The sequence below is a fragment of the Enterobacter cloacae complex sp. SHL001 genome, assembly GCF_049236825.1.
In the GTDB taxonomy this organism is placed as follows: Bacteria; Pseudomonadota; Gammaproteobacteria; order Enterobacterales; family Enterobacteriaceae; genus Enterobacter; species Enterobacter hormaechei_C.
On the sequence record NZ_JBMKIP010000006.1, the window covers coordinates 1 to 56812 of the forward strand.

General features: G+C 55.5%; 53 protein-coding genes and 4 tRNA genes (1 of these 57 cut by a window edge). 21 read left to right on the forward strand and 36 right to left on the reverse strand.

Annotation, left to right across the window (positions count from 1 at the left end; translation table 11 throughout):
• Nucleotides 1-108: 108 nt before the first annotated feature.
• From corA to lptM, 8 genes are all read right to left on the reverse strand, one after another.
• Complete coding sequence (corA, locus tag ACOTYH_RS16430; RefSeq protein ID WP_003860807.1) at nucleotides 109-1059, reverse strand: magnesium/cobalt transporter CorA; 951 nt, start codon at nucleotides 1057-1059, stop codon at nucleotides 109-111.
• 150 nt (nucleotides 1060-1209) lie between these two features.
• Complete coding sequence (gene ysgD, locus ACOTYH_RS16435; protein WP_212743980.1) at nucleotides 1210-1266, reverse strand: YsgD/CorL family protein; 57 nt, start codon at nucleotides 1264-1266, stop codon at nucleotides 1210-1212.
• Nucleotides 1267-1415: 149 nt separating this feature from the next.
• Complete coding sequence (gene uvrD, locus ACOTYH_RS16440) at nucleotides 1416-3578, reverse strand: DNA helicase II (RefSeq protein ID WP_017383586.1); 2163 nt, start codon at nucleotides 3576-3578, stop codon at nucleotides 1416-1418.
• A 79-nt stretch (nucleotides 3579-3657) separates the two neighbouring features.
• Entirely contained in the window at nucleotides 3658-4374 is a 717-nt protein-coding gene (gene yigB / locus ACOTYH_RS16445; RefSeq protein WP_015570005.1) for a 5-amino-6-(5-phospho-D-ribitylamino)uracil phosphatase YigB, read from the reverse strand.
• Nucleotides 4374-5276 carry a tyrosine recombinase XerC gene (xerC, locus tag ACOTYH_RS16450; RefSeq protein WP_017383588.1) on the reverse strand — a complete coding sequence of 301 codons (903 nt, stop codon included), beginning with the start codon at nucleotides 5274-5276 and terminating at the stop codon, nucleotides 4374-4376. The genes yigB and xerC overlap by 1 nt, the downstream gene beginning before the upstream one ends.
• Nucleotides 5273-5980 (reverse strand): DUF484 domain-containing protein, encoded by a 708-nt coding sequence (locus ACOTYH_RS16455; RefSeq protein WP_023295731.1) that lies wholly within the window; start codon nucleotides 5978-5980, stop codon nucleotides 5273-5275. Before ACOTYH_RS16455 ends, xerC begins: the two co-directional genes overlap by 4 nt.
• Entirely contained in the window at nucleotides 5977-6801 is an 825-nt protein-coding gene (gene dapF, locus ACOTYH_RS16460; protein ID WP_022646661.1) for a diaminopimelate epimerase, read from the reverse strand. The genes ACOTYH_RS16455 and dapF overlap by 4 nt, the downstream gene beginning before the upstream one ends.
• A gap of 35 nt (nucleotides 6802-6836) precedes the next feature.
• Nucleotides 6837-7040, reverse strand: a complete 204-nt coding sequence (gene lptM / locus ACOTYH_RS16465) for an LPS translocon maturation chaperone LptM (protein ID WP_003860815.1) — start codon at nucleotides 7038-7040, stop codon at nucleotides 6837-6839.
• 135 nt (nucleotides 7041-7175) lie between these two features.
• Between lptM and cyaY the strand changes: the two genes are divergently transcribed.
• Nucleotides 7176-7496 carry an iron donor protein CyaY gene (gene cyaY / locus ACOTYH_RS16470; RefSeq protein ID WP_003860816.1) on the forward strand — a complete coding sequence of 107 codons (321 nt, stop codon included), beginning with the start codon at nucleotides 7176-7178 and terminating at the stop codon, nucleotides 7494-7496.
• Between the two features lie 91 nt (nucleotides 7497-7587).
• Here the strand turns inward: cyaY and cyaA are convergent, their stop codons facing one another.
• Complete coding sequence (gene cyaA, locus ACOTYH_RS16475) at nucleotides 7588-10131, reverse strand: class I adenylate cyclase (protein ID WP_017383591.1); 2544 nt, start codon at nucleotides 10129-10131, stop codon at nucleotides 7588-7590.
• Nucleotides 10132-10481: 350 nt separating this feature from the next.
• Here cyaA and hemC point away from each other — a divergent pair, with 350 nt between their 5' ends.
• Genes hemC through hemY form a run of 4 tightly spaced genes read left to right on the forward strand, consistent with a single transcriptional unit; the run spans nucleotide 10482 to nucleotide 14576 of the window.
• Nucleotides 10482-11423 (forward strand): hydroxymethylbilane synthase, encoded by a 942-nt coding sequence (hemC, locus tag ACOTYH_RS16480; RefSeq protein WP_017383592.1) that lies wholly within the window; start codon nucleotides 10482-10484, stop codon nucleotides 11421-11423.
• Nucleotides 11420-12160, forward strand: a complete 741-nt coding sequence (gene hemD, locus ACOTYH_RS16485; RefSeq protein ID WP_033486955.1) for a uroporphyrinogen-III synthase — start codon at nucleotides 11420-11422, stop codon at nucleotides 12158-12160. The genes hemC and hemD overlap by 4 nt, the downstream gene beginning before the upstream one ends.
• Nucleotides 12161-12180: 20 nt before the next feature.
• A complete protein-coding gene (hemX, locus tag ACOTYH_RS16490) occupies nucleotides 12181-13374 on the forward strand; it encodes a uroporphyrinogen-III C-methyltransferase (RefSeq protein ID WP_045341200.1) in 1194 nt (397 codons plus the stop codon).
• A 2-nt stretch (nucleotides 13375-13376) separates the two neighbouring features.
• Nucleotides 13377-14576, forward strand: a complete 1200-nt coding sequence (gene hemY / locus ACOTYH_RS16495; RefSeq protein ID WP_026080629.1) for a protoheme IX biogenesis protein HemY — start codon at nucleotides 13377-13379, stop codon at nucleotides 14574-14576.
• Between the two features lie 537 nt (nucleotides 14577-15113).
• On the opposite strand, the gene ACOTYH_RS16500 is transcribed toward hemY, so the two are convergent.
• The 17 genes from ACOTYH_RS16500 to trxA all read right to left on the reverse strand — a co-directional run bounded on the left by ACOTYH_RS16500 (nucleotide 15114) and on the right by trxA (nucleotide 30269).
• Nucleotides 15114-15190: transfer RNA gene (locus ACOTYH_RS16500), tRNA-Pro, on the reverse strand.
• A 44-nt stretch (nucleotides 15191-15234) separates the two neighbouring features.
• A tRNA-Leu gene (locus ACOTYH_RS16505) sits at nucleotides 15235-15321 on the reverse strand.
• Between the two features lie 21 nt (nucleotides 15322-15342).
• Nucleotides 15343-15418, reverse strand: a tRNA-His gene (locus ACOTYH_RS16510).
• Nucleotides 15419-15485: 67 nt separating this feature from the next.
• Nucleotides 15486-15562, reverse strand: a tRNA-Arg gene (locus tag ACOTYH_RS16515).
• Nucleotides 15563-15664: 102 nt separating this feature from the next.
• Nucleotides 15665-17050 carry a bifunctional threonine/serine APC transporter ThrP gene (thrP, locus tag ACOTYH_RS16520; RefSeq protein WP_017693946.1) on the reverse strand — a complete coding sequence of 462 codons (1386 nt, stop codon included), beginning with the start codon at nucleotides 17048-17050 and terminating at the stop codon, nucleotides 15665-15667.
• 197 nt (nucleotides 17051-17247) lie between these two features.
• Nucleotides 17248-17988, reverse strand: coding sequence for a lipopolysaccharide N-acetylmannosaminouronosyltransferase (wecG, locus tag ACOTYH_RS16525; protein WP_015570015.1), 741 nt, complete (start codon nucleotides 17986-17988; stop codon nucleotides 17248-17250).
• A 12-nt stretch (nucleotides 17989-18000) separates the two neighbouring features.
• Entirely contained in the window at nucleotides 18001-19353 is a 1353-nt protein-coding gene (gene wzyE, locus ACOTYH_RS16530) for an ECA oligosaccharide polymerase (protein ID WP_017693948.1), read from the reverse strand.
• Complete coding sequence (locus tag ACOTYH_RS16535) at nucleotides 19350-20429, reverse strand: TDP-N-acetylfucosamine:lipid II N-acetylfucosaminyltransferase (RefSeq protein ID WP_017383596.1); 1080 nt, start codon at nucleotides 20427-20429, stop codon at nucleotides 19350-19352. Before ACOTYH_RS16535 ends, wzyE begins: the two co-directional genes overlap by 4 nt.
• Nucleotides 20426-21676, reverse strand: a complete 1251-nt coding sequence (gene wzxE, locus ACOTYH_RS16540; RefSeq protein ID WP_017383597.1) for a lipid III flippase WzxE — start codon at nucleotides 21674-21676, stop codon at nucleotides 20426-20428. Before wzxE ends, ACOTYH_RS16535 begins: the two co-directional genes overlap by 4 nt.
• Before the next feature lies 1 nt (nucleotide 21677).
• Entirely contained in the window at nucleotides 21678-22808 is a 1131-nt protein-coding gene (gene rffA, locus ACOTYH_RS16545) for a dTDP-4-amino-4,6-dideoxygalactose transaminase (protein ID WP_015570019.1), read from the reverse strand.
• Between the two features lie 4 nt (nucleotides 22809-22812).
• The gene (rffC, locus tag ACOTYH_RS16550; protein WP_032620667.1) at nucleotides 22813-23490 is read right to left on the reverse strand and encodes a dTDP-4-amino-4,6-dideoxy-D-galactose acyltransferase; all 678 of its coding nucleotides are present in this window, start codon (nucleotides 23488-23490) and stop codon (nucleotides 22813-22815) included.
• On the reverse strand, nucleotides 23487-24749 hold the full coding sequence (gene wecC / locus ACOTYH_RS16555; RefSeq protein WP_015570020.1) for a UDP-N-acetyl-D-mannosamine dehydrogenase: 1263 nt from the start codon (nucleotides 24747-24749) through the stop codon (nucleotides 23487-23489). Before wecC ends, rffC begins: the two co-directional genes overlap by 4 nt.
• Nucleotides 24746-25876, reverse strand: coding sequence for a non-hydrolyzing UDP-N-acetylglucosamine 2-epimerase (wecB, locus tag ACOTYH_RS16560; protein ID WP_006812390.1), 1131 nt, complete (start codon nucleotides 25874-25876; stop codon nucleotides 24746-24748). Before wecB ends, wecC begins: the two co-directional genes overlap by 4 nt.
• A 56-nt stretch (nucleotides 25877-25932) precedes the next feature.
• On the reverse strand, nucleotides 25933-26979 hold the full coding sequence (gene wzzE / locus ACOTYH_RS16565; RefSeq protein WP_017693953.1) for an ECA polysaccharide chain length modulation protein: 1047 nt from the start codon (nucleotides 26977-26979) through the stop codon (nucleotides 25933-25935).
• Between the two features lie 13 nt (nucleotides 26980-26992).
• A complete protein-coding gene (wecA, locus tag ACOTYH_RS16570) occupies nucleotides 26993-28096 on the reverse strand; it encodes a UDP-N-acetylglucosamine--undecaprenyl-phosphate N-acetylglucosaminephosphotransferase (protein ID WP_001050933.1) in 1104 nt (367 codons plus the stop codon).
• 242 nt (nucleotides 28097-28338) lie between these two features.
• A complete protein-coding gene (rho, locus tag ACOTYH_RS16575; RefSeq protein WP_001054528.1) occupies nucleotides 28339-29598 on the reverse strand; it encodes a transcription termination factor Rho in 1260 nt (419 codons plus the stop codon).
• A 341-nt stretch (nucleotides 29599-29939) separates the two neighbouring features.
• Nucleotides 29940-30269: a thioredoxin TrxA gene (trxA, locus tag ACOTYH_RS16580; protein ID WP_006812392.1), complete on the reverse strand. Its 330-nt coding sequence runs from the start codon at nucleotides 30267-30269 to the stop codon at nucleotides 29940-29942.
• A 144-nt stretch (nucleotides 30270-30413) separates the two neighbouring features.
• Between trxA and rhlB the strand changes: the two genes are divergently transcribed.
• Both rhlB and gppA read left to right on the forward strand, forming a co-directional pair.
• The gene (gene rhlB / locus ACOTYH_RS16585; RefSeq protein ID WP_006812393.1) at nucleotides 30414-31682 is read left to right on the forward strand and encodes an ATP-dependent RNA helicase RhlB; all 1269 of its coding nucleotides are present in this window, start codon (nucleotides 30414-30416) and stop codon (nucleotides 31680-31682) included.
• 5 nt (nucleotides 31683-31687) lie between these two features.
• Nucleotides 31688-33172: a guanosine-5'-triphosphate,3'-diphosphate diphosphatase gene (gene gppA, locus ACOTYH_RS16590; protein ID WP_017383602.1), complete on the forward strand. Its 1485-nt coding sequence runs from the start codon at nucleotides 31688-31690 to the stop codon at nucleotides 33170-33172.
• A gap of 51 nt (nucleotides 33173-33223) precedes the next feature.
• On the opposite strand, the gene rep is transcribed toward gppA, so the two are convergent.
• Nucleotides 33224-35248 (reverse strand): DNA helicase Rep, encoded by a 2025-nt coding sequence (gene rep, locus ACOTYH_RS16595; protein WP_015570023.1) that lies wholly within the window; start codon nucleotides 35246-35248, stop codon nucleotides 33224-33226.
• Nucleotides 35249-35333: 85 nt separating this feature from the next.
• On the opposite strand from rep, the gene ppiC reads away from it, so the two are divergent.
• The gene (gene ppiC / locus ACOTYH_RS16600; protein ID WP_006812396.1) at nucleotides 35334-35615 is read left to right on the forward strand and encodes a peptidylprolyl isomerase PpiC; all 282 of its coding nucleotides are present in this window, start codon (nucleotides 35334-35336) and stop codon (nucleotides 35613-35615) included.
• 54 nt (nucleotides 35616-35669) lie between these two features.
• Here ppiC and cysE read toward each other — a convergent pair whose 3' ends face one another.
• The 5 genes from cysE to ACOTYH_RS16625 all read right to left on the reverse strand — a co-directional run bounded on the left by cysE (nucleotide 35670) and on the right by ACOTYH_RS16625 (nucleotide 38779).
• Nucleotides 35670-36491, reverse strand: a complete 822-nt coding sequence (gene cysE, locus ACOTYH_RS16605; RefSeq protein ID WP_022646641.1) for a serine O-acetyltransferase — start codon at nucleotides 36489-36491, stop codon at nucleotides 35670-35672.
• Nucleotides 36492-36566: 75 nt separating this feature from the next.
• Nucleotides 36567-37586 (reverse strand): NAD(P)H-dependent glycerol-3-phosphate dehydrogenase, encoded by a 1020-nt coding sequence (gpsA, locus tag ACOTYH_RS16610; protein WP_006812398.1) that lies wholly within the window; start codon nucleotides 37584-37586, stop codon nucleotides 36567-36569.
• Nucleotides 37586-38053: a protein-export chaperone SecB gene (gene secB / locus ACOTYH_RS16615; protein WP_014168079.1), complete on the reverse strand. Its 468-nt coding sequence runs from the start codon at nucleotides 38051-38053 to the stop codon at nucleotides 37586-37588. Before secB ends, gpsA begins: the two co-directional genes overlap by 1 nt.
• A gap of 31 nt (nucleotides 38054-38084) precedes the next feature.
• A complete protein-coding gene (gene grxC, locus ACOTYH_RS16620; protein WP_003860837.1) occupies nucleotides 38085-38336 on the reverse strand; it encodes a glutaredoxin 3 in 252 nt (83 codons plus the stop codon).
• An 11-nt stretch (nucleotides 38337-38347) separates the two neighbouring features.
• A complete protein-coding gene (locus ACOTYH_RS16625; protein WP_017383604.1) occupies nucleotides 38348-38779 on the reverse strand; it encodes a rhodanese-like domain-containing protein in 432 nt (143 codons plus the stop codon).
• A gap of 248 nt (nucleotides 38780-39027) precedes the next feature.
• Between ACOTYH_RS16625 and gpmM the strand changes: the two genes are divergently transcribed.
• From gpmM to ACOTYH_RS16640, 3 genes are read left to right on the forward strand one after another with little or no spacing between them, the layout of a single operon-like run.
• Nucleotides 39028-40572 (forward strand): 2,3-bisphosphoglycerate-independent phosphoglycerate mutase, encoded by a 1545-nt coding sequence (gene gpmM / locus ACOTYH_RS16630; RefSeq protein WP_032646785.1) that lies wholly within the window; start codon nucleotides 39028-39030, stop codon nucleotides 40570-40572.
• A gap of 33 nt (nucleotides 40573-40605) precedes the next feature.
• Nucleotides 40606-41865 carry a murein hydrolase activator EnvC gene (envC, locus tag ACOTYH_RS16635; protein ID WP_026094345.1) on the forward strand — a complete coding sequence of 420 codons (1260 nt, stop codon included), beginning with the start codon at nucleotides 40606-40608 and terminating at the stop codon, nucleotides 41863-41865.
• Nucleotides 41866-41868: 3 nt separating this feature from the next.
• Nucleotides 41869-42801 (forward strand): divergent polysaccharide deacetylase family protein, encoded by a 933-nt coding sequence (locus ACOTYH_RS16640; RefSeq protein ID WP_017693955.1) that lies wholly within the window; start codon nucleotides 41869-41871, stop codon nucleotides 42799-42801.
• 11 nt (nucleotides 42802-42812) lie between these two features.
• On the opposite strand, the gene ACOTYH_RS16645 is transcribed toward ACOTYH_RS16640, so the two are convergent.
• Nucleotides 42813-43613, reverse strand: coding sequence for a glycosyltransferase family 2 protein (locus ACOTYH_RS16645; protein WP_108394228.1), 801 nt, complete (start codon nucleotides 43611-43613; stop codon nucleotides 42813-42815).
• A 206-nt stretch (nucleotides 43614-43819) separates the two neighbouring features.
• On the opposite strand from ACOTYH_RS16645, the gene ACOTYH_RS16650 reads away from it, so the two are divergent.
• Nucleotides 43820-45025 (forward strand): glycosyltransferase, encoded by a 1206-nt coding sequence (locus ACOTYH_RS16650; RefSeq protein WP_033486967.1) that lies wholly within the window; start codon nucleotides 43820-43822, stop codon nucleotides 45023-45025.
• Between the two features lie 15 nt (nucleotides 45026-45040).
• The gene (locus tag ACOTYH_RS16655) at nucleotides 45041-45955 is read left to right on the forward strand and encodes a hypothetical protein (protein ID WP_048973587.1); all 915 of its coding nucleotides are present in this window, start codon (nucleotides 45041-45043) and stop codon (nucleotides 45953-45955) included.
• A gap of 27 nt (nucleotides 45956-45982) precedes the next feature.
• On the opposite strand, the gene tdh is transcribed toward ACOTYH_RS16655, so the two are convergent.
• Entirely contained in the window at nucleotides 45983-47011 is a 1029-nt protein-coding gene (gene tdh, locus ACOTYH_RS16660; RefSeq protein WP_017383610.1) for an L-threonine 3-dehydrogenase, read from the reverse strand.
• Nucleotides 47012-47020: 9 nt separating this feature from the next.
• Nucleotides 47021-48217 (reverse strand): glycine C-acetyltransferase, encoded by a 1197-nt coding sequence (gene kbl, locus ACOTYH_RS16665; RefSeq protein ID WP_015570030.1) that lies wholly within the window; start codon nucleotides 48215-48217, stop codon nucleotides 47021-47023.
• 213 nt (nucleotides 48218-48430) lie between these two features.
• On the opposite strand from kbl, the gene rfaD reads away from it, so the two are divergent.
• The 5 genes from rfaD to ACOTYH_RS16690 are packed head-to-tail and all read left to right on the forward strand — an operon-like array spanning nucleotide 48431 to nucleotide 53417.
• A complete protein-coding gene (gene rfaD, locus ACOTYH_RS16670) occupies nucleotides 48431-49363 on the forward strand; it encodes an ADP-glyceromanno-heptose 6-epimerase (RefSeq protein WP_003860858.1) in 933 nt (310 codons plus the stop codon).
• Nucleotides 49364-49365: 2 nt separating this feature from the next.
• A complete protein-coding gene (gene rfaF / locus ACOTYH_RS16675) occupies nucleotides 49366-50412 on the forward strand; it encodes an ADP-heptose--LPS heptosyltransferase RfaF (protein WP_015570031.1) in 1047 nt (348 codons plus the stop codon).
• Between the two features lie 3 nt (nucleotides 50413-50415).
• On the forward strand, nucleotides 50416-51399 hold the full coding sequence (rfaC, locus tag ACOTYH_RS16680) for a lipopolysaccharide heptosyltransferase RfaC (RefSeq protein ID WP_421637832.1): 984 nt from the start codon (nucleotides 50416-50418) through the stop codon (nucleotides 51397-51399).
• Between the two features lie 3 nt (nucleotides 51400-51402).
• The gene (locus ACOTYH_RS16685) at nucleotides 51403-52512 is read left to right on the forward strand and encodes a glycosyltransferase family 9 protein (RefSeq protein WP_058688714.1); all 1110 of its coding nucleotides are present in this window, start codon (nucleotides 51403-51405) and stop codon (nucleotides 52510-52512) included.
• A 5-nt stretch (nucleotides 52513-52517) separates the two neighbouring features.
• Nucleotides 52518-53417 carry a glycosyltransferase family 2 protein gene (locus ACOTYH_RS16690; RefSeq protein WP_045907005.1) on the forward strand — a complete coding sequence of 300 codons (900 nt, stop codon included), beginning with the start codon at nucleotides 52518-52520 and terminating at the stop codon, nucleotides 53415-53417.
• A gap of 26 nt (nucleotides 53418-53443) precedes the next feature.
• Here ACOTYH_RS16690 and ACOTYH_RS16695 read toward each other — a convergent pair whose 3' ends face one another.
• Nucleotides 53444-54397 carry a polysaccharide deacetylase family protein gene (locus ACOTYH_RS16695; RefSeq protein WP_047637978.1) on the reverse strand — a complete coding sequence of 318 codons (954 nt, stop codon included), beginning with the start codon at nucleotides 54395-54397 and terminating at the stop codon, nucleotides 53444-53446.
• 150 nt (nucleotides 54398-54547) lie between these two features.
• Between ACOTYH_RS16695 and rfaQ the strand changes: the two genes are divergently transcribed.
• The 3 genes in view from rfaQ to ACOTYH_RS16710 are tightly spaced (at most 2 nt apart) and all read left to right on the forward strand, a layout consistent with a single transcriptional unit that may run on beyond the window.
• Nucleotides 54548-55618, forward strand: coding sequence for a putative lipopolysaccharide heptosyltransferase III (rfaQ, locus tag ACOTYH_RS16700; protein ID WP_058688713.1), 1071 nt, complete (start codon nucleotides 54548-54550; stop codon nucleotides 55616-55618).
• Nucleotides 55615-56742, forward strand: a complete 1128-nt coding sequence (locus tag ACOTYH_RS16705) for a glycosyltransferase family 4 protein (RefSeq protein WP_015570036.1) — start codon at nucleotides 55615-55617, stop codon at nucleotides 56740-56742. Before rfaQ ends, ACOTYH_RS16705 begins: the two co-directional genes overlap by 4 nt.
• 2 nt (nucleotides 56743-56744) lie before the next feature.
• Nucleotides 56745-56812 carry the 5' portion of a glycosyltransferase gene (locus tag ACOTYH_RS16710; protein WP_017693963.1) on the forward strand. 1033 nt of this gene lie beyond the right edge of the window, so 68 of the gene's 1101 nt are visible here — the first part of the coding sequence; it begins with the start codon at nucleotides 56745-56747; the stop codon falls past the right edge of the window.

Here is a 56812-nt window from a genome sequence, read left to right on the forward strand (position 1 = left end):
AGGGAGAGGGGGCCGTCTGTGCAGGCATTATTTTGTGGGGAACCCTCTCCCACAGGGAGAGGGAATTCGATCGTAGGGCGGGTAAGCGCAGCGCCACCCGCCAGATTTTTACAGCCAGTTCTTCCGCTTGAAGTACAGATACGGCGCCAGCCCGGCGAGGATCATAAAGATAATCGCCCCCGGGTAGCCAAAGCTCCACTTCAGTTCCGGCATAAACTCAAAGTTCATCCCGTAGCTGGACGCCACCAGCGTCGGCGGCAGGAACACCACGGACACCACCGAGAAGATCTTGATGATGCGGTTCTGCTCGATGTTGATAAAGCCCATCGCCGCCTGCATCAGGAAGTTGACCTTCTGGAACAGGGATTCGTTGTGCGGCAGCAGGGATTCGATATCGCGTAAGATCTCACGCGCCTGCTCCAGCTGACCGCCCGGCAGACGCGCCTTGCGCACCAGGAAGTTCAGCGCGCGCTGGGTATCCATCAGACACAAACGCACCTTCCAGCCGATATCTTCCAGCTCAGCCAGCGTGGACAACGCTTCGTCGTACTCATCGCCCTGATGGCCTTCCATGATCACGCGGCTCAGCTTTTCCAGGTCGCTGTAGATGTTTTCGATTTCATCCGCCAGCTGTTCGATTTTGGTTTCGAACAGATCCAGCAGCAGCTCATAAGCGTTGCCGTCCATCATCGCCTGGCTGCGGGCACGCATACGGTAGAGACGAAACGCAGGCAGTTCGCGCTCGCGCAGGGTGAACAGGCGGCCATCGCGGATGGTAAACGCCACGGTGGAGTTCCCCGCGTGGTCTTCGGCATCTTCGAAAAAGAAGAAGGAGTGAATGTGCAGGCCGTCTTCGTCTTCAAAAAAACGTGCGGATGCTTCGATGTCTTCCAGTTCCGGGCGTGTCGCCAGGCTTTGCCCCAGTTCAGATTGTACGCGAAGGCGCTCATCGTCGTCCGGCTCGACCAGATCCACCCATACGGCATCAATGAGGGGCTGTGACTCTTCGGCTTCAAGCCGAGTCAGTCGGTTATTTTCGAGTTGAAATGCGCTCAACATGACCGGGACTCCCAATGCAAAAAATATCGGACAGTTCGGTGGGCACACAGAAACAAATTGGGTTTCAGACCATTAAACAGCCTGACTCAGCGCGACGGAAATGATGCAGTCGCTGACAACCACTAAGGCCATCAGCAAGAGGAGATAGCCTTAGGAGTTGTTCCTGGATGACAGGGAATTGAGCCAGTATCTACTGGGTGTGTCCAAGGCGAATGTCCTCTTAGCGTAATCGTGCGCGCATGTTACGCCAGCAATAACTGTGGCGTCAACACGCAACGGAACGCTGAAGGGCATTAATTGACCTTCAACGTATAAGGCTAGCAGATTATTACAAAATAGTGATATTTTTCTGAAAGTTACACACTTTCCAGCTTGGCATAGGCTGCCACCAGCCATTTGATCCCCTGCCCCTGGAACGCTACCTGCAAACGGCTGTGCTCGCCGCTGCCTTCCAGGTTGACGATGGTGCCTTCGCCAAACTTCGAGTGGCGCACGCGCTGGCCCAGCTTGTAACCGGTGTCGGTTTCAGAGATCGGCGAGCCCATACGCTGATGGCTGACCGGACGGCTGATGCTGGCGCGCAGGCGCACCTCTTCCACACACTCTTCCGGCAGTTCGCCGATAAAGCGCGACGGACGGTGATATACCTCTTTCCCGTACAGGCGGCGGGTTTCCGCGTAGGTCAGGGTCAGTTTCTGCATCGCACGGGTCACGCCCACGTAGGCCAGACGACGCTCCTCTTCCAGACGCCCGCCTTCATCCAGCGACATCTGGCTCGGGAACATCCCCTCTTCCATCCCGACGATGAACACCTGCGGGAACTCCAGACCTTTTGCGGAGTGCAGGGTCATCAGCTGAACCGCATCCTGCCAGGTATCGGCCTGCCCTTCACCCGCCTCCAGCGCGGCGTGAGAGAGGAATGCCTGCAACGGCATCAGGTCTTCGTCTTCTTCGTTGTAGCTGAACTGGCGCGTTGCCGTCACCAGTTCCTCTAAGTTCTCAATACGGGTCTGGCCCTTCTCGCCTTTTTCCTGCTCGTACATGGTGCGCAAGCCGGAATCTTTGATCACCCGGTCGGTCTGGACGTGCAGCGGCATGTCGGCCGTTTCCTGCGCCAGCGCGTCGATTAACTCCAGGAAGCGCTGCAATGCGCTGGCGGCGCGCCCGGCAAGGGCTTTTTCCTGTAACAGCTCGCGGCACGCCTGCCACAACGTGAGCTGACGATCGCGCGAGGCCTGACGCACCACGTCCAGCGTACGATCGCCGATGCCGCGCGTCGGCGTGTTCACCACGCGCTCAAACGCCGCATCGTCGTTACGGTTGGCAATCAGACGCAAATACGAGAGCGCATCTTTGATCTCCTGACGTTCGAAGAAGCGCATACCGCCATAAATGCGGTACGGCATGCTCACCTGCAACAGCGCCTCTTCCAGCACGCGCGACTGGGCGTTGCTGCGATAGAGAATGGCACACTGCTCCAGCGCGCCGCCGTTCTCCTGCCAGGTTTTAATGCGGTTCACCACGAAGCGGGCTTCGTCGAGCTCGTTGAAGGCGCAGTAAATCGAAATCGGTTCGCCGTCGACGCCATCGGTCCACAGCTTTTTACCCAGGCGCCCGTTGTTGTTCTCAATCAGGGCGTTGGCCGCGCTCAGAATGTTGCTGGTAGAACGGTAGTTCTGCTCCAGACGGATGGTTTGCGCGCCGGGGAAATCGTTGAGGAAGCGCTGGATGTTCTCCACCTGCGCGCCGCGCCAGCCGTAGATAGACTGGTCGTCATCGCCTACGATCATCACCTTGCCAGTATCCCCGGCCAGCAGGCGGATCCAGGCGTACTGGATGTTGTTGGTATCCTGGAATTCGTCCACCAGGATGTTGGTAAAGCGTTCACGGTAGTGTTGCAGGATATGCGGTTTGTTCAGCCACAGCTCGTGGGCGCGCAGCAGCAGCTCGGCGAAATCCACCAGACCGGCGCGATCGCACGCTTCCTGATAGGCCTTGTAGACGTTCTGCCAGGTCTGCTCGACCGGGTTACCGAAGCTCTGAATATGATGCGGACGCAGCCCTTCGTCTTTCTGACCGTTGATGTACCACATCGCCTGACGCGGCGGCCACTGCTTCTCGTCGAGGTTCATCGCCTTGATCAGGCGTTTCAGCAAGCGTAGCTGATCTTCGCTGTCGAGGATCTGGAAATCCTGCGGCAGGTTAGCGTCCATATGGTGCGCGCGCAGCAGACGGTGCGCCAGGCCGTGGAAGGTGCCAACCCACATGCCGCCCTGGCTGGTGCCCATCAGCTGCGCGATACGGTGGCGCATCTCCGCCGCCGCCTTGTTGGTGAACGTCACGGCCATAATCGAGTACGGCGAGCAGTTCTCCACGCTCTGTAGCCAGGCGATACGGTGAACCAGCACGCGCGTCTTACCACTGCCCGCTCCAGCCAGTACCAGCAGGTTTGTACGCGAGGCGGCAACCGCGTCACGCTGTTTATCATTAAGGCTGTCGAGCAGGTAAGAAACGTCCATTGGCACCGTCACGTCATGTCGGGCAGGCAAATGTTTCCATTCGCCAAAACCCTGTTAATTTATACAGAACAATTGATGATTATATCAGCGTCGTGAGGGATGCCAACCGTGAAATTTCCACGTGCGGCAGAAGACGGCTATCCGGGGTAGTCATCAGATCGGCATTTTCCGGCTTGATCCAGCAGGCCTGCATGCCGCAGCGGATCGCCCCGGCGACGTCCGTGGTCAGGTCGTCGCCCACGTGCAGGATCTCACCGAGCGGCAAATCCAGTTTTTCCGCTGCCAGATGATACATATCGTTGAACGGCTTCGAGCGTCCGTGCGGGCCCGCGCGCAGCACGAACTGAAAATAGTTCCCCAGACCAAACAGTTCAGGCTGAGCATTGCCGTTGGTGATGGCCACCAGCGGCCACTTTTCGGCGAGCTTCGCCAGCGTGTCGTGGGTCTCCTGCGGCACGTCGATCCGACTGCGCCATTTGGCGAAGTTTTCCATGGCCGCTTCGGCCCCCGTGGCCGCATCCTGCGCGCTCAGGCCGGCGTTGAGCATCGCCTGCTCAACCGCACGGCGGCGCCATTCGGTCACGTCGTGGTAAATCTCCGGTTCGGTTTCCCGCAGGGACTGACGCAGCTTCTGGAAGTCTTTGTTCTGCATCGCTTTCAGCGCAGGATGGTAGTTCTGCACAAACGCCAGCGACTCCTGCTCGGTACGCAGGATCACCGGACGATTGTCGTAAAGGGTGTCATCAAGATCAAACGTCAGGGCTGAGATCTGACCGAGTGGGCGGTAAAAACGCATTATTTCCCCCGTTTGGCGCGTGGATGCGCCGCGTCATACACCGAGGCAAGGTGTTGGAAGTCTAAGTGGGTATAGATTTGGGTGGTCGACAGATTCGCGTGACCAAGCAGCTCCTGTACGCCGCGCAGGTCGCCGCTTGATTCCAGCATGTGCGTCGCAAAGGAGTGGCGCAGCTTGTGGGGGTGAACGTGGCTGTTCAGCCCCTGCTTAATGCCCCACTCCGCAAAGCGCTTCTGCACGTTACGCGCCGAGATCCGCTTGCCGAGTTTCGACAGGAACAGCGCATCTTCGTCGGCGCCAAACAGCCCGCGAAGGTCCAGCCAGTGCTCAATCCAGGAGACCGCATTGCGGCCGATCGGCAGGCGGCGCTCTTTGCTGCCCTTGCCCATTACCCACACCTCGCCGGATTCCAGATCGAGGTGCTTTAAGTCGAGGTTCACCAGCTCAGAGAGACGCAGGCCCGCGCCGTACATCACCTCCAGCATCGCGCGGTCGCGCACGGCCAGCGGATCGTTAAGATCGATATCCAGCAGGCGGTTTACGTCGTCGACGTCGATATTTTTCGGCAGATGACGCGGGGCTTTCGGCGTGGCGATCCCTTTTGCCGGGTTGGCTTTCAGACCGCCCTGACTGACCAGCCAGTCGAAGAAACTGCGCAGGGCAGAGAGCCGGAGCGCCAGGCTCGCCGGGCTGAGATTTTTTTTACGGCTACGCACGACGAACCCGCGTACCGTGGCGGCGTCACATTGTTGCCAGCTTTTCAGGCCGATTTCATCGGCAAGCTGCATGATGGCATCAAGCTGACGCTGATAGTTGAGCAGCGTAATAGGGCTGAGCTGGCGTTCTACGCCCAGATAGCGCAGAAAGCGGTTGACGTCAGTGGCGAGCAATCCGTCCGTCATACGCGCTCAATCCAGCGCTCCAGCAGCTCAGGCAGCATCAGGGCGATCTCCTGCAACAGTTGCGTGCCCTGCCCCTGTTCATAATGATGCGCGTCGCGGCTGGTAAATAACATCACGCCCAGGTCACCATCGCGCCCCATCAGCGACATCGCCACCGAGCCGATAGCTTTGGCTTCCGGCAGCACCACCAGCAGTTCTGGCCCGTTAAGCGGCCCCAGATAGTGGTGCTCATGGCCCAGACGCTGAATACGCAGCGGCTCAAACGCCTGACGGCTCAGCGCCAGATGGGTAAACCCGGACGGCGCGCCAATGCGCCAGCGGTCAGGGAAGAGACGGATCGTCGCGCCTGCCAGCCCCAGCTCGCGCGCCCAGCGGTGGAAGCGGTTGAGGAACTCTTCTAGACTGTGCGCGGAAGCCAGACGCGCCTGAAGGTGCAGTAGACGGTAGAACAGGCTTTCGTTATTGCTGGCCTGCTCCATCAGCAGCGTCATGTTCTCTTCGAGCTGATTGATGTGGTTGCGCGAGCGCGCCATGTGCCATTCAACCAGCGACACGGTCTCGCGAACCGGATGCGGCACGCGCATCCGTTCGACGACGCGTGCATTGCGGATAAAAAACTCAGGATTGTGCAGCAGGTAATCCACAACAGCGCTGTCGTCCAGCTCCGTTACAGGTTCCCGCAGTTCTTCCCCTGGTTGCTTCATAGATGGATAAACCCGTCATAAACATGTGTCGCCGGGCCAGTCATGTACAGTGGATGACCCGCTCCTTTCCAGGCGATATCAAGACGTCCGCCCGGTAATTCCACGCGAACCTCTTCTGCCAGTAACCCCTGTGAGATACCGACGGCCACCGCCGCACAGGCACCGCTTCCGCAGGCCTGGGTTTCGCCCGCGCCGCGCTCGTAAACCCGCAGGCGAATGTGTTCACGCTTCACCACCTGCATGAAACCGATGTTCGCCCGCTCCGGGAAGCGCTCGTGGCTTTCCAGCACCGGGCCGAGCGTTTCAACCGCCGCGGTTTGCACATCATCCACCTGAATCACGCAGTGCGGGTTACCCATTGAGACGACGCCGCACAATACTGTCTGCTCGGCGGCACGCATAATATAGGTCTTTTCCGCTTTGTTGGCGCGAAACGGCACGGCAGAGGGTTCGAAGTTCGGCTCGCCCATGTTCACGCGCACCAGTTCGTCGTCGGTGACGCTGAGCACCATCCGGCCGTTGGCGGTGCTGACGCGGATATCGCGCTTGTTGGTCAGCCCTTTCAGCCGAACAAAGCGGGCAAAACAGCGCGCGCCGTTGCCGCACTGGGAAACTTCGCTGCCGTCGGCGTTAAAAATGCGGTAGTGAAAATCCAGGTCAGGATCGTAAGGCGGCTCCACCACCAGCAGCTGGTCAAACCCCACGCCCACGTGTCGATCCGCCAGGCGACGGATCAATTCCGGGGAGAAAAAGACATTCTGCGTTACCGCGTCGACGACCATAAAGTCGTTGCCAAGGCCATGCATTTTAGAGAACTGCATCATTTGCTCCATTGCGCGGGTACAGAACGTAATTGTCAGAGATTGACCTGAGTCGGGCCGCCGTTATTGCCGCGATCGTTGGTATCCGGCGTAGATGACTCGATACCACTTTGCACCGGTTTTGTCGGCGGTGGTGCGTTTTTATCCTCTGGCGGGAAGTACAGTGGTCCCTTCAGTCCACAGCCGGTCAGGCTAAACAGAGTGACAAGAACGACAAGCGTTCGGAAGACGTTTTTCATGTAGAGGTTGCCCGTAAGTTCAAATCTGTTTCTATCATCGCAGGAGAAGACACAAAAGCAAGAGTTTGCCGCTTTCCTGCAACGGGAATTATTTAGCGTTATACTGCCGCCATCACGAAAAACAGGAATAAAACCATGAACGACAGTGAATTTCATCGCCTTGCCGATACCCTGTGGATGACCATCGAAGAGCGTATCGACGACTGGGACGGCGACAGCGATATCGATTGTGAAATCAACGGCGGGATCCTGACCTTAAGCTTCGAAAACGGCAGCAAGATTATTATTAACCGTCAGGAGCCGCTTCACCAGGTGTGGCTGGCGGCGAAACAGGGCGGCTATCACTTTGATCTGAAAGGTGACGAGTGGGTCTGCGATCGCAGCGGCGAAACGTTCTGGGATCTGCTGGAGCAGGCGGCGACGGCGCAGGCGGGCGAGGACGTGAGTTTCAGGTAGTTGCGTTGCCCGGTGGCGGCTACGCCTTACCGGGCCTACAACGGCTCGAACCGTAGACCGGGTAAGCGATAGCGCCACCCGGCGAAAAGCCTCAGGAAAAATACTGCTGCAACAGCGGTGCAGTTTCCTGGTTAGCGGGCGCCGCAGGGGTAATCGCCTGCGTACGGAACGGGATCACCTGCGCTCGCCCATCCACATTCACAATCTGGTAGAACTGCGGCAGGTTGAAGTTGATAAAGCTTGAGCCGTAGGTAAAGCGATCGTGCGAGGACGAATAGAAGCGGCTGACGTCGCGCACCAGCTCCTCTTTGCTGCCTTCACAGTGGTGATACACCTCGGCACGGTTGGTTTCATCCAGAATGTAGATGTTAAACCCGGCGTTATCGCCCGACTCTTCGAAGAAGAACTGAATAATCCCTTCACTCGCAAAGCCATCCACCACCTGCGGCAGCTTAACGTGGTTGGTTTCCACCTGAACCGACAGGCCATGCAGTTTGTTGTGTGAAATCGCGCCGTAGAATTCAATGGCGTTCTCCAGCTTCTGCACCGACACGTTCAGGCGCTCAAAGAACAGCCCCCAGGTCTGGCCGGAGACGCGCAGCGCTTTAAAGCGCCCGGTTTCCTGTCGGGTGCTGGAGAGACGCAGTTCGATGCACTCAGACACCAGTTGCTGAACGCGGGTACGAATCAGGCCGCGCAGGTGCTGGCTGTAGCAGAACACCTCCACGCTGTCCGGCGGCGCGGCGTCCTGGTGCATCTTGCCGAGGATCGTTTTCAGCGCCTCGATCATCGCCTGCTCGCCGTTAAAGTGCAGGGTACGCACTTCGTTCCACGAGTTGCGGTACAGCAGATCCACGCTGCCCACCAGGCAGTTTTGCTGCTCGCCAAAGCTAAAGACGTCCAGCTTGCGGAAGTCAAAGTGAACGACCTGATTTCGGAAGGCCGCCGTCGGGTCGTATTCCAGGTTGACGATGATCGCCAGATGGCGAATCTCACACGGGCTGTAGAGCGCTTTTGGCGTCGGCGCAGGCAGACGCAGCGGGAAGTGGTGCGAGACATCCGCCACCATCTCCTGCAACTTGGCTAAATCGACCACCTCGTTGCCTTTGATAAACAACCGGGTGCGTGAGGTGAGAAGGCCGTTAAACCAGGCCCAGGCCACCAGCTTGTTCAGGTAGCGGTTATACTCCAGCGGCTGATGGCTGATGATCGAATCCATGCTTGGCGCACGGTTGTACAGATACCACCCGGTGCGGTTCGCGCGGCCCGGCGGTACGTAGATAAAGGTCAGATTCGGTTCAGACAGGTCAGGCGAAATCTGTGGGTTAACCAGCGTTACCTTGCCCGGCAACGCTTCAAACGCGGCGTACAGTTTGCGGGTCAGCACCCCGATATCCTGTGGGCTGGCAGAAACACTAAGGTTGTTACGGCGGGCAAAGCGGATCAGGTTGCGGTAGCTCTGCATCATCGCATCAAGCAGTTCGTTGTGCGCCTCACGCACCTGATCGATCTTCCAGTTGGCGCGGTTGTCGAGCATGGCGAGACGCTCTTCGTCCCATCCCCACTCTTTGACTAACTGGCTGACGACTTCACGACGCCAGCCCACGCAGGCGCGTTCGCGGCTCAGTTTTTCACAGACTTTGAGATAGAAACATCGACGCACCAGGTCAAGACGCGTGGCGTCCTCAATGGCTGTCAGGTATTCGGTGACGCGCTCCAGCATCATGCAGTAGGCATCAAGCCCGTAGGAGACGATCTCCCCGTCGTGCAGACGCTGTTTAATATCTTTCGCCAGCAGGCGCGGCGTGGGGTATTCCCAGGAGTAGGCTTCCAGCAGCAGGGTTTTCAGCACCGCTTTGTACGGTGAATCAATGCTCTTATAAAGCTGCCAGAGGCTTGCGCCAAAGTACTCTTCGGCGGACAGGGAGCTCAGGCCGCCCAGATCCAGCCACTCGTTTGGCGTCAGAACGCCCTGCGAGTAAAGCGACATGACGTAGTCGTCATAATTCTCTTCTTCATCGCACGGCACCATATTCCACAGAATACGTTTCCCGGCCAGGCGAACGGCAGTACGGTAAAACTCATCCAGCAACAGGATGTGCTGAGTCGAGCCGCAGTCTTCACCACCCAGACTGCCGCTTTCGTTATGGCGGAAACGGTTTTCATCAATCAGGAAGAAGCTCACTTCCACGCCGAGCGACGCCGCCCAGCTCTCCAGCAGGCTGCATTTACGCTGCAACAGCTGGCGCTCTTCATTGTCGAGCCAGGACTGATGGCAGACCCAGATATCCAGGTCAGAAGAGCAACTTTGCCCAACCGATGACGTGCTGCCCATGGAGTAAACCCCGGTAATCGGCAGCTCGCCTTTCGGCGAATCCTGCGGCGGCATACCACGGTAGAGTTCAAGTTCAGTCAGGTAATGCTGTTGGGTTTCATCAGGCGTGAAGAGGCAAATGCCCTGGGGAACGTTACCATCAAGGTAACCCGGCATCAGCGGATGGTGATAGTGCAACAATGTTGGCAGTAGACTGTATACCTGCTGGAAAGCAGGGCCCATGGCAGCAAGCGCGCGATCCACACGCAATTGATTGATGGCATCCAGTCTCTGTTTCAGAGTCTCAATATAGAGGTACAAGACGTATCGCCTGATGTTTCCGGGTGTCGCACGCCAGTCAGAACACAAAAAGCAGCGGACCCGCAGTATTTCAAAAAATAACCGTTACCCTTTTTTCGCCTTTTGCTTTTCTGGTGGTACAGACGAAAAAATGGTCTAAAACGTGATCAATTTAACACCTTGCCGGTTGACCGTAAAGAAAGATGCGCTACATACAAGTGTAGCACCGTTCTTGACGTGTAAATTCCTGAATACGGCGATGGCTGACGAGTACGCCGCCCTGTCCCTCTCACTCTTCATCAACCGTAAAACTGCCATCCGAGTGTCAACAATGTTAGGATGGTTAGCGATTGATAATGACGGTAACAAGCATGTTAGACAATGTTTTGAGAATTGCCACACGCCAAAGTCCTCTTGCACTCTGGCAGGCACATTATGTTAAGCAGCGCCTTGAAGCCTGCCACACCGGATTACGCGTTGAGCTGGTGCCAATGGTCACGCGTGGCGATGTCATTCTGGATACGCCGCTGGCCAAAGTGGGCGGAAAAGGTCTGTTTGTCAAAGAGCTGGAGCTGGCATTGCTTGAGAACCGCGCCGATATCGCCGTGCATTCGATGAAGGATGTGCCCGTTGAGTTCCCGGAAGGGCTGGGGCTGGTGACCATCTGCGAGCGCGAGGATCCGCGCGATGCGTTTGTCTCTAATCGCTATGACTCGCTCGATGCGTTGCCGGCAGGCAGCGTGGTCGGCACGTCAAGTTTACGCCGCCAGTGTCAGCTGGCTGAACGTCGCCCGGATCTGGTGATCCGTTCGCTGCGCGGGAACGTCGGCACACGCCTTGGCAAGCTGGATAACGGCGACTACGATGCCATTATTCTTGCGGTTGCGGGCCTGAAACGCCTGGGGCTGGAAGAACGCATTCGCGTCGCGTTGCCGCCGGAGCTGTCGCTGCCCGCCGTCGGCCAGGGTGCCGTCGGCATTGAGTGTCGTCTGGTTGATGCGCGCACTCAGGCACTGCTCGCGCCGCTGAATCATGACGATACCGCCGTTCGCGTAAAAGCCGAGCGCGCGATGAATACTCGCCTCGAAGGAGGCTGTCAGGTGCCAATTGGCAGCTATGCTGAATTAACTGACGGTGAGCTGTGGTTGCGTGCGCTGGTTGGCGCGCCGGACGGCTCACAGATGGTTCGCGGTGAACGTCGCGGCAAGCCGCAAGATGCCGAGGCGCTTGGCGTATCGCTGGCGGAAGAGCTGCTGAATAACGGCGCGCGTGAAATTCTGGCTGAGGTCTATAACGGAGAGCCCCCTGCATGAGCATACTTGTCACCCGCCCTTCTCCCGCAGGAGAGCAGTTAGTGAGCCGTCTGCGCGCACTGGGGCAGGTGGCCTGGAGTTTTCCGCTGATTGAATTCTCCCCCGGTCGCGAGCTGCCTGCGCTCGCTGACCAGATGCGTCTCTTGCAGGAAGGCGATCTGCTCTTTGCGCTGTCGCAGCATGCCGTGGAGTTTGCCCATGCGCAGCTGCAACAGCATGCCGTTAGCTGGCCTCACGCCCCCCGCTATTTCGCCATCGGGCGCACCACGGCGCTGGCCTTACATACCGCGAGCGGAATCGATGTTCGTTACCCGTTAGATCGGGAAATCAGCGAAGTCTTGCTACAATTACCTGAATTACAAACCATTGCCGGAAAGCGCGCGCTCATTTTGCGCGGCAACGGTGGCCGCGAACTGCTGGGCGAAACGCTGCGCGAACGCGGCGCAGACGTGACGTTTGTGGAGTGCTATCAGCGCTGTGCGAAACACTATGATGGCGCGGAAGAAGCAATGCGCTGGCACGCCCGCGGTATTAATACGCTGGTGGTCACCAGCGGTGAAATGTTACAACAGCTTTGGTCGCTGATTCCGCTTTGGTATCGCGAAAACTGGTTACTCCGCTGTCGGCTTCTGGTCGTCAGTGAGCGTCTGGCGAACCACGCCCGGGAACTGGGCTGGCAGGATATTCGGATCGCTGAAAACGCCGACAACGATGCGCTGCTGCGCGCATTACAATAACTCTCAAATGGGAAGCCATAATGACGGAACACGAAAAATCCTCCGCCGTGGTTGAAGAGACCAGGGAGACTGTGGACACCACGTCACAGCCAGAGACGACAGACACAACCGTTGAGAAGAAAAACGGCAGCAACAAAACCAGCCTAACGCTGAGCGTGATTGCCATCGCGATTGCGCTGGCCGCAGGCGTGGGACTCTACGGACTGGTGAAGAAACAAGGCACCAACCAGACGGCCACCAGCGACGCGCTGGTTAACCAAATCACTGCCCTACAGAAAGCGCAGGAGACGCAAAAAGCTGAGCTGGAAGGCGTGATCAAACAGCAGGCTGCCGCCCTCGCCGACGCGAACAGCAAACGTGAAGAGTTGACCAAACAGCTGAGCGAAGTGCAGGAAAAAGTCGCCACAATTTCGGGAACCGATGCCAAAACCTGGCTACTTTCACAGGCCGATTTTCTGGTGAAACTGGCCGGGCGCAAGCTCTGGAGCGATCAGGATGTCACCACCGCCGCCGCGCTGCTGAAAAGCGCCGACGCAAGCCTGGCGGACATGAACGATCCGAGCCTCATCAACGCTCGCCGCGCTATTACGGAAGATATCGCCAGCCTGTCCGCGGTTTCTCAGGTCGATTACGATGGTATCATCCTTAAGGTAAATCAGCTCTCCAACCAGATTGATAACCTTCAGCTGGCCGATAACAACGACGATGACTCCCCGATGGATTCTGACGGCACCGAGCTGTCCAGCTCCCTGAGCGAATGGCGTATCAACCTGCAAAAGAGCTGGCAGAACTTTATGGACAGCTTTATTACCATTCGCCGCCGCGATGAAACTGCCGTGCCGCTGCTGGCGCCGAACCAGGACGTCTATCTGCGCGAAAACATTCGTTCCCGCCTGCTGGTGGCTGCCCAGGCCGTACCACGTCACCAGGAAGAGACCTACAAACAGGCGCTGGACAACGTTTCAACCTGGGTACGTGCTTACTACGATACCAATGACGCAACCACGACCGCGTTCCTTGAGGATATCGACAAGCTGAGCCAGCAAAACATCACCATGAACGTGCCGGACAAGCTGGAAAGCCAGCCGATTCTGGAGAAGCTCATGCAGACGCGCGTGCGTAACCTGCTGGCCCAGCCGGGCGTTCCGACAGAGCGTCCGGCTGAAGCACCTGCCGCCGCGCCAGCGCCTGAAAGCGCGCCGCAAGGAGAGTAATGATGCTAAAAGTCTTCTTACTCTTCATCCTGCTGATCGCCGGGATTGTACTGGGGCCGATGCTCGCGGGTCACCAGGGTTATGTATTGATCCAGACCGATAACTACAATATCGAAACCAGCGTAACAGGGCTGGTGATTATCCTGATCCTGGGTGTGGTCGTTCTGCTGGCAGTGGAGTGGCTCCTGCGTCGTATTTTCCGTACCGGCGTACATACGCGCGGCTGGTTCGTTGGCCGTAAGCGCCGTCGCGCCCGCAAGCAGACCGAGCAAGCGTTGCTGAAGCTGGCCGAAGGCGACTATCAGCAGGTTGAAAAGCTGATGTCGAAAAATGCCGACCATGCAGAACAGCCGGTTGTTAACTATCTGCTGGCCGCTGAGGCGGCGCAACAGCGAGGCGATGAGGCCCGCGCCAATCAGCATCTTGAACGCGCGTCTGAGCTCTCTACTAAAGATCCGATTCCGGTTGAGATCACCCGCGTTCGTCTGCAACTGGCGCGCAATGAAAACCATGCCGCCCGTCACGGCGTTGACCGTCTGCTGGAAATTACCCCTCGTCACCCGGAAGTGCTGCGTCTGGCTGAGCAGGCATATATTCGGACCGGTGCCTGGGGCTCGCTGCTGGACATTATCCCTTCCATGGCGAAAGCCGACGTGGGCGATGATGAACATCGTGATGAACTTCAGCGTCTGGCCTGGATTGGCCTGATGGATCAGGCGCGCGCCGATCTCGGCAGCGACGGCCTGAAAACCTGGTGGAAAAACCAGAGCCGTAAAACGCGCCAGCAGGTTCCTCTTCAGGTGGCGATGGCAGAACATCTGATTGAGTGTGACGACCATGACACCGCGCAGGAGATCCTCCTCGACGGTCTCAAGCGACAGTATGATGACCGCCTGGTGATGGTCATCCCGCGTCTGAAAACCAACAATCCGGAACAAATTGAAAAAGCACTGCGCCAGCAGATCAAAACCGTGGGCGATCGTCCGCTGCTGTGGAGTACGCTGGGCCAGTCTCTGATGAAACACGGCGAGTGGCAGGAGGCGAGTCTCGCCTTCCGCGCCGCGTTGAAGCAACGTCCGGACGCATTTGATTACGCCTGGCTTGCTGATTCGCTGGACAAGCAGCATAAGCCGGAAGAGGCCGCAGCTATGCGCCGTGATGGGCTGTTATTGACGTTGCAAAATAACGGAACGCAGCAGTAATTAACAGGAGGCCAGATGGCCTCCTTTTTTACGCCCATAAAAAAACGCCTGCTATAAAAGCAGGCGTTAAAACAGGTCTGTAAGACAACATATTTGGTGCTTCACTCAACGTTGTGTCCATGGTGTCTGATGAGGCCGAAGCGACATCTGTCAGTGGACGATAAGCACCGTAAACGGCTCTGCGTCATTCCTGAGTTTATGAGGCCTTAAGGCGAACATAAGAGATGGAATGAGCATCTACACGCATATTATTGCATGTAATGTGCCAGGTTTACACGCAGAACTTTTACATCGCGCAACATTTTAAGATAAAAGGAAATTATGCTGTTAAGAACCGCCTGAAGCCATACAACATCGCGCTGAAGGCGGCGATATGTCGTCACCAGGAGACAGGTTAAGAGGTAAAATAATAAATTCTTTAATATTAACGGGTTATATGTCGCTGAATCGCGACAAGGATATAGAGTGTTGTCGGGGAAAGGCTACAGGATAAAAAACGCAGAAAACAAAAAACCCCGCCGAAGCGGGGTTCAAAATTGGTCGGCGAGAGAGGATTCGAACCTCCGACCCACTGGTCCCAAACCAGTTGCGCTACCAAGCTGCGCTACTCGCCGATGTACTGCTTTTTTGAATTTTTAGTTCAACTCATTAAAAGTCGTGGTGCGAGGGGGGGGACTTGAACCCCCACGTCCGTAAGAACACTAACACCTGAAGCTAGCGCGTCTACCAATTCCGCCACCTTCGCAATTCACAACTCTTTCAATAATGGGGTGGCTAATGGGATTCGAACCCACGACAACTGGAATCACAATCCAGGGCTCTACCAACTGAGCTATAGCCACCACTGTATTCTTTCACGCGGTTCTGACTACTTCTCAGACCACCGCAGCTCTAGCGCCGGGACTAAAATGGCGCGCCCGACAGGATTCGAACCTGAGACCTCTGCCTCCGGAGGGCAGCGCTCTATCCAGCTGAGCTACGGGCGCTTAGCGCCGTTGCGGGGCTGGATATTACGTACCTCCGTCCCCGCTGTCTAGTGCTTTTTTGAAAAAAATGCGCGTTTGGTTATGGTTTGCACATTTTGCCGCTTATTCCTCCACTTTATGGGCGGAGCCACGGCGGCCCAGGCCAAAAAGTTTATATGCAGCTGTGACGGCAGCCAGGAAGATCATCCCAACAAACAGCGACATGCGGGTATCTTCATTAAAGTACATTCCAATTAATACGCAAATCAGGAACGCCATCGTCAAATAGTTCGCATACGGGAACAGAATGGAGCGGAACGGATGGCTGGCGATCGCTTTTTTGTGCGCCTGTCGGAAACGCAGCTGGCTAATCAAAATGACAAACCACGGTACCATTCCCGGCAGCACGCTGGCGCTATAGACGTAAACAAACACGCGCTGCGGATTCGGGATGATGTAGTTCAGGCAAGAGCCAATCAGCAGAATCACAATCGACACCGCTACGCCCGCCACCGGTACACCCACGCGGGAGACTTTACCCATCACCGCCGGCAGCTGTTTGTTTTGCGAGAGCGCGTAAAGCATACGCCCGCAGCTGTACATCCCGCTGTTACAGCCGGAGAGCGCCGCCGTCAGCACCACAAAGTTGATAATGGCGGCCGCCGCCGTGATGCCAATCTTAGCGAAGGTTAAGACAAACGGGCTGCCGGTGGTGCCGATCTCGTTCCATGGGAAAATGGTCACGATAACGAAGATCGCGCCCACATAGAAAATCAGGATACGCCACAGCACCTTGCCTACCGCGCTACGCAGCGTGACCTGCGGGTTTTTCGCCTCACCTGCGGTAATGCCGATCAGCTCAACGCCCTGATAAGAGGCGACAACGATACAGAGCGCGGTCAGGAAGCCTTTCCAGCCGCCGGCAAAGAAGCCGCCGTGTCCGGTCAGGTTACCGAAACCAATCGCGTGCCCGCCGTTACCGAAACCAAAGAAGATGACACCCAGACCCACAACAATCATCACGATAATGGTGGTGACTTTGATCATCGCAAACCAGAACTCGATTTCACCGTAAAGGCGAACGGCGGCAAGGTTCGCCAGCGCCACAAGCCCTACGGCGATGAGCGCGGGTATCCACTGGGCCATCTCCGGGAACCAGAACTGCACGTAGACCCCGATGGCGGTGATCTCCGAAATCCCGACGGCCATCCACATAAACCAGTACGACCAGGCCGTGAGATAGCCAAAGAACGGGCTCATATAACGGTGGGCGTAAACGGCGAAAGAGCCCGTTACCGGCTCCAGAAACAACATTTCGCCCATTGAGCGCATGATGAAGAAGACGAACAGCCCGGCAATAATATACGCCAGCAGGACGGAAGGCCCCGCCCATTTCAGCGTGCTTGCCGAGCCCATAAACAGGCCAACGCCGATAGTCCCGCCCAGCGCGATCAATTCAATATGTCGAGCTTCCAGCCCACGCTGAAGCTCCGGTTTTTTCTCTGCCATAAATCCTCGGTTGTGTTTGCTGTTTCCCGACTTATTGCCGGGTATTGTTTTGAGGGGTACTGAAATACGGAGCGAATGGTTTCTTAAATTCTGGCAAATGGCAAACAATGCATTAAAAAAATGAATGCATTGTACAGAAATCCAGCAGTTTTACAGGGGGGGTTGCAGCGCGAACAGCAGATCGCGCTGCATATTGATTACATTTTCCCGGTGTAGTGCCAGGCGAGGTAGCGCAGCAGACGAATCTGTCGTTTGATACGCGTCGGTTGAGAGAGCAGGCGGTAGAGCCACTCCAGCCCCAGGTTTTGCCAGACTTTGGGCGCCCGCTTAACGTGGCCGGTAAAGACGTCGTAGGTGCCGCCAACGCCCATATAGAGCGCATCCGGGCTGACCAGACGGCAATCGCGCATCAGAATTTCCTGCCGCGGCGACCCCATGGCGACAGTGACAATTTTCGCCCCGCTGTCGCGCACGCGCTCATATAACGCCTGGCGATCTTCCGGCCTGAAATAGCCATCCTGGCTGCCCACGATGTTAACATTCCACTGGCTACGCAGCTTTTGTTCGGTCTGCGCCAGCACCTCTGGTTTGCCGCCAATCAAAAATACCGGCGTGCCTTCAGCGCCTGCGCGTTCCATAAGTCGCTCCCAAAGGTCAGCACCCGCCACGCGAGACACATTAGCGTCAGGAAACTTTTTACGAATTGAACGCACCACGCTAATACCGTCCGCGTATTTAAACTCCGCGGCTTCAATCAGGCTTTTCACTTCCGCATTATCTTCAACCGCCAGCATTTTTTCTGCGTTGATGGCCACCAGCGTGCCCGATTTCATCTGCCCGTCCGCGAACAGGAAATCCAGCGCGTGTTGCATGTCACGCCAGCCAATAAGCTGTAGCCCACGCAGCGCATAACGCGGGGCTGAAGTTGTATCCGTCATGATAATCCCTACTCAGACTTGCGACAGCGTTGTGCTGCCCTGTGGCTCACGTCTGTGCACAAGCCCTGCACTGTCAAACAACCAGTACAGCAGTTTTGCCAGCAGCAGACAGAGACCGAAAACGACCATAAAAAACACCACGCGTGAGACGAACGAATCCAGCCCCTCGCGCGCCAGAACGATCATATTGAAAATGGCACCGAAACAGAAACTGTGCAAAACAGCGGCTTTGTAGCGGTTGGTCTCTTCATTACCCAGCGTATATAGCCAGTCGAACCATTTTATTATCAGCCCGACCGCGATCGCGCCCGGCAGGATAAACCACGTTCCGCCCATCACTACCAGCGAGCCAATCAGGGTTGGGGAAATCGCCAGGCCCGAATGGTTGTTCAGCACTTCCCAGGTAAAGTAGTTCGCCGTGTTCAGGACAATACCGGGACGGTCAGGCCACAGCCACGTCGGTATAAAGACATAGAAATCGCGAACAATCGGCGCCAGCCCCTGGAATTCGATTTTGTCGTAGTTTTGCAGCAGTAAAGCCAGGTTTTCCCACGGCGAGAAGGTGTCGCGCGTCAGATACAGGAAGGTATAAAACGCTTCGTCGCCCGCCACGTTCAGTCCGTAGCGCTTCAGCGCCAGCCAGAACATCCCCACAATGCCAAAGACGCCTGCCGCCGCCAGCATCCACAGCGAGATCCAGCCGCGAATAATGCCGATAAACAGGAAAATCGCGAAGGCGATAATGATGTTGGCGCGGGTGCCGCCGACGATCATGTAGGTCAGAATGCCAAATGCGACGGTGCTGACCAGGAAGAACAGCCAGGCTTTGCTGTCCTGACGCAGGAAAAAGACCACCAGCATCGCCGGAATGAAGAAATAGAAGAAACGCTTGAGCGCGACGCCGGAGACTTCGGCGGAGAAAATCTGGCTATAGGACTGCAACTTAAACAGTAAAAAGCCGTTATGCATGAAGAAAATCGCCACGCTGACGAGGGCGATGGTCATCAGCATAACCCACGTCAGATGGGTTTCTACCCGGTTCATTGTAAACAGCGGACGACGGGGTGTGGTGTCTTTCGCCGCGCGCAGGCGCGTTTTATAGGTGACGTAATACACCGCGTAGAAGCAGGTCGCAGAGAGCAGCGCCTGCAACAAGATTTCCGGCGGAGCGACGCCAACATCAAAGCGGAACACGAGGATGCTGGTCAGCGGGAAGCCAAAGAAAAAGGTCAGCAAAAACAGCAGCGAGAAGAATACGTTGAAGTTAAAACGTACGCGCCGGAACTCAAACCAGGTGAGCGTGGCGATAAACAGCGTGCTCAGCAGCCAGACCACCAGCAAGCCGCTAAATTGCAACTGGCTCATGCGTTGTCTCCTGAAGCAATACGCAGCGCGCGGTGCCACGGCGTGAGATAGTTCGGGCTGAAAAAGTCGATGCTATTTTTATCCACCAGCGTGAGCTGACGCTGCGCTTCCCGTACCACCTCGACATTAAGCGTGTCAGAGGTAAACAGCACCGGAATATGCTGTTCGGCCATGTCCTGCCAGAACGGGTTTTCGCGGTTGAGCACGCACGGTACGCCCGCCTGAATCAGCAGACACAGCGTACCAATCCCCTGCTGACGGGCAAAGATGAAATAGCCCAGATCGCATTTTCGCAGCAGCGCGAGATAGTCATCAAATTCCAGCTTATCGCTGAGAATGTGCAGATTTTCCGCGCTAAACAGCGCAAGCCCCTGCTGGCGAACTTCATCGATGTAGGCGTCGTTATTGGCGGGATAGCCCATCGGCACCACCACGTTCACCGTATCGCCAAACTGCTGATGCACCGCCCGCAGCGCCGCGACATGCTCGTTACTGCGATCGCCGGAATTTCCCACCAGAATGGTCAGTTTGCCCTCACGAACCGCGTCATTCGCCATGGTATTCAGTGCCGGATCCATACGGGTCGGAAAATAGAGCAGTTCCCCGCGAACCTTCGGGTGCTGTTTAGCAAAATAGTTGAGGTCGCCACGGGTAGCAAAAACGCAGCCCACGCGCGCCTGCGCCAGACGACGCAGCGGATAGAAAAGACGGAACTTCCAGCCGTGGGAGACTTCGTAGAGATCTGCTCCCCAGATATGCCAGCTGAACTGGGAAGGTTTTATCCCGCCGCTTAACAGCGCCAGCCACAGCCCGGTATTGAATTGTCCGTGGAAGAAGAAACGCTGGCTTCGGTCCGCTTTGGCTTTCGCGACAACGGCTTTGGTCAGGGCCGCTTTGTCTGGCCAGAAGGTGATGTGCAATGCCGGACACGCCGCGCTCAGGCCGTTATCGCGTCCAACGACCATAAACTCGCGCGCATCGGGCGTGCCGGATGCCAGTTCATCGTTGAAGAACCGCAGAACGGTCTGGTTATGATGCGGGATATCCGATCCCAGTATGTGTATCAGTGCAGTCATGCGCGTTTACGCCAAAGTAAAAATACGCCGCAACAGGCAGCGAAATAAACGATATAAGTTGCCATATAGGCCTGAGCCGCCCCCAGCGCACCGTGGGTGGGGATCAGCCAGTGAGAAAATGCCGTCAGCAGCGCAAACTGGCCGATCTCTGCCAGGATATACAACCGCAGCGAAGCCTTCGCAATCACCAGATAGCCGAAAACGTATGCCCCCACTTTCAGCACATCGCCGACCAGTTGCCAGGCAAACAGATCGCGCATGGCGGTAAACTTCGCCGAAAACAGCAGCCAGATGGCGAAATCACGCAGTAACCAGACGGTAAAGCTGGCGATCGCAACCGCCGGCAATACAAAACGCAGGGAGCGAAAAATCTCGCGGGTAATATCCTGCCTGGAAGTCAGGCGCGATAAGGTTGGCAGTAAATAGACGCTAAAGGAAGCCGTAATAAATTGGAGGTAAGCATCTGAAATGCTGCTCACGCCCTGCCAGATCCCCACTTCATCCCAGCTGTAATGCGCTGCCAGCAGGTTTCGCATCATCACGTAGGCAACGGGAAGCGTTACCGAAGTGATGAGCGCCATCAGGGTAAACTTTCCTAGCTGCCCCGCCAGCATCTTGTCCCACTGCGGTTTCAGGTAATTCAGCGGGACATTGCCTCTGCGCATCAGCATAAACGCTGCCGGAATGACAACGAGCGCAGGCACCAGCGCCAGCCCCAGCAGTGCGCCTTCATAGCCGCCCAGCCGATAGCAAAAGTAGTAGGCGATAACGCCGATGATGCTGCCGAGGATCAGCGCCAGCGCATTCCCGGCGGCATCACGGAAGCCTTTCATCAGCGCCAGCAGCAGGTTTGCCCAGGCGATCCCCATCTGAACGAGCGCCACCAGGCGCACCAGCCCCTGATAATGCGTGTGTCCGAACAGCCCCTGGCTGATGGGTGCCGCCGCCAGCAAAAAGACGACGGCCAGCAACGTAGAGAAGCCCAGCACCATAGCAGAGGAGGTGCCCACCACCGTGCGGAGCTTTTCGGCATCGTCATGATGCTGCGCGACGTATTTGGTGACGCCATTGAATATCCCGGCTCCCGCCAGCACGCCAAGCACCGTGACCAGCTGGCGGAAGTTCCCTGCCAGCCCAACGCCTGACGGACCAAATGAGACGGCCAGCAGCTTGACGACCAGTAACCCGGCGCCAATTTTTACAAGCGTGGACGCTGCCGTCCACACCGACGCTTTTGCCAGAGACATTTCAGGCGAAATAACTCAGAAGCGAATTGATCACCGTACGCTGGTTCACCGGCGCGAGGTTGTAGAACAGGGGCAGGCGGAGCAGACGTTCGCTCTCTTTGGTGGTGTAGCGGTCTTCACCGGCAAACATCCCGAAGGCTTCGCCCGCCGGGCTGGAGTGCAGCGGAATATAGTGGAATACCGCCATAATTTCCGCCTCTTTCAGCCAGGCAATCAGCTTGCTGCGATCGTCGTTATCGCGCAGCTTGATGTAGAACATGTGAGCGTTGTGGATGCAGTCTGCCGGAATAGTCGGCAGTTCAATACGTCCGGCTTTTGCCAGCGGCTCCAGCGCGTCGTAGTAGGTTTGCCACAGGGAGAGGCGTTGCAGATTGATTCGCTCTGCCGCTTCCAGCTGCGCCCAGAGATACGCGGCCTGCAAATCCGCCATCAGGTAGCTTGAGCCGATATCGCGCCAGGTGTACTTATCCACCTGACCGCGGAAGAACTGGCTGCGGTTGGTCCCTTTTTCACGGATCACTTCCGCACGCTCCACCAGGGCACGATCGTTAATCAGCGTCGCGCCGCCTTCTCCGCCTGCGGTGTAGTTTTTGGTTTCGTGGAAGCTAAAGCAGCCGATATGACCAATGGTGCCCAGCGCGCGCCCTTTGTAGGTGGACATCACGCCCTGCGCGGCGTCTTCCACCACAAACAGGTTGTGCTTTTTAGCGATGGCCATGATGGTGTCCATCTCACAGGCCACGCCCGCGTAATGCACCGGCACAATCGCCCGCGTTTTATCGGTGACCGCCGCTTCAATCAGCGTTTCGTCGATGTTCATAGTATCCGGACGGATATCCACAAACACGATTTTCGCCCCGCGCAGGACAAACGCGTTCGCCGTGGAGACGAAGGTGTAGCTCGGCATGATCACTTCATCGCCGGGCTGGATATCCAACAACAGCGCCGCCATCTCAAGCGATGCGGTACAGGACGGCGTCAGCAGTACCTTGGCACTGTGAAAACGTTGCTCCATCCACTGCTGGCAGCGGCGGGTAAAACCGCCATCGCCACAGAGCTTGCCGCTGCCCATAGCAGACTGCATGTAATCAAGTTCAGTGCCCACAACGGGAGGCGCGTTAAATGGAATCATCTTGTCACCTGTATAACCAGTAGGCGGTGGCGTCGATGCTGGCACCACTCGCAATATAACGTTTAAGCGCAGCGGTGTTGCCCATCTGGGTTGCGACCCGCAGCGTCGATACCTGTTGTTGCTCCGCCCAGTGCAGCGCCGCCTGCATGAGTTTCTCGCCCATGCCGCGCCCGGCTAACAAACCGATGCGCGCCTCGTGCTCGTTGAGCCTGCGAAGCGAAACAAAACCCTGAATCTGCCCCCCGGCAGTACGGAACACCAGACAGACGTGGTCAAACGTGCCTTTGACCGCATTCTCTATCCACTGGGCATAAAAGCGGCCGCTGTCATCGGGCGCATACCAGGGCGCCCGGAAACGGCTCTGAGCGAAGGCCAGCGCCGCCATCTTGCGCAGCGCGGGGATATCCTGCTCCGTTGCAATTTCCGCGCCCGGTGAGGCGTGGAGAGCCACGGTAACAGAGAGATCAACCTCACCCTCGACCAGCCGGAATCCGTGCTGCTGGAGGGCGTCCAGCAGATCGGCGCGGTCCGCCGGGATCTTAGCCTGTACGCGCTGCCAGGCGCTGAAGTCTGCTTCCTGCAACGCAGGGGCATTGTCGCGCAGACGCACTATCGCTGAGGGACGCGCAAAGAATGCGCTTTCCCACTCAAGGGCCTCCAGCACGCCGTTGAGGATACTCAACGCCACACGCCTTTGGTATCAACAACATACTGCTGACGTACGGCATCACCGGAAACCGCTTTGAACGCATTGTGATCCACCAGCAGCACCAGCACATCCGCCGTCGCCAGCGCGTCATCCAGGGCGGTAAGGGTGCAGTGACCGGCAAGTTTTGCCGGCAGCGCATGAATATTCGGCTCAACCACCAGCGTTTCACCGCTGTGCCAGGCAGCGATCATTTCGGCAATTTCCATCGCCGGGCTTTCGCGCAGATCGTCAATATTCGGTTTGAATGCCAGACCAAAGCAGGCAATTTTCAGCTCACTGGCGCGTTTGCCGCTGTCGGCCAGGCAATCCGCGACCGTGGCTTTGACCTGGTTGATGACCCAGTGCGGTTTGTGGTCGTTTACTTCGCGTGCGGTGCGAATCAGGCGTGCCTGTTCCGGGTTCTGCGCCACGATAAACCACGGATCGACCGCGATGCAGTGCCCACCCACGCCCGGCCCCGGCTGAAGGATGTTCACGCGGGGGTGACGGTTGGCAAGGCGAATAAGTTCCCAGACGTTAATCCCCTGATCGGCGCAAATCAACGACAGTTCATTCGCAAACGCGATGTTAACGTCGCGGAAGCTGTTTTCGGTCAGTTTGCACATCTCGGCGGTGCGGGAGTTAGTCACCACACATTCGCCTTCAAGGAAGATCTTATACAGCTCGCTGGCGCGCGCGGAGCAGACTGGCGTCATGCCGCCAATCACGCGGTCATTTTTGATCAGTTCCACCATCACCTGGCCTGGCAGTACGCGCTCAGGGCAGTAGGCGATATTGATATCGGCCTGGTCGCCCGCCTGCTGCGGGAAGCTGAGATCAGGACGCGCCTCGGCCAGCCACTGTGCCATCTGCTCGGTTGCCCCAACGGGTGAAGTGGACTCAAGGATAACCAGCGCCCCTTTCTTCAGCACAGGCGCAATGGATTTTGCCGCCGCCTCGACGTAAACCATGTCAGGCTCATGATCGCCTTTAAAGGGCGTAGGAACCGCAATCAGGTACGCATCGGCTTCTACCGGCGTGGTGCTGGCGCGCAGGAAGCCACCGTCCACCGCCTTTTTCACCACACGATCGAGATCGGGCTCCACGATATGAATTTCGCCACGGTTGATGGTTTCCACCGCGTGCGCGTTGATATCTACGCCAACGACCTGCTTTTGACGAGAGGCAAAGGCCGCCGCAGTAGGCAGCCCGATATAGCCAAGACCAACAACAGAGATGGTAGAAAAACTCATAGCGTTACCCGATTGTGTTTAAGTGCGTGCAAAATACGACCACAAGCCTGCCCGTCACCGTACGGATTGTGGGCCCGGCTCATCGCCTGATACTCTTCATCGTCATGCAGTAAGCGCGTGACCTCTTCGACAATACGACGCGGATCCGTTCCAACCAGACGCACGGTACCGGCAGTAACCGCTTCCGGGCGTTCGGTGGTTTCACGCATCACCAGTACCGGCTTACCGAGGGAGGGCGCCTCTTCCTGAATGCCGCCAGAATCGGTCAGGATCAGCCAGGCGTGGTTCATCAGCCAGACAAATGGCAAATAGTCCTGCGGCTCGATCAGGAGCACGTTTTCCACGTGGCCCAGGATACGGTTGACCGGTTCGCTGACGTTCGGGTTGAGGTGCACCGGATAGACAATCTGCACATCCTCGTTCTGCGCGGCGATTTCAGCGAGCGCGTGGCAAATTTGCTCAAAGCCACGGCCAAAGCTTTCGCGGCGGTGGCCCGTCACCAGAATCGTTTTCTTGCCGTTGTTCAGGAACGGATAGCGCGCAGCAAGTTCTGCCTGAAGCTCGCTGTTAGCCAGCACGCGGTCACGCACCCAAATCAGCGCATCAATGACCGTATTGCCGGTGACGAAGATCTTGCTGTCGCTGATATTTTCGCGCAGCAGGTTCTGACGTGAGTTCTCGGTTGGCGCAAAATGGTACATCGCCAGGTGACCGGTGAGCGTACGGTTGGCCTCTTCCGGCCACGGGGAATAGAGATTGCCGGTACGCAGACCCGCTTCAATATGACCAACGGGGATACGCTGATAGAACGCGGCCAGGCTGGTCGCCACGGTGGTGGTGGTGTCGCCGTGCACCAGCACCACATCCGGCTTGAACGACTCCAGAATAGGCTTTAATTCTTGCAGAATACGGCAGGTGATTTCCGTCAGTCCCTGTCCCGGTTTCATTATATTGAGATCGTAATCCGGGACGATAGAAAAGAGGGTTAAGACCTGATCGAGCATCTCACGGTGCTGGGCAGTCACGCACACTTTCGCTTCAATATCAGGATCTCTGGCCAGCGCATGAACCAGAGGCGCCATCTTGATGGCCTCCGGCCTGGTGCCAAATACGGTTAGTACTTTCACATCGATTCTCTTCGATTAGACGATGAAGGCCGCAGCCTTCATCGTAGACGGCGTTCTTAGTTTGTGCGGCGACGCAATAACGCTACGCCAGCGCCAGTCAGTGCGCCCACAATCCCCCACATGATCATCAGGAATGCGCGACGCGGACTATCGCGTTTTACAGGCTCTTCAGGCGTTCTTAAATAACGATAGGTCTGAAAACGCGGGTCCAGCGTTGGACCGACGTTGAGCGTATTGAGCATGGCGCGGTTTTGGTCGTAATCAAGGTCAAAGTCAGGGCCAACGGCCTGGATATTTTCCAGACGTGCCTGAAGCATTGGGCGACCAAGAAGGAACATTTCTGAATCCGGGAGTTCGTCAGCCGGAACATCCGTTTCGCTACGGGAAATATTGTGCTGTTCCGCAATCTTCAGCGCCTGCTCAATATTATGTACGCGACGGGCGAAGATAGCCTTAGCGACCTCTTCCTGACGTTTGACCTGCGCTTTCATCTGAATAGTACGCGCAGCCCAGGCGCCTTTCAGCTCGTCATTCAGATGACTGGCCGCGCGCTGGCTGGCAAAAGCAACGTACTGACGCAACAGGTTATTGGCGTCCGGCGCCGTTTCCGCAATCAGCTTCACGCTGTCGCTAACGTTACGGAGCACATCGCCAGGCATAAACTGAATGTTATTAATCAGGTCATCCAGCAGCGCGGCATCCGCTTTGCTGTTACCGACCATGCGCTGCTTGTAGTAGTCCGTCTGGGACCAGAAATCGCGACGTGTATCCCACGACGCCAGCTGCATCACAAACTCTTTGTAGGATTCATCCATCACCGAAGCCTGATCCGGGGTCGCCAGATTGGCCTTGATATCAAGATTACGCAGGAATTGCTGCTGGGAGTAGTAGCCTCCAAGCATATTCACCGTTGGTCGGTCTGTGATCGCCGTGGCGCTCCACTCTTGTTTTGCAAAGAAGGTGTAGGCAAGCGCTAACAGCGCGAACCCCAGGGCAATCCCCACAATCCACAGTTTGCCCTGCCATAACACGCGAAACAAACCACGAATATCCAGCTCGTTCTCAGTGCCCACTGATTTCGCTCCCGCCAACGGTTGAGTCATCATAGTCCCGGTTTTACTTAGTTAATGTTGTGTTTTTGCCACTGTTCCGACGCATCCTGCGTTTTAAACGTTTAATAAAACGCGCGACTTTCCATGCACGCTTGATGCAGTAACCGTACATGAAAAATGCTAGCAAGAATAATACCAACATTACCCATTCAGGAATGAAATGTGCGTATTCCGCGGCTACGCCAATCGCAGCCAGAATAGCAGCCGCAAGCGTAATCAACACAAATGCCTGACGAGACGTGAAGCCGGCGCGCATAATCAGGTGATGAATATGCTGCCGATCGGGAGAAAACGGGCTCATCCCTTTACGCAGACGGCGGTACATTATAGCGACCATGTCCATCAGCGGGATGGCGATAATCCAGAGAGCCGTTACCGGGCTGATAGGGTGCGTTTTACCCTGCGTGGTTTCCAGCAGGACCCAGATAACCGTAAAGCCAATCAGGGTACTGCCCGCATCGCCCATAAAGACTTTATAGCGACGCCCTAACACACCCAGATTCAGGCAGATGTAAGGCAGGATGGCGGCAATCATGGCAAAGCACCACATTGACAGGCTGTACTGGCCGTCAAACCATAAGATGATGCCGATAGCGCCAAACGAAACAGAGGACAGCCCACCGAGCAGACCGTCTATACCGTCAACCATGTTAAAGGCGTTGATAGCCGCCCACACGGCAAACAGCGTCAGGAAGAAGCCGAATGGCCCAAGCACCAGCTCCCAGGGACCAAACACGTAGCCCAGGCTTCTTAGATAGAGGCCGCCTACCACCATCATAATGATGCCAATGGCCGCCTGTACCGTCGCGCGGAACTTCACGCTGATATCAAAACGATCATCAAGGGCGCCGACCAGTACCAGCACACCGGCACATGCCAGGTAGAGTGCGGCATGGGGGATATAGTAATCCGCGATCCCGAATGTGAAACAGATGCCTGCGTATACCGAAATGCCGCCCACCAGCGGAATAAGCCCCTGATGACGTTTACGGAAGTTCGGTTTGTCCACTAACCCAATTCTTTTTGCTACCTTGCGCGCAATGAACAAAAAACAGGTTGTGAATAAAAAAATACTGATCAGCTCAGTTACAGCAGTGAGTAGATTCACAATGGATTGCTCTCAACAAATGTTAGTCCCGGAAGTATAACCATGAAGCCTCTGCCTCAGAAGGATTAAAGATGGCTCATCACAACTCCCTTTGTATGTTTTTCAATCAATTATTTCTTTGACTGTGCAAACCTTCTTATTTTCGCACCGACAGGTCTAAATTGGGAGTGTGTGGTAATAGCGTATAGTCCATAAATAAAAAACGCCACGTAAAAACGTGGCGTTTACTGGGATTATTTGCGTTACGAGCGTTTCATCATGTCGAAGAAATCGTCGTTCGTTTTGGTCATCGCCAGTTTGTTAATGAGGAATTCCATTGCGTCGATTTCGCCCATTGGATGGATGATTTTACGCAGGATCCACATTTTCTGAAGCTCTTCCTGAGTGGTAAGCAGCTCTTCTTTACGGGTACCGGAACGGTTGTAGTCGATCGCCGGGAAGACGCGTTTTTCTGCGATTTTACGAGAAAGGTGCAGTTCCATGTTGCCTGTACCTTTAAACTCTTCGTAGATAACTTCGTCCATTTTGGAGCCGGTATCGATCAGCGCCGTCGCGATAATGGTCAGGCTACCGCCCTCTTCCACGTTACGCGCCGCACCGAAGAAACGCTTCGGACGATGCAGGGCGTTAGCATCCACACCACCGGTCAGTACTTTACCGGAAGCCGGCACCACGGTGTTGTAGGCACGCGCCAGACGGGTAATGGAGTCGAGCAGGATGATCACGTCTTTCTTGTGCTCAACCAGGCGTTTCGCCTTCTCGATGACCATTTCCGCAACCTGAACGTGGCGAGAAGCAGGCTCGTCGAAGGTAGACGCAACCACTTCCCCTTTCACCAGACGCTGCATCTCGGTTACTTCTTCCGGACGTTCGTCAATCAGCAGCACCATCAGCACACAGTCTGGATGGTTGTAAGCAATGCTCTGCGCGATGTTTTGCAGCAGCATGGTTTTACCGGCTTTTGGCGGCGCCACAATCAGACCACGCTGGCCACGACCAATTGGCGATGCCAGATCCAGCACACGAGCGGTTAAGTCTTCAGTAGACCCGTTACCACGCTCCATGCGCAGACGAGAGTTAGCGTGCAGCGGCGTTAAGTTCTCGAACAGGATCTTATTGCGGGAGTTTTCCGGTTTGTCGTAGTTAACTTCGTTAACCTTCAACAGCGCAAAGTAGCGTTCACCCTCTTTTGGAGGACGAATCTTACCTGAAATGGTGTCACCAGTGCGGAGGTTGAAACGGCGGATTTGGCTAGGGGATACGTAGATGTCGTCAGGGCCGGCGAGGTAGGAGCTGTCTGCGGAGCGGAGGAAACCAAATCCGTCTTGCAGTATCTCCAGCACACCGTCGCCAAAGATATCTTCGCCACTCTTAGCGTGCTGCTTCAGGATGGCGAAAATGATGTCCTGCTTGCGCATACGAGCCTGGTTTTCCAGTCCCATATTTTCGCCGAGAGTGATCAGCTCAGAAACCGGCGTATTCTTTAATTCGGTAAGATTCATAATGGTGTGGGTTCTTAAACTCGGGGTGATTCTCGAACTTAATGTTGTGAATGGTATGGCAGGGTCATCCATGCCTGTTTAGCGGCCATCACCTCATGTCTGTTCGCTGTCTGGTCACAGGGAAAGAACGCAGAACTGAAACGACAAGACGGATTGAGTGACAAGCCCGGAATCTAGCAACTTCACGCACTGTTTAAGTTAACAACGGGAAGTATCGGGTAAAACAAGATTCAAACAACAAGATATGTTTAAAACGTAGTCATAGCTAACTTAGCACGACTAAAGCCGGGCGTCCAGAGCTCGCCGTTAATTAGGCGTTCTGGACGCTCGGCTGAGAAACCTTACGCCAGGTTAGCGTCCAGGAACTCTTTCAGTTGACCTTTGGACAGTGCGCCCACTTTGGTCGCCGCCACGTCACCGTTCTTGAACAGCAGCAGGGTCGGGATGCCACGGATACCGTATTTTGGCGCGGTGCCCGGGTTCTGGTCGATGTTCAGCTTGGCAACGGTCAGTTTGCCCTGATATTCGTCAGCGATTTCATCCAGAATCGGAGCGATCATTTTGCAAGGACCACACCATTCAGCCCAGAAATCAACGAGGATCAGCCCGTCAGCTTTAAGTACGTCCGTGTCAAAACTGTCGTCAGTCAGGTGAATAATTTTATCGCTCATATATAACTCCACAGGAATAAGCCTGGTACGTTGGTTTTGTCTCCACCAACGACGTGTTGATGTCGCATTAACCAACTAAAGGTTGACTTTATTTCACCGGATACGCTTTCGTAAAGCAATAGTAAGCTGATATTCTACCACACTATGAGCAAAACACATTTAACAGAACAGAAGTTTTCCGACTTCGCCCTGCACCCAAAGGTGATCGAAGCCCTTGAAACTAAAGGGTTTCATAACTGCACGCCCATTCAGGCTCTCGCCCTGCCGCTGACGCTGGCCGGTCGCGACGTTGCAGGGCAGGCGCAAACCGGTACTGGCAAAACGATGGCGTTTTTAACGTCAACGTTTCATTATTTACTTTCTCACCCGGCGATTGCAGACCGCAAAGTTAACCAGCCGCGCGCGCTAATTATGGCCCCGACGCGAGAACTGGCGGTACAGATCCACGCAGACGCTGAGCCCCTGGCGCAAGCCACCGGCCTGAAACTTGGCCTGGCCTATGGCGGCGACGGCTACGATAAACAGCTGAAAGTGCTGGAAAGCGGCGTCGATATCCTGATTGGGACCACCGGCCGTCTTATCGACTACGCCAAACAGAACCATATCAACCTCGGCGCAATCCAGGTCGTGGTACTTGATGAAGCAGACCGCATGTACGATCTGGGCTTCATTAAAGACATCCGCTGGCTGTTCCGCCGCATGCCTGCGGCAAACCAGCGTCTGAACATGCTGTTCTCCGCAACCCTGTCATACCGCGTACGTGAACTCGCATTCGAGCAGATGAACAATGCGGAATATGTGGAAGTAGAACCGGAGCAGAAAACCGGGCACCGCATTAAAGAAGAGCTATTCTATCCTTCTAATGAAGAGAAAATGCGCCTGCTGCAAACCCTGATCGAAGAAGAGTGGCCGGATCGCGCAATTATCTTCGCGAACACCAAACACCGCTGTGAAGATATCTGGGGTCACCTGGCGGCAGATGGGCACCGTGTGGGCCTGCTGACCGGCGACGTGGCGCAGAAAAAACGCCTGCGCATTCTCGACGAATTTACTCGTGGCGACCTTGATATTCTGGTCGCGACCGACGTGGCGGCCCGTGGCCTGCACATTCCAGCCGTGACGCACGTCTTTAACTATGACCTGCCAGATGACTGTGAAGACTATGTACACCGTATCGGTCGTACCGGTCGTGCCGGCGCAAGCGGTCACTCCATCAGCCTTGCGTGTGAAGAGTATGCGCTGAATCTTCCGGCCATTGAGACCTACATCGGTCACTCTATTCCACAGAGCAAATACAATCCGGACGCGCTGTTGAGCGAACTGCCGCCACCTAAGCGCCTTACCCGTCCACGCTCCGGCAATGGTCCGCGTCGTTCCGGCGGTGCACCGCGTAATCGTCGTCGTTCAGGTTAAAAAATATGCTCAGCTCCACCTCGCTTTATGCGGCAATTGATCTCGGTTCGAATAGTTTTCATATGCTGGTTGTGCGCGAGGTGGCGGGAAGCATACAAACGCTGACGCGCATTAAGCGCAAGGTCCGCCTCGCGGCGGGCCTGAGCAGCGATAATCACCTCTCCCCGGAAGCCATGGAACGTGGCTGGCAGTGTCTGCGTCTGTTTGCAGAACGTTTGCAGGATATCCCGCTCAGTCAAATTCGCGTTGTTGCCACGGCGACCCTTCGTCTGGCGGTTAACGCTGGCGATTTCATTGCCAGAGCACAGGAAATTCTGGGCTGTCCGGTGCAGGTCATCAGCGGTGAAGAAGAAGCGCGTCTGATTTATCAGGGTGTGGCGCATACGACCGGCGGCGACGATCGTCGTCTGGTGGTCGATATCGGTGGCGCCAGTACCGAACTGGTCACGGGCACAGGCGCGCAGGCGACGTCGCTCTTCAGCCTGTCGATGGGCTGTGTGACCTGGCTGGAACGCTACTTTACCGACCGAAACCTTGCCAAAGAGAATTTTGACGAGGCGGAAAACGCGGCGCGTGCGGTCCTGCGCCCGGTTATGGACGAACTGCGCTATCACGGCTGGAAAGTGTGTGTCGGCGCGTCCGGAACCGTTCAGGCGTTGCAGGAAATCATGATGGCACAGGGAATGGACGAGCGGATCACGCTTGCCAAACTCCAGCAGCTTAAACAGCGCGCCATCCAGTGTGGTCGTCTGGAAGAGCTTGAAATAGAAGGGCTGACGCTCGAACGCGCGCTGGTTTTCCCCAGTGGGCTCGCCATTCTGATCGCCATTTTTACTGAACTCAATATCCAGTGTATGACCCTGGCAGGCGGTGCGCTGCGCGAAGGTCTGGTCTACGGAATGCTGCACCAGTCGGTCGATCAGGACATCCGTAGCCGTACGCTGCGTAACGTTCAGCGCCGCTTTATTGTTGATATCGACCAGGCACACAGAGTGAGTCAACTGGCGTCACTGTTTGCCGATCAGGTGAAAAAAAGCTGGGATATTGAACCGTTAAGCCGCGATCTGCTGCTAAGCGCCTGTGCGCTACATGAAATTGGTCTCAGCGTGGAGTACAAGCAGGCACCGCTGCACGCGGCCTGGCTGGTGCGTAATCTCGATTTGCCGGGCTATACGCCCGCCCAGAAGAAGCTGCTGGCCACCCTGCTGCTAAATCAGACTAACGCCGTCGATCTCTCTTCCCTTCACCAGCAGAACGCTGTACCGCCGCGCGTGGCGGAGCATCTGTGTCGTCTGCTTCGCCTGGCGATCCTGTTTGCCAGCCGGCGTCGTGATGATTTGCTGCCAGCCATTACGCTGGCGGCAGACGATGAGAAACTGACGCTGACGCTACCGGAAAACTGGCTTGAGGATCATCCGCTTGGGGCGGAACTGATTGAGCAGGAGTACCAGTGGCAGAGCTATGTGCACTGGGCGCTTGATGTGAAGTGACCCTTTGAAGCGTGCCGGGTGGCGGCTTCGCCTTACCCGGCCTGCAAATAGTTATCCCTTCTCTTTGGCTTTTGCCAGCATCGCGCGAATGTTTGCCACGTTTGCCTGCCCTTTGTGCATACGCTCTTCAGCGGTAATGACTTTACGCTCCTGCTCCCAGATAAGATCGTCCTGAGGCAACTCCAGCAGAAAACGGCTCGGCTCCGGGCGCACCAGCTCACCATACTGACGGCGCTCTTTGCACAGCGTAAACGTCAGCTCCTTCTGCGCACGAGTGATCCCCACGTAGGCCAGACGGCGCTCTTCGTCAACGTTATCTTCATCAATGCTGCTCTGGTGCGGCAATAAGCCCTCTTCCATCCCCACCAGATAGACATAGGGGAACTCCAGCCCTTTCGAGGCATGTAACGTCATTAGCTGAACCTGATCTGCCTCTTCTTCGCTTTCGCCGCGCTCCATCATATCGCGCAGCGTGAAGCGGGTGACCACCTGCGTCAGGGTCATGGGCTCGTCAATCTCAGATCCTTCAAGCATTTCGGTCATCCAGCTGAAGAGCTGGTTAACGTTTTTCATCCGCATCTCGGCTGCTTTCGGGCTGGCAGAGGTTTCATACAACCAGGATTCGTAATCAATGCCGTGGATCAGATCGCGTACTGCCGCCACAGGCTCGCGCTCTGCCAGACGCTGTACCTCACCCAGCCAGTGGGTAAAGCGGGTTAAGGCGTCATAGCCGCGCCCGGTCAGGGTCTGGCTCAGCCCCATATCGAAGCTGGCGGTGAACAGGCTTTTGTTGCGGGTCATCGCCCATTCACCCAGTTTTTGCAGCGTCGCAGAGCCAATCTCGCGTTTCGGCGTATTCACGATGCGCAGGAAAGCGCTGTCGTCATCCGGGTTGGTCAGCACGCGCAGATAGGCCAGCAGATCCTTGATTTCGGGACGCGAAAAGAACGACGTACCGCCGGAGATTTTGTAGGGGATGCGGTTCTGCATCAGCATCTTTTCAAAGACGCGCGACTGGTGGTTTCCGCGATAGAGGATCGCGTAATCCTTGTATTCAGTTTTGTTGACGAAGTGATGGGCAATCAGCTCGCCCGTTACGCGCTCCGCTTCGTGCTCTTCGTTGTTGGCGCTGAGCACTTTCAGCTCGGTGCCGTAACCCAGTTCGGAGAACAGGCGCTTCTCAAAGACGTGCGGGTTATTGGCAATCAGGATGTTCGCCGCCTTCAGGATACGCCCGGAAGAACGGTAGTTCTGCTCCAGTTTAATCACCTGCAACGCCGGGAAGTCTTTGCTCAGTAGCACCAGGTTTTGCGGACGCGCGCCACGCCATGAGTAAATCGACTGATCGTCATCGCCTACGACGGTAAAGCGTGCACGCTGCCCTACCAGCAGCTTCACCAGCTCGTACTGGCTGGTGTTGGTATCCTGGTATTCATCCACCAGCAGGTAACGGATTTTGTTCTGCCAGCGCTCGCGTACCTCTTCATTCCGCTGAAGCAGCAGCGTCGGCAGCAGGATCAGATCGTCGAAATCCAGGACGTTGCAGGCTTTCATATGCGCGTCGTACAGTCCGTAGCAGTGGGCAAAGATGCGGTCGCGCTCGCCTTTGGCGCTTGCCGCTGCCTGGGCCGGCGTCATCAGATCGTTTTTCCAGTTCGAGATCGTCGAGATCAGCTGTTGCAACAGCACTTTGTCATCTTCTATCAGCCCTTCCGTCAGCTCTTTAAGCAGCGCCACCTGGTCGGTGTCATCGAAGAGAGAAAAGTTGGACTTCATGCCCAGCGCCGCGTATTCGCGCTTGATAATATCCAGACCCAGCGTGTGGAAGGTGGAGATCATCAGCCCGCGCGCCTCTTTACGGCCCAGCGTCTGGCCGACGCGCTCTTTCATCTCACGCGCCGCTTTGTTGGTAAAGGTGACCGCCGCGATATGGCGCGCCTGGTATCCACAACCCCGAATTAAGTGGGCGATTTTGTTGGTGATCACGCGTGTTTTACCGGATCCCGCTCCCGCCAGCACCAGGCAGGGTCCGGTGACGAATTCGACAGCTTGTTGTTGTCCGGGGTTTAAACGCATAAATGGTCACTCAATGAAAGTCGGGAGAGGAGGAAAAACGCGTGGTAGTATACCGACCGTAAACTAGTCGACTCAAGGCACGATCATGGCAAAAACAGCAGCAGCACTGCATATCCTTGTTAAAGAAGAGAAACTGGCACAGGATCTGCTCGAACAGATTAAAAACGGCGCCGACTTCGGCAAACTGGCGAAGAAACACTCGATTTGCCCGTCAGGCAAACGCGGTGGTGACTTAGGCGAGTTCCGCCAGGGCCAGATGGTCCCGGCGTTTGATAAAGTGGTCTTCTCCTGCCCGGTGCTGGAGCCAACTGGCCCACTGCACACACAATTCGGCTATCACATTATCAAAGTGTTATACCGCAACTAATCAAAAGCCCGGTGCATTGACTCACCGGGCTTTTTTATTTAGGTGTTCCGGCGTTCAGATACCGTCGCCGTATTCGAAGGTGTGATGAATACCGTTGAAGTGCTGATCCATATCCATCGACGGCTTATCGCTGTCTGGCTTACCGACGATGCGCGCCGGGACGCCAGCGGCGGTGGTGTGCGGCGGTACAGGCTGGAGCACAACCGACCCCGCGCCAATCTTCGCGCCGCGTCCGACTTCAATATTGCCGAGGATTTTAGCGCCCGCGCCAATCATCACCCCTTCACGGATTTTCGGATGGCGATCGCCGCTGGTTTTACCGGTACCGCCCAGCGTAACGGATTGCAGGATCGACACGTCATCTTCGATCACCGCCGTTTCCCCGACAACAATGCCGGTGGCGTGATCGAGCATGATCCCGCGGCCAATTTTCGCCGCCGGGTGAATATCGACCTGGAAGGTCACGGAAACCTGGTTTTGCAGGAAGATGGCCAGCGCGCGGCGTCCCTCATTCCATAACCAGTGGCCGATGCGGTACGCCTGTAAGGCGTGGAAGCCTTTGAGATACAGTAGCGGCGTGGAGTATTTATCCACCGCCGGGTCTCGCGTGCGCACAGCCTGGATGTCGCAGGCGGCAGAAGCAATCATCTCCGGATCTGCGGCGTAGGCCTCTTCCACCACCTCGCGAATCGCGATAGCAGGCATGATAGGGGAAGCCAATTTATTGGCGAGCATATAGCTCAGGGCGCTGCCGAGATTTTCGTGCTTAAGTAGCGTCGCGTGATAGAAACTGGCCAGCATGGGCTCACAGTCGGCCAACGCTCGGGCTTCGGCTTTAATATTATTCCAGACGATATCCAGTTCTTCACACGGCATTGCTTGCTCCAGACGATAGTTAATGACCAGCCAGTTCTGCGCTGGCTGGGTCATTCAGGTGACGATACTTCCCGGCTAATTGCTGCTGCGCTCGTCCTTGCGCGCACGACCTAATAAGGTCAATGCTGCCTCGCGCGCATTTTTTCCGCAATACAATACCTGATAAATTTCCTCGGTTATTGGCATTTCAACACCGAAACGGTGCGCCAGTTCGCGAACTTCTTTGGTATTGCGATAGCCTTCAACCACCTGACCAATCTTCTCCTGCGCGCTTTTTACATCGCTGCCCTGTCCGAGCATCATGCCAAAGCGGCGGTTACGCGACTGGTTATCGGTGCAGGTCAGCACCAGGTCGCCCAGCCCTGCCATTCCCATAAAGGTGGCCGGATCGGCACCCAGCGCTTCGCCCAGGCGGGACATTTCGGTCAGGCCACGGGTGATCAGCGCAGTACGCGCATTCGCGCCGAAACCGATGCCGTCAGACATCCCGGCCCCGATGGCAATGACGTTCTTCACCGCGCCGCCCAGCTGCACGCCGATAAAATCGGGGTTGCTGTACACGCGGAAGCTTTTGCCGCAGTGCAGCAGTTGCTGAAGATCGTCGGAAAATGCCTGGTCGGTGGACGCCAGCGAAATCGCCGTCGGCAAGCCCGCAGCCAGCTCTTTGGCAAACGTCGGCCCGGAGATCACCGCCAGCGGGATCGCTGTTCCCAGCGCTTCGCGGGCAACGTCCTGCAACAGACGTCCGGTTTCCGCTTCCAGCCCCTTCGTCGCCCACACAATACGCGCATCCGCACGCATCAGCGGCTTAATCTGACGCAGGACTTCGCCAAACACATGGCTTGGCACCACAATCAAAATATTGCGGCTGGCCGCCAGCGCGGTCGCGAGGTCGCTTTCCAGATACAGGGAGTCAGGGAACGGAACGTCCGGGAGAAACGCCACATTGCAGCGGTCGTGTTGCAACGTCGCGATATGTTTTGGATCGTGGCCCCACAGGACCACGTCGTGACCATTTCTTGCCAGGGTGATGGCAAGAGCGGTGCCGTAAGAGCCGGCACCGATCACAGTCATTGACGCATTAACAGTGCTCATCAGGCATCCTGATGTTGTTCGGTACCTTCGCCAGCCTGCTGCTGTAGATAGTTCATGAACAGCGCATCAAAGTTTACTGGCGCAAGGTTCAGTTGCGGGAATGTACCGCGAGAAACCAGGCTGGTGATGCATTCACGGGCATACGGGAACAGGATGTTCGGGCAGTATGCACCCAGGCAATGCGCCATCTGGTTGCCTTCGATGCCGCCGATGGAGAAGATACCGCCCTGCTGAACTTCGCACAGGAATGCGGTTTCTTCGCCCAGAGAGGCGGTCACGGTGACACGCAGTACGACTTCATACACATCATCCGCCAGCTGGGTGGATGCGGTATCCAGATCAAGTTTAACCTCTGGCTGCCAGTCTTTCTGGAAAACGTGCGGCGCATTTGGCGCTTCGAAAGAGACATCCTTGGTGTAGATGCGCTGGATCTGGAAAGTCATCTCGGTGTTGTTTTGTTCTGACATGGAAAAACCCTTTTTAATTGTCCTAAAGTCTCTAGCTCAGCAGCGGATCGAGTCCGCCACGAGCGTCGAGCGCATACAAGTCATCACAGCCGCCAATGTGCTGCGCATCAATAAAAATCTGTGGAACCGTTGTGCGACCACTGCGTTGGATCATCTCTTCGCGTTTAATCGCGTCACCATCGATCGGCAGTTCCTTGAACGTTACGCCTTTGCTGGACAGCAGCGCTTTCGCTCGGTGGCAGAACGGGCACGTTGCTTTGGTGTAGATCTCAATATTGGCCATCACTTAACTCCTTATTTACCGCGCACTAAAGGAAGATTCTCCCCGCTCCAGCCGGAGATGCCTTCTTTCAGCACCGTTACGTTTTCAAAGCCTGCTTTATGCAGTGCGCTGGCAGATTCCTGCGCCTGCATGCCAGTGCCGTCAACAACAATAATCGGCTGGGCTTTATGCTTCTCCAGCTCACCAATGTTGTTCGCTTTAATTTCCGCTGGCAGCAGGTTGATAGCACCTGCGATGTGGCCCTTGCGGAAATCGTCGCGCTGACGCAGATCGACAACCACGGCGTCCTCTTTGTTGATCAGACGTGTCGCTTCACCGCGGGTGATCACCTTAATTTTAGACGTCAGTCCCTTAAATGTGGTGAACAGTACAGCGACCAGCAGGCCAATCCACGCGATGCTCAGAACCGGGTGGCGGCTAACGAATTGCATAATTTCTTGCATGGGGGGTAACAACTCCCGACTAAGTGATTAAAAAAACCAGGACAGGAGTATACCTGTGCGCTGTGGCAAATACAGCCAGCGACATAAAGCTAATCTATTTTCTGCGGCATGCCACGTAAAAAAAGCCTCAAAATGGCCTGAGAACAGCATTGCCCCCGCGCTTTCTTTGATCTTCTGCGGCTATTTTATCGATTCAGCTGTAGTAAAATTACGCAAATTTTTTGTCTCTTGAGCATGAGGTTGTCGCAATGTCGGTTTCTAAAAAACCTATGGTACTGGTGATTCTGGATGGCTATGGCTACCGTGAAGATCAACAGGATAACGCCATTTTCAACGCCAAAACCCCGGTTATGGATGCGCTATGGGCAAAACGTCCCCACACCCTGATTGATGCGTCTGGCCTGGAAGTGGGTCTGCCGGATCGTCAGATGGGCAACTCTGAAGTGGGTCACGTTAACCTGGGTGCGGGCCGTATCGTTTATCAGGACCTGACGCGCCTGGACGTTGAAATCAAAGAACGTACATTCTTTGCCAACCCAACGCTCACCGGAGCGGTTGATAAAGCCGTTGCCGCAGGCAAGGCCGTTCACATTATGGGTCTGCTCTCTGCGGGCGGCGTTCACAGCCACGAAGATCACATCATGGCGATGGTAGAACTGGCCGCCGAGCGCGGTGCGGAAAAAATCTATCTGCACGCCTTCCTGGATGGTCGCGATACGCCGCCACGCAGCGCAAAAGGTTCTCTTGAAGCGTTTGAAGATAAATTTGCCGCACTGGGCAAAGGCCGCGTGGCGTCCATCGTTGGCCGTTACTATGCCATGGACCGTGACAACCGCTGGGACCGCGTTGAGCAAGCCTATGATCTGCTGACCCTGGCAAAAGGCGAGTTCCAGTTCCCGACCGCCGTTGAAGGCCTGGAAGCGGCTTACGCGCGTGATGAAAACGACGAATTTGTGAAGGCAACCGTGATCCGCGCTGAAGGCCAGGCCGATGCCGCCATGGAAGATGGCGATGCGCTGATCTTCATGAACTTCCGTGCTGACCGCGCGCGCGAAATCACCCGCGCCTTCGTCAACAGCGATTTCGACGGTTTCGCCCGTAAGAAAGTGGCGAAGATCGATTTCATCCAGTTGACTGAGTATGCAGCAGATATCAAAGCCCCATGCGCGTATCCACCCGCTTCCCTGGAAAATACTTTCGGCGAGTGGATGGCGAAAAACGATAAAACGCAGCTGCGCATCTCCGAAACTGAGAAGTATGCGCACGTGACCTTCTTCTTTAACGGCGGCGTAGAAGAGCCGTTTAAAGGCGAAGACCGCATCCTGATTAACTCGCCGAAAGTCGCCACTTACGATCTCCAGCCAGAAATGAGCTCTGCGGAGCTGACCGAAAAACTGGTGGCCGCGATCGAAAGCGGTAAATACGACACCATCATCTGTAACTATCCGAATGGCGACATGGTGGGCCACACCGGCGTGATGGAAGCAGCCGTTAAAGCGGTTGAAGCGCTGGACCACTGCGTTGAGCAGGTCGCGAAAGCGGTTGAATCCGTGGGCGGCCAGCTGCTGATCACCGCTGACCACGGTAACGCAGAACAGATGCGTGATCCGGCAACCGGTCAGGCGCATACCGCCCATACCAACCTGCCTGTTCCACTGATTTATGTAGGTGATAAATCAGTGAAAGCTGTGGAAGGCGGCAAGCTTTCCGACATCGCGCCAACCATGTTGTCGCTGATGGGTATGGAAATCCCTGAAGAGATGACTGGCAAGCCGCTGTTCATCGTGGAATAATCGCTCCCCATGAGGGGAAAGGCGATTTTTTCAATCACATGGGTCGTGAAGCCGCTTCGGTTATCAGTCAGACCTCTGCTTTGCGCCAGCGCACTCAGCGCTGGCGTATTGCTGTGCGCCGCATCCGCCCACGCGGATGACCGCGATCAGCTTAAATCCATTCAGGCCGATATCGCCGCCAAAGAGCGTGCGGTACGTCAGCAGCAACAGCAGCGCGCCACCCTGCTCGCCCAGCTTAAAAAGCAGGAAGAGGCCATTTCCGCCGCCGCGCGTAAGCTGCGTGAAACACAAAACACCCTTGCCCAGCTCAATAAGCAAATCGATGAAATGAACGCGTCGATTGCGAAACTGGAGCGTCAGCGCGATGCCCAGGAGCGGAACCTTGCTGCACAGCTTGATGCTGCTTTCCGTCAGGGTGAGCACACAGGCCTTCAGCTTATCCTCAGCGGTGAAGAGAGCCAGCGTGGTCAGCGTTTACAGGCCTATTTCGGCTATCTAAACCAGGCGCGTCAGGAGACCATTGCGCAGCTGAAACAGACGCGCGAAGAAGTCACCACGCAAAAAGCCGAGCTGGAAGAGAAGCAGAGCCAGCAGCAAACGCTGCTCTACGATCAGCAGGCGCAGCAGGAGAAGCTTGAGCAGGCGCGCAATGAGCGTAAGAAGACGCTCGCCGGGCTGGAGTCCTCTATCCAGGCAGGACAAAGCCAGCTGAGCGAAATGCGCGCCAACGAATCCAGACTGCGTAACAGCATTGCCCGGGCAGAAGCCGCGGCCAAAGCGCGCGCCGAAAAAGAAGCGCGCGAAGCGCAGGCGGTGCGTAATAAGCAGCAGGAAGCCTCCCGGAAAGGCACCACCTACAAACCGACTGAAAATGAACGTTCCCTGATGTCGCGTACCGGCGGCCTCGGCTCCCCGCGTGGTCAGGCTTACTGGCCCGTTCGCGGTACGATCCTGCATCGCTATGGCGAACAGTTGCAGGGTGAGCTACGTTGGAAGGGGATCGTTATCGGTGCGTCTGAAGGTAGCGAAGTGAAAGCCATCGCCGATGGCCGCGTGATCCTGGCCGACTGGCTACAGGGTTATGGGCTCGTGGTGGTGGTTGAACACGGTAAAGGCGATATGAGTCTTTACGGCTACAACCAGAGCGCGCTGGTCAGCGTTGGCACCCAGGTGCGCGCGGGTCAACCCATTGCCCTTGTGGGCAGCAGTGGCGGTCAGGGCCGCCCGTCACTCTATTTCGAAATTCGTCGTCAGGGTCAGGCGGTCAATCCACAGCCGTGGTTGGGAAGATAGGTTTTGCTTCAATTTCGTCGAATTGTTGTTTCCGTAGTCAGCGCACTGGCGCTGGCTGCACCGGTTTATGCAGGCAAACTCGCGATTGTGATTGATGACTTCGGTTATCGACCACACTATGAAAATCAAGTGCTGGCGATGCCGCCAGCCATCTCTGTCGCCGTCCTGCCTAATGCGCCTCACGCGCATGAAATGGCGACCAAAGCGCACAATGGCGGCCATCAGGTCCTCATCCATCTGCCGATGGCCCCCCTCAGCAAGCAGCCGCTGGAAAAAGATACCCTGCGCCCGGACATGAGCAGCGACGAGATCGATCGCATCATCCGCGATGCGTACAATAAAGTGCCGTATGCCGTGGGTCTGAATAACCATATGGGCAGCGCGATGACCTCCAGCCTGTACGGTATGCTGAAAGTGATGCAGGCGCTGGAGCGTTACAATCTCTATTTCCTCGACAGCATGACCATCGGCAACAGCCAGGCGATGCGTGCCGCTCAGGGGACAGGTGTAAAAGTCATCAAGCGCAAAGTATTCCTGGACGACTCCCAGAACGAAGCGGATATCCGCGTGCAGTTCAACCGCGCGGTACAGCTGGCGCGCCGTAACGGTTCGGCGATTGCCATTGGGCATCCGCATCCGTCTACCGTTCGCGTTTTGCAGCAAATGTTGCCGGGCTTACCCGCCGATATTACGCTGGTGCGTCCGAGCGATCTGCTCAATGAACCTCAGGTGGATACTTCTCGTCCGGGTAGCGCGCAACCACCCGCAACGCAGCCGCGTAATCCATTCCGCGGCGTGAAGAACTGCACGCTGAAACAGCCACCTGAACCGGTCTATGCAACCCGCTTCTTCTCGGTGATTGGCGAAAGCATCAGCAGCAGTACACTGGTTAAATACGTCCAGCAACAGTGGCAGGGTTGGGGAAAAAAAGCCTGATCGGCTAACGCCTATTCTGCCAGATAAGAGTCCGACTGCTCTTTTGCAACGGACTCTCTCTTTTCCCGATCCTGATACCAGGCCTTGAAATATTTCATAAAACTGTACGCCGTGGCATAAAACCCTGTCACCACACCCACTTTTCCCTGACGCCACGCACCGCTAAACAGATACCATTTGAAAAATGCGCCAATAGCGCTGATCGCGCCGCGACCAAGAGAGGGACGTATCGTCTGATATTGAACCAGGCGAGTGGTATATCCGTTTAATTTATTAAAAAGTTCATGCAGCGAATGAAACGTATCATGTCTGACATAACCTGGAATACGTTCAGAACGGAGAAAACCTTCAACCTGATCGTCTACTGGCCGGTTATTAAATCGCGACTGCGTACGGTTAAAAAGACGCACCGGATAATCCGGTGATGAGACGGGATAAATCGTTCGGACATTTTCTCCCAAAACAAACCAGTGACGACATATCCGCCACGCCATATCCAGTTCGGGTTCATCGCCCATTTTTAATTCTAAAATAGCATCAACGGTTTCTTGATCGAGTATTTCGTCACTGTCCATGCACAGCACCCAGTCGTTATGCGCATGGGATACGGCATGGTTCATCTGCTCGCCGTGCCAGCTATATTTTTTGAATATGGGCGACAATCCATAACTCTGGCAAATATATATCGTCGAGTCTGTACTTCCGGAATCCACTATAACGAATTCATCTGCTATTTTTAAAAGAGGAGGAATAACATCGTGCAACGTTCTTTCGGAGTTAAACGTTAATAAGCAGACCGTTATTTTAAACATATTTTCACTCTCTCAATAACGACATAAAATTTTTGCACTCATACTATCGAATTGAGAAGAGGCGATTAAAGTCTTAAATCGCACTTTTAAAATAAGCGCGTTTAAAATGTTTTCTTGTAAAAAGACAAAGAAATACAAAAAATCTATTTTATTTCAGTAAATTCTTTATAATGCGGTCAGATGAAGGGTAGCATACGGATTCAGACATGCCGCAAAAACGTAAAATCCTCCTCCTGGACACGGGCAAAGAATGGGGGGGAGGTACCAACAGTATGCTTGAGCTTCTGAAGCGAATCAACCGCGACAAATTCGACATTACCTGTTGTTTTTACAGTGATTATAGTCGTGCTGAAGGTCAAACGATTGGCCAGGTGCTCAATAGCATTGGGATCCCGCTACTCGTTATCCCTCAACGTAAGCAACCGGCATGGGCAAAACTACTGAAAGAAGCGGGACGTGGTCTGCTGTTTTTTTCGCGTTCAGCGCGCAAAGCATTTACGCGGCATATCGATACCCTGTGGCGCATTCGCCCCAACGTCAGCAAGATCGAGACCATTTTCAGAGAAGGTGGTTTCGATACGCTGTATATGAACAACCAGCCAGGCTCTAACGAAGAAGGGTATCTGGCGGGCGCAAACCTGCATGCGCGGATAATCCAGCACTGCCGGATTGAACCGGTGCTGACCCCGCCGCTGGTGAAGCTGGTGAATACCCATGCCACAAAAATTATCGCCGTCTCGCACGGCGTTGAACGCGTGCTACTTCAGCATGGCGTCCGGCCCGAGCTGTGTACCACGGTCAACAATGCTATCGACATCCACCAGCCTTTGCCCGACCGACGCGCGATGCGCCAGCGCCTGAACATTGATGACGACACGTTTGTGTTCGGCAGCATTGGCTCGCTAATCCCTCGCAAAGCCAACCACCATACGCTGGAGGCGCTGGCACAGTTCAGCCAGAGGCACCCGCAGGCAAAATGGAAGATGGTGCTGGTCGGTGAAGGGGCGGAGCGCGGCGCACTGGCGGCACAGGCTGACGCGCTGGGTATTGCTGAGCACGTCATTTTTACCGGTTTCCAGAACACGCCTTTTGACTATCTCGCCACCTTTGACGCATTTATTCTGGCCTCGAAGAGCGAAGGCCTGCCGCGCGTCGTGCTGGAGGCAATGCTGCTGAATATTCCCGTGATTGGTTCAAAGGTGACCGGCACGGCAGAATTGATCGATCATGAGTCGACCGGCCTGCTGTTTCCCTGGAGCGACGTGTCGCAACTTGCTCAACATCTGGATAATATCTGGCAGGATCCTGCTCTGCGCGCCCGGCTCGCCGCTGCCGCACACCAGAATGTCTGCAACATGTATGCCATTGAAAGCTATGTTAACGGTGTCGAGGCCGTTCTTGGCGCGCAATAACCAAACGAGAAGAACATGTTTAAATTCCTGAATGCTCGCTACCGCCACATTACCGGGCGTCATAACATTCCTTACGCTTCCCTTCCGGTCACGCGCGATCTCGTTGCGGTGGATTCCATTGTGATCCCGTGTACGGGCGCGGATTTCGTCGAAGAGGCGTTATTGTCAGCGACCTTTGCAGAGCGTTATGCCACCGACGTCAGCGAGATTGTTATCGTCAGCGATCAGCCTGAATCCGCTTTCGGCGAGCTGCCGCCAAAAACCCGCGTTGTTACCCTCACGCTTCCAAAACGTGAAGAAGGTTACCGCTATAAGCAGATCTACCTCAGTCGTCTGGTGAAGCTTAACGCTCCGTTGCAGGCGCGCGGTGAAGGTGTGCTGATGATCGACTCCGATCTCAACCTGCTTAAAATGCCAGAGATCAACATGGCGGATATGCACATCTACTCCAGCTTCCGTCAGGGCAAAATGATTGCCAAGCTGGACGGCGCGCCAGCGGAGAAAGTGCCGGCATATTACAAAGAAACGGTGCGTCCGTATCTGGTCGATCACGTTAACGGCGCGTTTCTTGCCGCCACCAAAAAGACCTGGCGCCGTATCTGCCCGCTGTGGCTGACGCTGTTCCAGGATACCTGGGAGCTGATGGACGACACGCAGCCGCCGACCGATCAGCTGCCGCTCGCTGCGCTGCTGGACATGCTGGATGTAACAACGGTTAACCTCGGTGACTGGATGAACTGGCCGGTCTCCAAGAAGATCGGCGGTCAGGAAGCCGTTGTGCCGAAAGAGGTGATTGGCGCGCACGGTGGTTTCCCGCTTTCCGAATGGCAGAAGTATCTGGAATCGCCGGATAACAAACTGCTGTTCAAAGGCCAGGATTACACCCGCAAGGTGCGCTACCTGACGGACGAAGAGAAAAAAAATCAGTAAAAAAAGGGGCCGCTGGCCCCTTTTTAATTACTTATCCCAGCTCAGGATCACTTTCCCTGACTGGCCGGACCGCATTGCGTCAAAGCCCTGCTGGAACTCATCGATGGAGAAACGGTGAGTGATAATCGGGGACAGATCCAGACCGGACTGGATCAGCGCGGCCATCTTGTACCAGGTTTCGAACATCTCACGGCCATAGATGCCCTTAATGAACAGCCCCTTGAAGATGACTTTGTTCCAGTCAATGGACATATCTGACGGCGGAATACCCAGCATCGCGATACGGCCACCGTGGTTCATGGTGTCGAGCATGGTGCGGAACGCCGGTGGCGCGCCGGACATCTCCAGACCCACGTCAAAGCCTTCGGTCATGCCCAGCTCTTCCATCACATCGGTCAGGCTCTCTTTCGAGACATCCACCGCGCGGGTGACGCCCATTTTGCGCGCCAGCGACAGGCGGTATTCGTTCACGTCGGTGATCACCACGTTGCGCGCACCCACATGCTTCGCCACGGCTGCCGCCATAATGCCGATGGGGCCCGCGCCGGAAACCAGCACGTCTTCACCCACCAGGTCGAAGGAGAGCGCCGTGTGTACCGCGTTGCCGAACGGGTCGAAGATGGAGGCCAGATCGTCAGAGATATTGTCCGGGATTTTGAACGCGTTAAACGCCGGGATCACCAGGTATTCCGCGAAGCAGCCCGGACGGTTCACGCCCACGCCGACGGTGTTGCGGCACAGGTGGGTACGCCCACCGCGACAGTTACGGCAGTGACCGCAGGTAATGTGGCCTTCACCGGAGACGCGATCGCCAATGTTGAAGCCTTTTACTTCCTGGCCGATACCCACCACTTCGCCGACATATTCGTGACCGACAACCATCGGTACCGGAATGGTTTTCTGCGACCACTGGTCCCAGTTGTAGATGTGAACGTCAGTACCGCAGATGGCGGTTTTACGAATTTTGATCAGCAGATCGTTATGACCGACTTCCGGCTCCGGCACGTCGGTCATCCAAATCCCTTCTTCCGCTTTCAGTTTGGATAACGCTTTCATCATACGTCCTCAGGCAATGACGCCCAGCTGTTTGCCGATGCGGGTAAAGGCTTCCACCGCACGTTCAATTTGTTCAGGCGAGTGCGCCGCAGACATCTGGGTGCGGATACGCGCCTGACCTTTTGGTACCACCGGGAAGAAGAACCCGGTCACGTAAATCCCTTCTTTCTGAAGCTCACGAGCAAATTTCTGCGCGACAACCGCGTCGCCCAGCATCACCGGAATGATCGCGTGATCGGCACCGGCCAGGGTGAATCCTGCGGCACTCATTTTTTCACGGAACAGGCGGGCGTTAGCCCACAGGCGGTCGCGCAGCTCAGCCCCGGATTCCACCATCTCCAGCACTTTAATGGAGGCAGCCACAATCGCCGGCGCCAGGGAGTTGGAGAACAGATACGGGCGGGAGCGCTGGCGCAGCCACTCGACCACCTCTTTACGCGCGGCGGTGTAGCCGCCAGACGCGCCGCCGAGCGCTTTGCCCAGCGTACCGGTGATGATATCCACGCGGCCCATTACGTCGCAGTATTCGTGGGAGCCACGACCGTTTTCGCCGACAAAACCGACCGCGTGAGAGTCATCCACCATCACCAGCGCGTCGTATTTATCCGCCAGATCGCACACGCCCTTCAGGTTGGCGATCACACCGTCCATGGAGAACACGCCGTCGGTGGCGATCAGGACGTGGCGAGCCCCCGCTTCACGGGCCTCTTTCAGGCGCGCTTCCAGCTCCACCATGTCGTTGTTGGCGTAGCGGAAACGCTTCGCTTTGCACAGGCGTACGCCGTCGATGATGGAGGCGTGGTTCAGGGCGTCGGAGATAATCGCGTCTTCTGCGCCGAGCAGGGTCTCAAACAGACCGCCGTTGGCGTCGAAGCAGGAGGAGTACAGAATCGCGTCTTCCATTCCGAGGAAGTTCGCCAGCTTTTGCTCAAGCTGCTTGTGGCTGTCCTGCGTACCGCAGATAAAGCGAACGGAGGCCATACCGAAACCGTGGGTGTCCATGCCGTTTTTCGCCGCGGCAATTAGCTCAGGGTGATTCGCAAGACCTAAATAGTTGTTCGCGCAAAAGTTGATCACATGGCTGCCGTCGGCAACGGTGATGTCCGCCTGCTGGGCAGACGTGATAATACGCTCTTCTTTGAACAACCCTTCCGCACGTGCGGTGTCGAGGTCGCTGTTTAACTGTTTGTAAAAATCACCACGCATTGCAATTCTCCAGACTCGGCAAATTTTGGCACATATTACCCAAACCAATAGTTCATGACGAGATGACGCAGTATCTCTTCTCGTTTTTGCAGCATAAATCACGCGTACCCCTGCTGCATATCGGTGAATGGCTGAAGCCTGAGCGTTGTGATGATATGATAAAGAGATTAGCGTTCGGGATATTCCCCGACTCATACTTCAAAGGTTACAGTTATGATCATCGTTACTGGCGGCGCGGGCTTTATCGGCAGCAATATTGTTAAGGCCCTCAATGACAAAGGCATCACCGACATTCTGGTGGTGGACAACCTGAAAGACGGCACCAAGTTCGTGAACCTGGTGGATCTGAACATCGCTGACTACATGGATAAAGAAGACTTCCTTATCCAGATTATGGCGGGTGAAGAGTTCGGCGAGATCGAAGCCATCTTCCACGAAGGTGCTTGCTCCTCCACCACCGAGTGGGACGGCAAGTACATGATGGATAACAACTATCAGTACTCCAAAGAGCTCCTGCACTACTGCCTGGAGCGCGAAATTCCGTTCCTGTACGCCTCTTCCGCGGCAACCTACGGTGGGCGCACTTCAGATTTCATCGAATCCCGCGAATATGAGCAGCCGCTGAACGTTTACGGTTACTCCAAGTTCCTGTTTGATGAGTACGTACGTCAGATCCTGCCAGAAGCGAACTCGCAGATTGTCGGCTTCCGCTACTTCAACGTCTACGGGCCGCGCGAAGGCCACAAAGGCAGCATGGCGAGCGTGGCGTTCCACCTGAACACCCAATTAAATAACGGCGAAAGCCCGAAACTGTTCGAAGGCAGCGACGGCTTCAAGCGTGACTTCGTCTACGTGGGCGATGTGGCGGCAGTAAACCTGTGGTTCCTGGAAAATGGCGTGTCCGGCATTTTCAACCTGGGCACCGGCCGCGCGGAATCCTTCCAGGCGGTGGCAGACGCGACGCTGGCGTACCATAAGAAAGGCAGCATTGAGTACATTCCGTTCCCGGATAAGCTGAAAGGCCGCTACCAGGCATTCACCCAGGCGGACCTGACTAACCTGCGCGCCGCAGGCTACGACAAGCCGTTCAAGACCGTTGCCGAAGGCGTAACGGAATATATGGCCTGGCTGAACCGCGACGCATAAGCATGAAAATTCTGGTGATCGGCCCGTCATGGGTGGGCGACATGATGATGTCGCAAAGTCTCTATCGCACGCTCAAGGCGCGTTATCCCCAGGCGATAATCGACGTGATGGCACCCGCATGGTGCCGTCCGCTGTTATCGCGTATGCCGGAAGTGAACGAGGCGATCCCGATGCCGCTCGGACACGGGGCGCTGGAAATCGGTGAACGCCGCAAACTCGGCCACAGCCTGCGCGAGAAACGCTATGACCGCGCGTACGTGCTGCCTAACTCCTTCAAATCCGCCCTTGTGCCCTTCTTTGCGGGCATCCCGCACCGTACCGGCTGGCGCGGTGAAATGCGCTACGGCCTGCTGAACGACGCCCGGGTGCTGGATAAAGAGGCCTGGCCGCTGATGGTGGAGCGCTACGTGGCGCTGGCCTACGACAAAGGCGTGATGCGCAGCGCGAAAGATCTGCCGCAGCCGCTGCTGTGGCCGCAGCTCCAGGTAAGCGATGGGGAGAAATCCCACACCTGCAACGCATTTGGCATTTCGTCCGAACGCCCGATGATTGGGTTCTGCCCTGGCGCAGAATTCGGTCCGGCAAAACGCTGGCCGCACTATCACTATGCAGAGCTGGCGAAACAGCTTATCGATGAAGGCTATCAGATTGTGCTGTTTGGCTCGGCGAAAGATCATGAGGCGGGCAATGAAATTCTCGCCACGCTGAGCACCGAGCAACAGGCATGGTGCCGCAACCTGGCCGGGGAAACGCAGCTCGAGCAGGCGGTTATCCTGATTGCCGCCTGTAAGGCCGTGGTCAGTAACGACTCTGGCCTGATGCACGTCGCCGCCGCGCTGGACCGCCCGCTGGTCGCGCTGTATGGCCCAAGCAGCCCGGACTTTACGCCGCCACTGTCGCATAAGGCGCGCGTGATCCGTTTGATCACCGGCTACCACAAGGTGCGCAAAGGCGATGCCGCAGAAGGTTACCATCAGAGCCTGATCGACATTACCCCGCAGCGTGTTCTCGAAGAACTCAACGCACTGCTGTTGAGCGAAGAAGGATAACGGATGCGGGTATTGATCGTTAAAACCTCCTCAATGGGTGATGTTCTGCATACGCTGCCGTCGCTGACGGACGCCATGCGGGCCATTCCCGGCATCCGTTTTGACTGGGTGGTGGAAGAAGGCTTCGCGCAGATCCCCACCTGGCATGAAGCGGTTGATCGCGTGATCCCGGTGGCCATTCGCCGCTGGCGCAAAGCATGGTTCTCCGCACAGATTAAAGCCGAACGCAAAGCCTTCCGCGAAGCGGTGCAGGCCCGGCGTTACGACGCGATCGTCGACGCCCAGGGGCTGGTGAAAAGCGCCGCGCTGGTCACGCGTCTGGCGCACGGCGTAAAGCACGGCATGGACTGGCAAACCGCCCGCGAACCGCTGGCGAGCCTGTTCTATAATCGTCGCCACCATATTGCGAAGCAGCAGCACGCCGTGGAACGTACCCGCGAGCTGTTCGCTAAGAGTCTCGGCTATGCAAAACCCGACCTCCAGGGTGACTACGCCATCGCACAGCATTTTCTGCGCGAAACGGACAAGGATATCGCGCCCTATCTGGTTTTCCTGCATGCCACAACGCGCGACGATAAGCACTGGCCGGAAACGCACTGGAGAAGGCTGATTGAACTAATGCAACCTTGCGGTATCCATATTAAACTCCCGTGGGGCGCTGAACATGAGCGGCAGCGAGCGGAACGTCTGGCAGCAGGTTTTTCCCACGTCGAGGTGTTACCCAAACTCACGCTGGCGCAGGTTGCCGCACAGCTGGCGGGCGCTAACGCCGTCGTTTCTGTGGATACAGGGTTAAGCCATTTAACCGCCGCACTGGATCGTCCTAATATCACGATTTTCGGCCCGACCGATCCGGGGTTGATCGGGGGTTACGGTAAAAACCAGCATCAGATGGTCAGCCCTACGCAACAAACGAAGGATATTAGCGCAGATGCTATTTTTTCATTTTTACAGGGCAGCCATCGGCTTTCCAACATGGATATTTAACCCATGAGTTATGTATTTCTGCTGATTTTACTCTTTCCGGTGAAACTCATCCGGAAGCTGTTTCGAAAGGACACGGGCAAGAACCTTGTCATTCAGACAGCCAAAATCGGTGACTTTATTAATGCGACGCCTCTTCTGGCATATCTGCAAAAAAGCGATGTGTTGATCAGTCGCAGCGTTGGCGCGCTGGCGAAGCATGATGAGACTATTGAGCAGATCTATTTTATTGAGCAGCATAAGCGCAACCTGTGGCGTAAACTGTGCTTCGCGTGCAGGATCATGAACCGCTACGACAACGTCTACCTGCTACAGCCCAACAGCGTGAACCTCTTTTTTGCCGCCGTCTGCAATGCCAAAAACAAACAATTTTTAAGCATTTACACGCGCAGGTGGTATCACGGGATTTTCTATCTCGCAGCCGACGGCACCGTTGAGCATGGCAAAAAAACGCTTTCGGTGACGAACTACCTGAAACTGGCCGACCGCTCGCTCACGTGGCAAGACTCTCCCAAGCACGCCACAAAGCCACTCTTCAAGCCGACGACCTGGCCGGCCATTCTTGATAAACCTGGCGTTATCCGCATCGGCATCAGTATTGCGGCGGGCAATAAAGCCAAAACCGTCCCTCCGGTTATCTGGAAGCGGATTGTTGATCAACTTGCTGATTTACCCTGCGAGTTTTATGTCTTCGGCGCGCCAAACGAACAGTCGTGGATGGACGATATCACCCGTCTTTACGGTGACATCCCCAATTTTATCAATCTTATTGGCAAAATTTCGCTGAAAGAGCTTCCCTGGGCCATTTCTAAGATGGACTGCTATATCGCGTCTGACTCGGGGAATGTCTACATCGCAGACGCCGTCGGCGTGCCGGTGGTCCTGCTGTTTGGACCGTGTTGTCACTATGAACAGCGTCCGCTTGGCAATGTGATGCTGATCGGGAATGACGATAACATTTGTTCTTATGTGTTTGAAACGCGCTATTACTTCCCGCAAGAACGGGAAGCGCTATTCTCTGTCACTGACTCCGCGTTACACGATCTTCAGCAGTTTATCCGTACACTACCAAAAGCCCGCTCACTGGCTAGCGCTACCGACGCTCAAGGAAACTAATTTTTATGGCTTTTTTAAGCGTCATTATTGCTGCGCATAACGCTGAAGCTACGCTGCACGCCACGCTTTCAAGCCTGCTGGCAGCAACCGATCAGGACACTGAAATTATTATTTTCAATGACAGTTCTGAGGATGCCACGCAGGCAATAATTGATGAGTGGTCGCCGAAATTTCCTCAGATCATAACGCGCACCGTGAACTTTCGTAACGTAGGCCGGGTAAGAAACAGCGCTGTCGCGCTGGCATCGGGTGAGTATATTACGATGCTCGACAGTGACGATTGCTTAAAGCCGGGCAGCCTCAGGGACGCAATAGCCTTCCTGAAAGCGCAACGTCCGGACATGTTACTGACTCGTTTGCTTGAGATTCGCGATCCCCGGAAAATAACGTCAGACTGGCAGGGATTTAATCCTGTGCCATTGTCACAACATGAAGCAATTACTCGTTTCTTACGTCATAAAGACTTTCAGGCACATCTCATTGGCCAGTTTATTCATCGTAGTCTTTACGAGAAAAATCCCATACCTCCGATGTTATGTTATGAGGATTTCGCTGTCTTCCCGGGAATGTTGATGCAATCGAGTAAAATAGCCTATCAGCGCCAGGGGCATTATTATTACATCAAGCGTCGCGACAGTTTGTCGAGCAGTCTGGACGCCAGCAAAATTTCAACGCTTGTCGAATGCACGTTACAGATGGAAAGAACATTTCCGTCACGCTACAAACATCTCGTCAATTGCCACTGGTTTGATATTTACAGCAACCATCGGTCCTGTCTTACAGACCAACAATTGCAGCTCGTGAAACAACGCGTAAAGACCATGTATACATTGTCTTTTTTCCTGTCCACCGATGTTCGTTTTAGCTACAAAAAAAGGGTTATTGAGGCGTTATGGAAAAAATAAAACCACGGCCCGCCTGGCGGGCATAACTATTTTTTGTACTGGTAAAACTCCGCCAGCGTCATCCCCACGGTCTTATCTGATAACCAGGTAAAGAGCTGCTCCAGATCCTGATACAGCCCCTCAATCGCGGCCTCGTCTTTAAAAGTAGGGCTCCCGCCAGGCATAAATTCCGACGAATGCAGCATGAATTCCACGTAGTCATTCCCCTGAGCCAGGCACTGCTGCGCAACCTTAATCATCTCCGCCGCATTTCCTCCGGACGGACGTAACCAGTTAACTGACGGAGAACGGTATTTACCGCGCAGACGATCATAACCCTGCTTCAGGGAATTCAGCCATGCCGGGTGTTTATACTGGATGCTCATCGGTACTTCGAGGAGAGGGCTGTTTCCCGGCCGGGAAATGTCGTCTACGTCCAAAAAGTAGGCACGATCGGGAAAATGCTGGTAATTCGTTCCGCCATTACCCTGCGGAGCGCCTTTCGCGTTGCGCCAGTTCACGCGCGGCGTAACGGAACAATCTACCTGATACCCCAGCTCAATCAGCAACTGGGCGTAACGGCTGTCGAATGCCCAGCGCCCGGCGCGATGGCTGAGCATTTTTGTCTGGAAAGTCTCTTCCAGTAAGCGGGTCATGAAGAGCACTTTCTCACGCATGACCTCGTCTGAAAACTCAATCAGATAAGGCTGCCAGCGCCAGTCATCACCGGTCAGATCGTGCTCCGGAGGGCTATTCCAGGCATGGAGATGCATTCCCACCTCAGCCTGGCCGCGGGCTATGACCTCTTTCGCGAACTCAATGAATACCGGTTCGACTGCCATCTCGTAGTTGGTCAGCCAGACGGGCTTAAAGCCGAAGCGTTCACAAAGCGCCTGAAACCGCGCCAGGTAGCGCGCGTTTTCCGTTTTGATCACCCGGTGGTTCTGCCAGAGATTATCCCCTTCGGTATCGATCGTGATGATAAACGCTGGTTTTTTCATAATGAGCCCGCAAGACAAAATAGTTAGCGCTATGTTACGCACGCCCGAAAGCAGGAGTAAACCCTTCCAGGGAAATTCCTGACATTATGGAGAAAGAGTGCAAGTCGTTACCAGGTCTATTAGAATTGCCAATAGTACAACGCCGATAAGATGATGATGAATAACTTACCTGACACGCCTGATTTGCGCATTTTACTGATCAAACTTCGCCATCATGGTGACATGTTACTCACCACCCCCGTCATCAATTCATTACGCCAGAAATGGCCTGACGCCCAAATCGACGTGCTTCTCTATGAAGAGACGCGAGACATGCTCGCCGCGCACCCGGCAATCGGGACGATCTATGGTATCGATCGTAAATGGAAGCAGCTGGGGACGCTGAAGCACCTGCAAAAAGAGTGGCAGTTGCTTCGTGCTTTACGTGCTCAGCATTATCATCTGGTGATCAATCTTGCCGATCAGTGGCGCAGCGCGATTGTTACCCGCTTCACCGGTGCACCGGTTCGGCTCGGGTTCGCTTTTAACAAGCGCAATAATGCCTTCTGGCGTTTTTGTCACAGTGAACTGGTCTCGGTCGCCAGCCATCAGTCGTTGCACACCGTTGAACAAAATCTCTCCATACTGTCAGCGCTGCCGGTAATGGCCAACCCTACCGTGACCATGGCTTACAGCGCGGATGACTGGCGCCATGCTCACCAAAAGCTGTCGCAAAAGGGCGTGGGAGACCGCTACATCGTTATTCAACCCACTTCACGCTGGTTCTTTAAGTGCTGGGATGAAGGCAAAATGGCGCAAACTATCGCCGCGTTGCAGCAGGACGGCCACACTATCGTCCTCACGGCGGGACCGGATAAGAAAGAGCTGGCGATGATTGACCGCATTCTTGCCGCCTCCCCGCAGACGGGTGTTGTATCGCTGGCAGGGCAGTTAACCCTGCGCCAGCTGGCCTCGCTAATCGATCACGCGATCCTGTTCATTGGCGTTGACTCCGTACCCATGCACATGGCCGCCGCCCTTCAGACGCCCTGCGTGGCGCTGTTTGGCCCGTCAAAATTGACGTTCTGGTCGCCATGGCAGGTTAAAGGAGAGGTCATCTGGGCAGGTAACTACGGCCCGCTTCCCAACCCTGACGCCATTGATACAAAAACGACGGAACGTTATCTCGACGCCATCCCCGTTGATGCTGTCGTCTCCGCCGCAAGGAGATACCTGCAATGAAGCTTCATCGTCTGGCCATTGTGCGCCAAAAATATCGTCCGGATGGGGGAGCAGAACGTTTTGTCTCCAGGGCACTTACCGCGCTGAGCAATCAAAATCTTGAGCTCAACGTCATCACCCGCGAGTGGCAGGGCGAAAAGCAGGACGACTGGCATATTCATATTTGCGATCCCCGGAAGTGGGGCCGCATCAGCCGTGAGCGCGGCTTTGCACACGCCGCACGCGCGCTGTGGCAGCAACAGCAGTTTGATATTGTCCAGAGCCACGAACGTATTCCGGGCTGCGATATTTACCGCGCCGGGGATGGTGTACATCGACGCTGGCTGCTACAGCGTACGCGTATTCTTCCCGCCTGGCGCGCGAAGCTGCTTATGCACGATCGCTATCACCGCTACGTGATGCACGCAGAACGTGAAATGTACCAGGCTCCCGAGTTGAAAGCCGTTATCTGTAATGCGGAGATGATCAAGCGCGAAATCGTCGAAGACTTTGATATTGACGCAAAAAAGATACATGTGATTTATAATTCAATAGATTCCAGCCGCTTCGTTCCGGCAGAAGAGAGGCAACGCGCTGTACTGCGTCAGCAATTTGGCTTACCCGCTGATGCCGTCATTTTCTGCTTCGTGGGTTCAGGGTTTGAACGCAAGGGGCTGGCAAGCGCTATTCGGGCTATAGCAGGAACCTCGGCGTGGCTGGTTGTGGTCGGTCAGGATAAAGCGGAAAGCCGTTATCGCGACCTCGCCCGTTCATTAGGCTGTGAGGGGCAAATCCGTTTCCTGGGGATGCAAAAAGAGACGCTGCCATTTTATCAGCTTTCTGATGGTTTACTGCTGCCGACGCTGTATGATCCTTTCCCTAACGTCATACTTGAAGCAATGGCCTGTGGATTGCCCGTCATTACGTCAGAGAGTTGCGGTGGTTCAGAATTTATTGAGCAAGGCCAGAACGGGTTTTACTGTGATGCACTTGATATCCACACATTGAAGGAGGCCGTCATGTCCATCCCTTCACTGGAAAAAAATAACAATATGGGGCTTGCGGCGCGTGAACGCGTCAGAGAAGCAACCCCTGAAAAACTATCAAGTCAGCTTATTTCGCTTTATCAAAAATTACTGGATTAATAATGCGCATCCTAATGATTATTGATGGTTTACCCGGTGGAGGAGCCGAAAAGACGGTTCTTACCCTCTC

What these genes read in the sequence shown, in the direction of transcription:
- rfaQ (WP_058688713.1), top strand. Translation starts at nt 54,548, where the DNA reads ATGATGATGAATAACTTACCTGACACGCCTGATTTGCGCATTTTACTG.
- kbl (WP_015570030.1), bottom strand. Translation starts at nt 48,217, where the DNA reads ATGCGTGGTGATTTTTACAAACAGTTAAACAGCGACCTCGACACCGCA.
- cyaY (WP_003860816.1), top strand. Translation starts at nt 7,176, where the DNA reads ATGAACGACAGTGAATTTCATCGCCTTGCCGATACCCTGTGGATGACC.
- gpmM (WP_032646785.1), top strand. Translation starts at nt 39,028, where the DNA reads ATGTCGGTTTCTAAAAAACCTATGGTACTGGTGATTCTGGATGGCTAT.
- rhlB (WP_006812393.1), top strand. Translation starts at nt 30,414, where the DNA reads ATGAGCAAAACACATTTAACAGAACAGAAGTTTTCCGACTTCGCCCTG.
- hemC (WP_017383592.1), top strand. Translation starts at nt 10,482, where the DNA reads ATGTTAGACAATGTTTTGAGAATTGCCACACGCCAAAGTCCTCTTGCA.
- wzyE (WP_017693948.1), bottom strand. Translation starts at nt 19,353, where the DNA reads ATGAGCCAGTTGCAATTTAGCGGCTTGCTGGTGGTCTGGCTGCTGAGC.
- rfaD (WP_003860858.1), top strand. Translation starts at nt 48,431, where the DNA reads ATGATCATCGTTACTGGCGGCGCGGGCTTTATCGGCAGCAATATTGTT.
- ppiC (WP_006812396.1), top strand. Translation starts at nt 35,334, where the DNA reads ATGGCAAAAACAGCAGCAGCACTGCATATCCTTGTTAAAGAAGAGAAA.
- ACOTYH_RS16625 (WP_017383604.1), bottom strand. Translation starts at nt 38,779, where the DNA reads ATGCAAGAAATTATGCAATTCGTTAGCCGCCACCCGGTTCTGAGCATC.
- corA (WP_003860807.1), bottom strand. Translation starts at nt 1,059, where the DNA reads ATGTTGAGCGCATTTCAACTCGAAAATAACCGACTGACTCGGCTTGAA.
- grxC (WP_003860837.1), bottom strand. Translation starts at nt 38,336, where the DNA reads ATGGCCAATATTGAGATCTACACCAAAGCAACGTGCCCGTTCTGCCAC.
- wzxE (WP_017383597.1), bottom strand. Translation starts at nt 21,676, where the DNA reads ATGTCTCTGGCAAAAGCGTCGGTGTGGACGGCAGCGTCCACGCTTGTA.
- ACOTYH_RS16535 (WP_017383596.1), bottom strand. Translation starts at nt 20,429, where the DNA reads ATGACTGCACTGATACACATACTGGGATCGGATATCCCGCATCATAAC.
- ACOTYH_RS16695 (WP_047637978.1), bottom strand. Translation starts at nt 54,397, where the DNA reads ATGAAAAAACCAGCGTTTATCATCACGATCGATACCGAAGGGGATAAT.
- dapF (WP_022646661.1), bottom strand. Translation starts at nt 6,801, where the DNA reads ATGCAGTTCTCTAAAATGCATGGCCTTGGCAACGACTTTATGGTCGTC.
- thrP (WP_017693946.1), bottom strand. Translation starts at nt 17,050, where the DNA reads ATGGCAGAGAAAAAACCGGAGCTTCAGCGTGGGCTGGAAGCTCGACAT.
- gpsA (WP_006812398.1), bottom strand. Translation starts at nt 37,586, where the DNA reads ATGAGCACTGTTAATGCGTCAATGACTGTGATCGGTGCCGGCTCTTAC.
- ACOTYH_RS16645 (WP_108394228.1), bottom strand. Translation starts at nt 43,613, where the DNA reads ATGTTTAAAATAACGGTCTGCTTATTAACGTTTAACTCCGAAAGAACG.
- yigB (WP_015570005.1), bottom strand. Translation starts at nt 4,374, where the DNA reads ATGCGTTTTTACCGCCCACTCGGTCAGATCTCAGCCCTGACGTTTGAT.
- rffA (WP_015570019.1), bottom strand. Translation starts at nt 22,808, where the DNA reads ATGATTCCATTTAACGCGCCTCCCGTTGTGGGCACTGAACTTGATTAC.
- ACOTYH_RS16705 (WP_015570036.1), top strand. Translation starts at nt 55,615, where the DNA reads ATGAAGCTTCATCGTCTGGCCATTGTGCGCCAAAAATATCGTCCGGAT.
- ACOTYH_RS16655 (WP_048973587.1), top strand. Translation starts at nt 45,041, where the DNA reads ATGTTTAAATTCCTGAATGCTCGCTACCGCCACATTACCGGGCGTCAT.
- hemX (WP_045341200.1), top strand. Translation starts at nt 12,181, where the DNA reads ATGACGGAACACGAAAAATCCTCCGCCGTGGTTGAAGAGACCAGGGAG.
- ACOTYH_RS16650 (WP_033486967.1), top strand. Translation starts at nt 43,820, where the DNA reads ATGCCGCAAAAACGTAAAATCCTCCTCCTGGACACGGGCAAAGAATGG.
- secB (WP_014168079.1), bottom strand. Translation starts at nt 38,053, where the DNA reads ATGTCAGAACAAAACAACACCGAGATGACTTTCCAGATCCAGCGCATC.
- rho (WP_001054528.1), bottom strand. Translation starts at nt 29,598, where the DNA reads ATGAATCTTACCGAATTAAAGAATACGCCGGTTTCTGAGCTGATCACT.
- wzzE (WP_017693953.1), bottom strand. Translation starts at nt 26,979, where the DNA reads ATGACTCAACCGTTGGCGGGAGCGAAATCAGTGGGCACTGAGAACGAG.
- trxA (WP_006812392.1), bottom strand. Translation starts at nt 30,269, where the DNA reads ATGAGCGATAAAATTATTCACCTGACTGACGACAGTTTTGACACGGAC.
- ACOTYH_RS16455 (WP_023295731.1), bottom strand. Translation starts at nt 5,980, where the DNA reads ATGAAGCAACCAGGGGAAGAACTGCGGGAACCTGTAACGGAGCTGGAC.
- lptM (WP_003860815.1), bottom strand. Translation starts at nt 7,040, where the DNA reads ATGAAAAACGTCTTCCGAACGCTTGTCGTTCTTGTCACTCTGTTTAGC.
- rep (WP_015570023.1), bottom strand. Translation starts at nt 35,248, where the DNA reads ATGCGTTTAAACCCCGGACAACAACAAGCTGTCGAATTCGTCACCGGA.
- tdh (WP_017383610.1), bottom strand. Translation starts at nt 47,011, where the DNA reads ATGAAAGCGTTATCCAAACTGAAAGCGGAAGAAGGGATTTGGATGACC.
- cysE (WP_022646641.1), bottom strand. Translation starts at nt 36,491, where the DNA reads ATGCCGTGTGAAGAACTGGATATCGTCTGGAATAATATTAAAGCCGAA.
- ACOTYH_RS16690 (WP_045907005.1), top strand. Translation starts at nt 52,518, where the DNA reads ATGGCTTTTTTAAGCGTCATTATTGCTGCGCATAACGCTGAAGCTACG.
- hemD (WP_033486955.1), top strand. Translation starts at nt 11,420, where the DNA reads ATGAGCATACTTGTCACCCGCCCTTCTCCCGCAGGAGAGCAGTTAGTG.
- wecC (WP_015570020.1), bottom strand. Translation starts at nt 24,749, where the DNA reads ATGAGTTTTTCTACCATCTCTGTTGTTGGTCTTGGCTATATCGGGCTG.
- gppA (WP_017383602.1), top strand. Translation starts at nt 31,688, where the DNA reads ATGCTCAGCTCCACCTCGCTTTATGCGGCAATTGATCTCGGTTCGAAT.
- xerC (WP_017383588.1), bottom strand. Translation starts at nt 5,276, where the DNA reads ATGACGGACGGATTGCTCGCCACTGACGTCAACCGCTTTCTGCGCTAT.
- ACOTYH_RS16685 (WP_058688714.1), top strand. Translation starts at nt 51,403, where the DNA reads ATGAGTTATGTATTTCTGCTGATTTTACTCTTTCCGGTGAAACTCATC.
- wecG (WP_015570015.1), bottom strand. Translation starts at nt 17,988, where the DNA reads ATGACGGATACAACTTCAGCCCCGCGTTATGCGCTGCGTGGGCTACAG.
- hemY (WP_026080629.1), top strand. Translation starts at nt 13,377, where the DNA reads ATGCTAAAAGTCTTCTTACTCTTCATCCTGCTGATCGCCGGGATTGTA.
- rfaF (WP_015570031.1), top strand. Translation starts at nt 49,366, where the DNA reads ATGAAAATTCTGGTGATCGGCCCGTCATGGGTGGGCGACATGATGATG.
- uvrD (WP_017383586.1), bottom strand. Translation starts at nt 3,578, where the DNA reads ATGGACGTTTCTTACCTGCTCGACAGCCTTAATGATAAACAGCGTGAC.
- rfaC (WP_421637832.1), top strand. Translation starts at nt 50,416, where the DNA reads ATGCGGGTATTGATCGTTAAAACCTCCTCAATGGGTGATGTTCTGCAT.